Origin of the sequence: Mycobacterium bourgelatii (assembly GCF_010723575.1) — a bacterium.
GTDB classification, from domain to species: domain Bacteria; phylum Actinomycetota; class Actinomycetes; order Mycobacteriales; family Mycobacteriaceae; genus Mycobacterium; species Mycobacterium bourgelatii.
The window spans coordinates 1-57,671 of the sequence record NZ_BLKZ01000001.1 but is presented as its reverse complement, the minus strand read 5'-3'; the positions used below and the strand labels follow the sequence as shown (position 1 = coordinate 57,671).

Sequence of the window (57,671 nt, the reverse complement as noted above, 5' to 3'; positions counted from 1 at the left end):
GATGACCGACAAGACCGCGCCGCGGGTGACCATCACCCACCACCCGGACGTCCGCCGGTCGCTGATGACCCAGAAGGCTTACGCCGAGGGTCTGCGCGCCCTCTACCTCTTCACCGCGACCTTCCAGGACGCGCCGGTGGCTGAGGCCGTGCACGGTGTGAACGCCGACTTGGCGGCCAGGATCAACGACCTGCTGCTCCCGATCGTCAAGGGTGTCGGCTCCGAGCAGGCCTACGCCAAGCTCACCGAGAGCCTGCAGACCTTCGGTGGGTCCGGCTTCTTGCAGGACTACCCGATCGAGCAGTACATCCGCGACTCCAAGATCGACTCCCTGTACGAGGGCACCACCGCCATCCAGGCGCAGGACTTCTTCTTCCGGAAGATCGTTCGCGACAAGGGTGTGGCGCTGGCCCACGTGTCGAATGAGATCCAGCAGTTCGTCGACAGCGAGTCCGGCAACGGGCGGCTGAAGACCGAGCGCGCTCTGCTGGCCAAGGCGCTGACCGACGTCCAGGCGATGGCGGCCAGCCTGACCGGCTACCTGATGGCCGCTCAGGAGGACGTCACCAGCCTGTACAAGGTGGGCCTGGGGTCGGTGCGGTTCCTGATGAGCGTCGGCGACCTGGTCATCGGCTGGTTGCTGCAGCGTCAGGCCGCGGTGGCCATCGAGGCGCTGGACGCCGGTGCCACCGGTAGCGAGCGGTCGTTCTACGAGGGCAAGATCGCGGTGGCGTCGTTCTTCGCGAAGAACTTCCTGCCGCTGCTGACCAGCACTCGTGAGGTGATCGAGACGCTCGACAACGAGATCATGGAGCTGGACGAGGCCGCCTTCTAGGCCGACTCAGAACCTAAGCAAAGATCCCCCGTTTCCACGTTGAAGCGGGGGATCTTGCGTTCTTGAGCTAGATCCGAAAAGACCGCCGCTGGATCCCCTCACTCCAGCGGCGGTCAGATCTAGGGATTGCCCCGCGTTGCCGTCGGGGTCGGGGGGTCAGACCACAACACGGGGCTATCCGGCACTGCGAATACCCACGCACTCAAATCGCAAAACACCAATCTTGGAAAATTTCGGTGTGAGTGCGGTCACGCTTCGAGGATCGCCGCGACGCCCTGACCACCAGCGGCACAGATTGAGATCAGGCCTCGCACGGGCTTGTCGCCCTGCTGCTGCGCCTTCTTCTCGGCGATCTGCTTGGCCGTCTGAGCCAGGATGCGACCGCCGGTGGCCGCGAAGGGGTGGCCGGCGGCTAGGGACGAACCATTGACGTTGACCTTGGACCGGTCGATGGACCCGAGCGCAGCGTCGAGGCCAAGCCGTTCCTTGCAGTAGTCCTCGGACTCCCAGGCCTGCAGGTGCGCCAGGACGACCGACGCAAAGGCCTCGTGGATCTCGTAGAAGTCGAAGTCCTGCAAGGTCAGGCCGTTGCGGGCCAGCAGCCGCGGCACCGCGTAGGTGGGTGCCATGAGCAGCCCGTCACGCCCGTTGACGTAGTCCACCGCCGCCGTCTCGGAATCCACGAAGTAGGCCAGCGGCGTCAACGAATGCGCCTCCGCCCACTCCTCGGTGGCCAGCAGCGCCACCGAAGCGCCGTCGGTCAGCGGCGTGGAGTTGCCGGCCGTCATGGTCGCGTCGCCGTTCTTCACCCCAAACACCGGGCGCAGCGTCGCAAGCTTTTCCACGCTGGCATCCGCCCGCAGGTTGTCGTCGCGGTACAGACCGAGGAACGGCGTGACCAGGTCGTCGAAGAAGCCCCGGTCGTAGGCGGCAGCCATATTGCGGTGGCTGGCCACGGCCAGCTCATCCTGGTCGACGCGCTTGATGCCCATTTCCTTGGCGGTGATGGCGGCATGCTCACCCATCGACAGCCCGGTGCGGGGTTCGCTGTTGGCCGGGACCGCGATGCCCAGGTTGGCCGGCAGGGTTCCCGCCAGCTTGAGGCGCTGCACGTTGGACTTCGCGCGGCGCAGCTTCAGCAGGGTGCGGCGCAGGTCGTCGCCCAGCGCGATCGGCGCGTCGGAGGTGGTGTCCACCCCGCCCGCCGCGACCACGTCGAAACGACCGGTGGCGATGCCGTCGGCGCCGATGGCCGCCGCCTGCAGGCCCGTGCCGCAAGCCTGCTGGATGTCGAAGGCGGGGGTGTACGACGAGAGCTCGGAGCCCAGGACGCATTCCCGGATGAGGTTGAAGTCGCGGCTGTGCTTGAGCACAGCGCCGCCGATCACCGCGTCGAGTCGCTCGCCGGCCAACCCGAAGCGTTCCACCAGGCCGCTCAGCGCGGCGGTGAACATGTCCTGGTTAGACGCCTCGGCGTAGGCGCGGTCGGATCTTCCAAACGGGATTCGGTTGCCGCCTAGGACGGCGACTCTGCGCTTGGACGGGCTGTTTTGGGAACTTGCAGGGCTCAATTTCTCTCTCCGTTTGTCGCCGCTAGTTCGGGGGCTAATTTTGGGGTACCCGCCTCAGCACGCAATACTACTCACGGTTCTTACTCTGAAGTAAGTTCGTCCCTGACACGGAAGGCAACCCAGTGCCCACCAAACGCTCACCTGACCTGTTCTCCCAGGTGGTCAACTCCGGACCCGGATCATTCCTGGCCAAGCAACTCGGGGTTCCGCAACCCGAGCCCCTGCGCCGGTACAGCCCCGACGAGCCGCCACTGACCGGCTCGCTGCTGATCGGCGGCGAGGGGCGAGTGGTCGAGCCGCTGCGCGCCGCCCTGCACGACTACGACCAGGTGGCCAACAATCTCGGCGGCCGCTGGGCCGACTCGTTCGGCGGCCTGGTGTTCGACGCCACTGGCATCACCGACCCGACCGGGCTCAAGGCGTTGCACGACTTCTTCACGCCGCTGCTGCGCAACCTGAACCGGTGTGCGCGCCTGGTGGTGGTGGGTACCACGCCCGAAGCGGTGAGCAGCACCCACGAGCGGATCGCCCAGCGTGCGCTGGAAGGGTTCACCCGCTCGCTGGGCAAGGAGGTGCGCCGCGGCTCCACCGTGCAACTGGTGTACCTCGCCCCGGACGCCAAGCCGGCCGCGACCGGTCTGGAATCGACGATGCGGTTCATCCTGTCGGCCAAGTCCGCGTTCGTCGACGGCCAGGTGTTCTACGTCGGCGCAGAAGACGCCACCCCGCCGGCCGACTGGGACCGGCCGTTGGACGGCAAGGTCGCCATTGTGACCGGGGCCGCGCGGGGCATCGGCAAGACGATCGCCGAGGTGTTCGCCCGCGACGGCGCCACCGTCGTCGCGATCGACGTCGAATCCGCAGAGGACGCCCTGGCCGAGACCGCCAACAACGTCGGCGGCACGCCGTTGTGGTTGGACGTGACCGCCGAAGATGCCGTCGACAAGATCGCCGAGCACCTGCGCGACCACCACGGCGGCAAGGCCGACGTCCTGGTCAACAACGCCGGGATCACCCGCGACAAACTGCTGGCCAACATGGACGACGCCCGGTGGAACTCGGTGCTGGCCGTGAACCTGCTTGCGCCCTTGCGGCTCACCGAGGGCTTGGTGGGTAACGGCACCATCGGCGAAGGCGGCCGGGTGATCGGGTTGTCCTCGATCGCCGGTATCGCCGGCAACCGCGGCCAGACCAACTACGCCACCACCAAAGCGGGCATGATCGGCATCACCCAGGCGCTGGCACCGGAACTGGCCAAGAAGAAGATCACCATCAACGCCGTCGCACCGGGCTTCATCGAAACCCAGATGACCGCTGCCATCCCGCTGGCCACCCGCGAGGCGGCCCGCCGGATGAGTTCGTTGTTGCAGGGCGGACAGCCCGTCGACGTCGCCGAGGCCATCGCGTACTTCGCCAGTCCCGCGTCGAACGCGCTGACCGGCAACGTGATTCGGGTCTGCGGCCAGGGCATGATCGGCGCATAACGGGGTAGGGAGAGTTCAGTGAATCAACCAAGCGGCTTGCGGAACATGCTGCGCGCGGCGGCGGGCGCACTGCCCGTCGTCCCCCGCAGCGACAAGCTGCCGAACCGCACGGTCACCGTCGAGGAACTGCCGATCGACCACACGAACGTGGCGGCCTACGCGGCGGTCACCGGGCTGCGCTTCGGCAACAACGTCCCGCTGACCTACCCGTTCGCGTTGACCTTCCCGTCGGTGATGTCATTGGTGACGAGTTTCGACTTCCCTTTCGCCGCAATGGGTGCGGTGCACATGGAGAACCACATCACCCAGTACCGGCCGATCGCGGTGACGGACACCGTGGGTGTGCGGGTGCATGCGGAGAATCTGCGTGAGCACCGCAAGGGCTTGCTGGTCGACATCGTGACTGACGTGAGCGTGGGCAACGAGGACGCCTGGCACCAGGTGACGACGTTCCTGCATCAGCAACGCACCAGCCTGTCCGACGAACCCAAGCCGCCGCCGCAGAAACAACCCAAGCCGCCACCGCCCACCACGGTGCTGAAGATCACGCCCAGCCGGATCCGGCGCTACGCCTCGGTCAGTGGGGACCACAACCCGATCCACACCAATCCGATCGCGGCCAAGTTGTTCGGTTTCCCCACCGTCATTGCGCACGGAATGTTCAGCGCCGCAGCGGTATTGGCCAATATCGAGGGCCGGTTGCCGGATGCGGTGAAGTATTCGGTGCGGTTCGCCAAGCCGGTCGTGCTACCCGCGACAGTGGGCCTTTACGTCGACGAGAAAGAGGGCGGGTGGGACCTTGCGTTGCGCAATGTCAGCAAGGGGTATCCGCACCTCACTGCGACGGTGCGCCCGCTCTGAGGGGCTCAGTACCGTTCGTATGGGAAGTAGGGGTAGGAAATCGGGGACAGGGTAAGCACCTCCGCGACCAGTGCCCCAAATCGCGCGAAAGCCAGTACCTGGACCAACGGGAAGAGCGGCCACAGCGGCGGGATCAGCGTGACCGCCGAAAGAATCAGGTAACCGGGAATCAACGAGATGAAGGTGTACCCGGCGACCGTGAAGTACTCCACGGGGTCGGTCAGCGCCAGCGAATGCGAGCTACCCAGATCCTCAGCGGCATAGGCCGACCCGCTCGCTGTCAGGTTCTGAATGAACCGCTCTTGAAACGCCGCAGCGTCTCGGGCCACCGCCTGATAGGCCTGAGCATGCTGGGAGAAAAGCTGCGCGATACCGGCTGACACCTCGTCGGCGGCCGCGGGACTCACCGCGAGGGTCGCAGGTGCGGCGAATCGATGGGCCGCATCGATCGAGTTGGCCATGTTTTCTAGGTCGGCTGCGGCCGCCATCAGGCTGTCTGGCGCCACGCTTAGGTGTGACATGAACCGAGCATCACACCAGCCGATGGGGCTGGCTGCAGTAGTGGACTACGTAATCGCGCTCAACCGGCCCGGTGGTCCAGAAGGGCCGGCCGACGCCCACTGACCAGTAGCTTCAACCAGTGCGCGCCCACCGCGGTGACCATGAACACGAACAGCATCCGAAGCGGCGGATGGGCTAGCTCCCAGACGAAAAGCGCGGCCCAGATCGGTGAGCCCTGGGTGACGGCTAGCACCCCGGCGGCCGCGCACAACGAGTTCACCGGCCCGTGCATGTGCGTACCGAACGCGGCATTGCTCGCCAATACGACCAGGGTTCCGGCTGCCGCGCCGGTGGCCAGTGACGGAGTGAGCAGGCCACCGGCGCCGCCTGCCCGCAGAAACAACGCGGTGAGCAGCGGCTTCAGAACCAAAAGCACGGCCGCGGACGCAAGCGTCATGCCGGCCGTCGTCCCCAGGGCGAGGCTGCTGGTCAGGATGCTCTTGCCGTTGCCTGGCAACTGGGGCCACCAGTGCGAACAAATGCCGGTGAGCAAGCCTGCGCCGGCGAGCGCGGGGATCAGCACCCAGGACCGGATCAGCTTTGCCGGTCGGGCCGCGGCCATGATTCGGTTGAAAGCCCATCCCACCGCGAAGGCCAGCGGGGCAAGCGCGACGGCCCGCGCGCTGAACAGGTAGATCGATTCCGCACCGGGCCAGGTCAATTCCGGCTCATTGTGGGTGAGCACCGAACCGACCGCGGTGGCCAGGCTGGAGGTGATCAGCGCCGCGCCCACCGCCCGCCGCCGCCAAGTGTTCAGCAGGATCCGGAGGGTGAAGAGCGCTCCGGCCAGCGGGACCGCGTACACGGCAGCCAGACCGGCGCCGGCGGCGCACGCCAGCAGGATCTCACGGTCTTCCCGCGTCAGCCGCTTCTGCCATGCGGTTGCCAAATCGCCTAGCACGGCAGCGAATTGGCGTGGCGCGCCTTCCCGGCCGAGCGAGGCGCCGGAGCTCACCAGGACCACCTGCAGGAGGGCGTCAATGCTCCAGGCCAGCCTGGGCACCCGCTCGTGCCGTGCGATGGTTCCGGCCAAGGGCGGCACGTCGGTCCGGCGCCGCAGCAACCACCAGCCCAGTGCCGCCGACGCGGCTCCGACCATCGGGCCAACCGCGCGGCGAACCGGACTGCTGTCGGTGATCCCTTCGAGCAGCGAACCGAATGAGTAGTGATACGTGAGATGTTCGACGGAGCGCAGCACGACCGTCGTCGCCAAACCGGCAACTCCGGCCAACAAGCCGACGATGACTACCGCACAGAAGAAGTCCAGGTTGTAGCGCGGCGGCGGGTGCACCGGTGCAATGTAGCTCTATGCCCGACCGGTATCGCACGCCGTGTCGTATGGCAACGGCGGTGCCGCCGGGATTGCACCGGCGGGCAGCCGAGGCGTCGGCGGCGCCGGGGGCGCGGGGCGACCAAGGCGGAACCCTCTGATTGGTGCGCGCCAACCAGGCTCTGATTTTCCGGTCGAGCGGCGCGTTATCGCGCCGAGCTGATATCCCGATCCACTGGCGAGCCCTTGAGGCCGCGCCAGAACAGGTTGATCATCATCTCTGCCGCTTCGTCGACGTCAGTCTCCCCGGTGCTGAGCCGGTTGGCAATCGCCTCGCCCGCGCCCACCAAAGCCACTGCCGTCATTTCGATCTCGGCGTCCGTCATCGGCTCCCGGGTGCCGGACTGCACCAGGCCCGCGACCAGCTCGATGATCTGTTCGCGGCCCTCGCGCACCGTTTGGGCGAACGCTTGGGAGCTCGTGGCCTGGGTGTACATGACGATCCACGAGGCCCGGTTCTCGTCGATGTAACGCAGGAACGACACGATGGTGTTGCGCAGCAGTTCCCTCGGCCCCTGGGTGATGTCGATGCTGTCGCGCACCGCCTCGATGAACCGGCTCATCTCCCGGTTCAGGCAGGCGCCGAACAACTCCTCTTTGGAGCCGTAGTACAGGTACAGCATTGGTTTGGAGATCTGAGCCTGCGCGGCGATCGCGTCCATCGAGGTCTCGTGATAGCCGTTGACCGAGAACATCTGCACCGCGGCGTCGAGCATCTGCTGCTCGCGGATGGCACGCGGTAGTCGCTTGGTACCACCTGCCATCACTGTCCCCTTTTGGGCGTGGCTGTTCGCCCTTTAGCTCGTCTATCTGAACCTAGGGTAAGCAATCGCGGGGCGGCGCACACGCGTTAGTGGGGGCAGGCTGCGTCGTTGCGTTTCATCGTCGCCACCCGAACCACCGAACGATCGACGGCCTCGACCGGCAGTTCGCCGGCATTCACCGCCTGTTCCAGCCGGTCCAACACGGCGGGCACCTCCTTGGTGCTCACCCACAGCGCGATGTCACTTCCGGCTTGCAGGGTGCGCAACACCGCGTCGGTCACGCCGAACCGATCGGAGATCGCGGCCATGCTGGAGACGTCGTCGCTGAAGACGGTGCCGTCGAAGGGCGGACCGCCGTATCCGGTGCCGGTGCGCAGCAGGTCGATGGCGGGCCTGCTCAGGCTGGCGGGGTCCGAACCGGTCAACCCGGGCACCTGCATGTGACCGATCATCACCGCGACCGGGCCCTGGGTCAGCAGCGTCTTATAGGGCACCAGATCGACGGCTACCAGTTCACCCAGCGGGGGCGTGGTGACGCCTCCTTTGTGTGAGTCGCCGGAGCCGTGCCCGTGGCCCGGGAAATGCTTGAGCACCGGCAGCACGCCCGCCTCACGCAGGCCCTGCGCGTAGGCACCCGCGTAGGCGGTGACCTTTTCCGCCGTCGACCCGAAGGAGCGGTCTCCGATCACCGTGTCATCGGGGTCCTCGGTGACGTCGACCACCGGCGCGAAGTCAATGGTGATGCCCAGCTTGCGCATGGCTTCGCCGCGCTCGTGCGCCAGCGCGCGGACCTCGTCGACGCTCAGAGTGTTGGCCAGCACCCGCGGCGACGGAGACGTTCCGATCAGGGTCTTCAGCCGGGACACCCGCCCGCCTTCTTCGTCGACGCTGACCGCCAGCGGCAGCGGACCGGGGATGTTGGTGATTTCGGTCAGCGCACCGTTCTTGAGCATTTCCAGGTCGGTCCAACTGCCGATCATGATCCCGCCGATGTGGTGGTTGGTGGCCACAGCCTTGGCGTCGTCGGCGTTTTCCACCCCCACCATCAGCAACTGCGCGAGCTTGTCACGCAGGTTCAGTGTCGCCGGGACGGATGCCGGGTCGGCACAGAACGGCCCCCCACCGGCCGCGGTAGGCGTCGCGCTCGTCGCCGGCGGCGTGGCCGCGCTTGTCGAGGAGGCGCCGGGTTTGGTGCCGCTGTCACCGCACGCTGCTACCAAAGCCGATGCGGCTGCTGCTGCGGCTAGAGCCAGTGCAAGTCTGCGCGGGAAGGACATTCGGTCATGCTGTCACGGTGGCGTACGGCGTTGAGCAGCAACCCGACCATCCGGTCCTTCTGCTAGGTTGACGCTTATGAATCGGATCGTCGCGCCCGTCGGAGCCAGCGTGGTCATCGGGCTGTTGCTGGGGGCGTTCGCGATCTTCGGGATCACCCTGCTGGTGGAACAGAACGAGAAGCCGCACGTTCCCCCGGGCGACCCGTCGTCGTCTGTACTCAACCGGACCGAGTACGGCAGCCGCAGCTAGCCCGACGACGCAGGCACCAACGACGGAAGCTGCGCAAGACTCGAGGGCCAAAGGGACTATGCCGGTGTCCCGTCGCTGGCTGTTGCTGGTTTCTGCGGTCGCTCTGACGCTGACCTTTGCCCAATCACCCGGGCAGGTCTCCCCCGACACGAAGCTTGACCTCACCGCCAACCCGCTGCGCTTCCTGGCCCGGGCGACCAACCTGTGGAACAGCGAACTGCCGTTCGGCCAGTCGCAGAACCAGGCCTACGGGTACCTGTTTCCGCACGGCACGTTCTTCGCGGCCGGCCATCTGCTCGGCCTGCCTGGCTGGGTCGTCCAGCGGCTGTGGTGGGCGGTGCTGCTCGTGGCGGGTTTCTGGGGCGTGCTGCGGGTCGCCGAAGCCCTGGGGATCGGGACCGCGTCCTCGCGCGTGCTGGGCGCGGCGGCGTTTGCGCTGTCCCCGCGGGTGCTGACCACGCTGGGTTCGATCTCGTCCGAAACACTGCCGATGATGCTCGCGCCCTGGGTGCTGCTGCCCACGATCCTCGCGTTACGGGGTGGGTCGGGCCGGTCGGTGCGGGCGCTGGCCGCGCAGGCTGGCCTGGCGGTGGCGCTGATGGGCGCGGTCAACGCGATCGCGACGCTGGCCGGGTGCCTGCCCGCGGTGATCTGGTGGGCCTGTCATCGGCCCAATCGGTTGTGGTGGCGCTACACCGCGTGGTGGCTGTTGGCGCTGGTTCTGGCGATGCTGTGGTGGGTCGTCGCGCTGCTGATGCTGCGCGGGGTGAGTCCCCCGTTCCTGGATTTCATCGAGTCCTCCGGCGTCACGACGCAATGGGCGTCATTGGTGGAAACGCTGCGTGGCGCGGACAGTTGGACGCCGTTCGTGGCGCCCAACGCGACCGCGGGCGCGCCGCTGGTCACCGGATCGGTGGCGATCTTGGGGACGTGCCTGGTCGCAGCGGCCGGCCTGGCCGGACTGGCCAGCGCCGGAATGCCGGCCCGCGGGCGCCTGGTGACGACGCTGTTCGTCGGCGTGGTTTTGCTGGCCGTCGGCTACAGCGGCGGGCTGGGGTCACCGGTGGCCCACCAGGTCCAGCAGTTCCTGGATGCCGCCGGCACTCCCCTGCGCAACGTGCACAAGGTCGGCCCGGTGGTGCGACTCCCGCTGGCGCTGGGCTTCGCACAGCTACTGGGTCGCGTGCCGTTGCCCGGGAGTGCACCGAGATCGGTGTGGGTGAATGCGTTTGCCCACCCGGAACGCGACAGGCGCGTCGCGGTCGGAATCGTGGCGCTGACCGCGCTGCTGGTCAGCACCTCGCTGGCCTGGAGCGGTCGGCTCACCCCGCCCGGGACGTTCCGTGCGATACCGGACTACTGGCATCAGGCGGCCGACTGGCTCACCGAACACAACACGGGCACGCCGGCGCCGGGGCGGGTGTTGGTGGTGCCGGGCGCGCCATTCGCCACCCAGATCTGGGGCAACAGCCACGACGAACCCCTGCAGGTGCTCGGCTCCAGCCCGTGGGGGGTGCGCGATTCGATCCCGCTGACCCCACCGCAAACCATCCGGGCGCTGGACTCGGTGCAACGGCTGTTCGCCGCCGGGCGCCCATCGCCCGGCTTGGCCGACACCCTTGCTCGCCAAGGGATTTCCTACCTGGTGCTGCGCAACGACCTGGATCCCGAGACTTCGCGCTCGGCGCGTCCCATCCTGGTGCACCGGACCATCACCGGTTCGCCGGGGCTGCTGAAGGTGGCCGAGTTCGGCGAACCGGTAGGGCCTGGATCGCTCGAAGGCTTTGTCAGCGACAGCGGTTTGCGGCCGCGCTATCCGGCGGTGGAGATCTACCGCGTCGACACCACCGCCAACCCCGGCGCGCCCTACTTCGTCGACACCGACCAACTGGCCCGGGTCTCCGGGGGTCCGGAGGTGCTGCTGCGACTGGACGAACGGCGGCGCCTGCTGCGCCAGCCCGCCCTGGGGCCGGTGCTGATGGCGGCCGACGCCCGCGCGGCCGGACTTCCCGCACCGCTGGTGACCGTCACCGATACCCCGGTGGCCCGCGAAACCGACTACGGCCGGGTCGACCAGCACTCGTCGGCCATCCGCGCGCCCGGCGACGCCCGGCATACCTACAACCGGGTGCCGGACTATCCCGTCCCGGGCGCCGAACTGGTGTACGGAGCATGGAGCGGCGGCCGCATCACGGCGTCGAGTTCGTCGTCGGATTCCATCACCATGCCCGACGTCGCACCCGCCACCTCTCCCACCGCCGCGATCGACGGTGACTCGGCGACCTCCTGGGTATCCAATGCGCTGCAAGCCGCCATCGGGCAGTGGCTGCACATCGATTTCGATCGCCCGGTGGCCGATGCCGTCATCACCCTGACCCCCAGCGCCACGGCCGTCGGCGCACAGGTCCGCCGCATCGAGGTCGAGACCGCCAACGGCAGCACCACGCTGCGGGTCGAAGAGCCCGGCGAACCGCTCACCGCGGCGTTGCCCTACGGGGAGAGTTCCTGGGTTCGGATCACCGCGGTCGGCACTGACGACGGGTCGGCGGGTGTGCAGTTCGCCATTACCGACCTGGCGATCACGCAGTACGACGCATCCGGGTTCGCCCACCCGGTGCAACTGCGGCATACCGTGCGAGTCCCCGAGCCGCCGAGACAGGCGGCGATCTCGAGCTGGGACCTGGGCTCGGAACTGCTGGGCCGGCCGGGCTGTGTGTCGGCGCCGGACAGCATCCGCTGCGCGGCGTCGATGGCGCTGGCCGCCGAAGAATCGGTGAATTTCAGCCGCACGTTGACCGTGCCGGGCCCGGTGTCGGTGACCCCGATGCTGTGGGTGCGTCCGCGTCAGGGCCCGAAGCTGGCCGACCTGATCGCCCAGCCGGGCACCACCCGAGCAAGCGGGGACTCCGACCTGATCGAGGTGCTGGGTTCGGCGTATGCCGCCACCGACGGCGACCCGGCAACCTCCTGGACGGCACCGCAGCGGGTGGTGCAGCACAAGACCCCGCCGACCCTGACCCTGACGCTGCCGCGGGCCGCCGAGGTCGCCGGGCTGCGTCTGGTTCCGAGCCGGTCGCCGGTGCCCGCCCGTCCGACGATGGTGGCCGTCGACCTGGGTGACGGCCCGCAGGTACGTGAGTTGCGGAACGACGGGCCGCAGACCCTAACCCTGCATCCTCGGGTCACCGACACCGTCACCGTGAGCCTGCTCGACTGGAAGGACATCATCGACCGCAACGCGCTGGGCTTCGATCAGCTCAAGCCGCCGGGACTGGCCGAAGTCACCGTGCTGGGACCGGACAGCAAACCGGTCGCGCCAGCCGATGCCGCGCGCAACCGGGGGCGCGAGGTGTTTGTGGACTGCGATCACGGCCCGGTCATCGCGGCCGCCGGCCGGTTCGTGCATACCTCGATTCGGACCACCGCCGGGGCGCTGCTGGACGGCGAGCCCGTCGCCGCGGCCGTTTGTGAAACGGAGCCGATCGCGCTGCCGGAAGGCCAGCAGGAGTTGCTGATCAGCCCGGGACCCGCCTTCATCGTCGACGGTGCCCAGCTGACCGTGCTGGGCAGCCCCGAATTGCCCAGCGCGACAGCGCTTCCCGCGTCGACCGGCGAATGGGGACCGGCCCGTCGCGAAATCCGCGCGCCGGCGTCGGACCGGTCGCGGGTGCTGGTCATCCCCGAGAGCATCAACCCCGGGTGGGTGGCACGGACCAGCTCCGGTGCTCGGCTGACACCGGTCGCGGTCAACGGCTGGCAACAGGGTTGGGTGGTGCCCCCCGGAGATGCTGGCACCATCACGCTGACATTTGCCTCCAACTCGGTGTATCGGGGCGGTCTGGCGGTGGGGTTGGCGCTGCTGCCGCTGTTGGCGTTCCTGGCCTTGTGGCGGACACGGCGTCGGGTCGACGATCCGCCGGCACAACCCTGGCCCTCGGGGCCCTGGGTGGCGGTCCCGCTGCTGGGCGCCGGGGCACTGATCTCCGGCATCGCCGGCGTCGTGGTCGTCGGCGCGGTGTTGGGTCTGCGGTATGCGCTGCGGCACAACGAGCGACGGCGCGACGGGTGGACCATCGGGCTCAGCGCGGGCGGACTAATCATGGCCGGGGCACTGCTGTCCCGTCATCCCTGGCACTCGGTCGACGGTTACGCCGGACACTCGCCGATTGTGCAACTGCTGGCACTGATTTCACTGGCCGCGGTGGGCGCCTCGGCGGTGCCGCCAGGCGGCGTAGCACGCGCTAAGCCGGAATAATCGGCCCGATCTGCTCCACCGAACCGTCAAGCCCCGTGAGATAGCTCTCGACACTGATTCCGGGATGGCGGCGTAGCGCCTCCTGGCGAAAGTAATCCAGGATCCGTTCGTGAGTCTGCGTCTCGATTTCCGGCGTGGCGATGACGTCGGGACCATAGGCGATCTGCACTGCGCCGCAATCCCGGTGGTTGACCACGATCACCCCGTCGATCGAGTGGAGTTCGAACGACGACGCGAGGTTACTGGGGGTGTCGTCTCACCACGTTCGGCGGACCTGCAATAACCGTAGGTTCGGGCAAATCGTTTGTCTCAGCGTTGGAAATCGGCCACGGACTGGTTGACTGGTTAGACGCGGGTTGGTGTCGCCGTCCGAGGAGTTGCAGCTATGGAGTGGTTTTCGGCACCCGAATACTGGCTCGGTAGGCTGGTGCTCGAACGCGGCGTCGCGGCGATCTATCTGATCGCGTTCATCGCGGCGGTACGCCAGTTCCGGCCACTGATCGGCGAGCACGGAATGCTGCCGGTGCCAGCCTATTTGACGGGACGTTCGTTCTGGCGGACACCGAGCATCTTCCATTTCCGCTATTCCGATCGACTGTTCGCGGCGGTCTCCTGGTTTGGCGCGGCACTGTCGGCGGCGATGGTGGCCGGTCTCGCGGATTTGGCGCCGCTGTGGGCGGCGATGGCGATGTGGCTGACGCTGTGGGTGCTGTACTTGTCGATCGTCAACGTGGGCCAGACCTGGTACGGGTTCGGGTGGGAGTCGCTGCTGCTCGAATCGGGATTCCTGATGATCTTTATGGGCAACGCCTCCGTGGCGCCGCCGTTGTTGACGTTGCTGTTGGCGCGCTGGCTGCTTTTTCGGGTCGAGTTCGGCGCCGGGTTGATCAAGATGCGCGGTGACCGCTGCTGGCGCGATCTGACGTGCCTGTACTACCACCACGAAACTCAGCCGATGCCAGGGCCGTTGAGCTGGTTCTTCCACCACCTACCCAAGCCCCTGCATCGAATCGAGGTGGCCGGCAACCACTTCGCCCAACTCGTCGTTCCCTTCGGACTCTTCGCCCCGCAACCGGTGGCCGGCATCGCCGCGGCGATCATCGTCGTCACCCAGCTGTGGCTGGTGACATCGGGCAACTTCTCGTGGCTCAATTGGCTGACGATCCTGTTGGCGTGCAGCACAATCGACAACCGGTCGGCCGCCGCGGTACTGCCGGCGCCCGCGCCTCCGGCATTGCCTGGCCCGCCATTGTGGTTCGCCGCGCTGGTGATCGCGTTCACGGCAGTGATGCTCTTCCTGAGCTACTGGCCGGTGCGCAACATGCTGTCGCCTCAGCAGCGGATGAACATGTCGTTCAACTCGTTTCACCTGGGCAACACCTACGGGGCGTTCGGCAGCATCTGCCGCATCCGTCAGGAAGTGGTCATTGAGGGCACCGACGAGGCGGTGATCACCGACGAGACGGTATGGAAAGAGTACGAATTCAAGGGTAAGCCGACCGATGTCCGTAGGCTGCCCCGGCAATTCGCGCCATACCATCTGCGCCTGGACTGGCTGATGTGGTTCGCCGCGATCTCGCCCGGCTACGCGCTGTCCTGGATGACGCCGTTCCTGACGCGGCTGCTGCGCAATGATCCGGCTACCTTACGGCTTTTGCGGCACAATCCTTTTCCTGAGGAGCCACCACGGTATGTGCGCGCCCAGTTGTACAAGTATCGCTTCACCACCGTCGCGGAGTTGCGGCGGGATCACGCGTGGTGGCATCGCACCCTGATCGGGAGCTACGTCCCCCCGGTGTCGCTGACCGCAAGATGACTAGGGCCGCCATTCATCGACGGTTATCCCCCCAGGTAACCGGAAGCATCGCGGCGGCTGCACCCCCGCCGAAGGTGTCACCGTCCAGGGTGGCCAGCCCCGCCGGATGCACGCGGGCTTTTCGCACCGTCCCAGCGAATCCCAACGTCCCGGCGCCCATGGCCCCTTCCACTTGGCGGGCGGGGTCGGCGTCACCGTCAACTTCTAGGTATTCGTAGCGATAGCCACGGCCAATCGTCGTTCGAAGGTGCGGGCCGCTACGTGCCCGCTGCCGCTGACCCGCCTCCGTCGCGGCGGCTGCCGCAGCGGATTCCGACGCCTCCTCATCAGCCGCGATGCGGGCACCCATCGTGGGACCGAAGCCGGAACCCGGACCGCCCACCAGGTAACCGAAACCCCCGGTGAGGGTTGGCGGTGTCGGTGAGGTGGGCGTCGGGGCCGGAGCCGGGGCAGCCGGTGCAGCCGACGGCGTCGGCGTGGACGCCGGTGACGGGGCCAGCACGGGGGCGGCCAGCACCGCGACCGGCGGCAGGTGCGTCGTCTCCATGCCGGGAGTGGGAACGAGTGGCGCTAGCGGTTGCGCAATGCCAGCCAACCCCGCCAAACCGGCGGTACCTGCCAGGGGAGTTACGGCCATGTTGAGGACGGCAGGGAGCAACGCCGGGGCAATCTGGACGATGAAGCGCAACGTCCGCAGCGTCCAGTTGACGGCACGATAGGTCTGCCACGCGGTGAAATAGGACGCCAGTGCCGGCCAGTTCGCCGGATTCGTCAGAAGTTGCGGGATATTCGTTTGCAGGTAGGCCAGTGCTTGCTGGTTGCCGTTGAAGAAGTTGGGCAAATTCTGCAGGTACTGAAGGGGACCCCAGTTGGGTTGTCCCTGACCGGGTATGTGCGCCCCGTCGGCGCCAAAGATCATTTGCCATATTTCCGCCGGCGTGGGCAACTGGAAGCCTGTGGCACCACCACCACCACCACCACCACCGCCACCGCCGCCACTGCCACCGCCGCCACCGCCTCCGCTACGGCCGGGTCCCTGTGTGGCCTCGGCCGCCGCTTGGTACGTGGTCATCGTGGTCGCAGCCTGAACCCACATCCGGGCGTAGTCGGCTTCGTTGATCGCGATGGGGATCGAGTTGACGCCAAAGAAGTTCGTTGCCACCAATACCCCGTGAACGGCGTGGTTAGCGGCCAGTTCGGCAAGCGTCGGCATCTCTGCCAGGGCTATCGAAAATGCCGCCGCCACCGCTTCATGCTGAGCTGCGGCGGCAGTGCTGACTGAGCTGGCCAGCATCAACCACGCCAAAAACGGCGCGTGCGCCGCCGCATAGCTCGTGGCGGCTACGCCCTCCCACTCCTGTTGGACCTTGGCCACGACGGCCGCCAATTCGGTTGCCGTGCTTTCGTACTCAAGGCTCAGAGCCATCCACGACTCGGCGGCCGCCAACAATGGACCCGGCCCCGGTCCGGTGCTCAGTAGGGCCGAGTGCACCTCTGGCGGAAACGCCATCCAGATGGGCGCGAACACCGGCGGCTACCGCTTGCTCAAGCGGCCTCGCGTCGCCGTCGCGGACCAGTCGACGCCGATGCGATGCACCAGCCCATCAGCCCTGCTGCGAGGCCGAAACCCAAGTGGAACAACAACTTTTCGGGCAGCACCGCCGAGACTGACCCGCCGGCGAGGGCGACCAGGTGAATGGGTGCGGCGGCAAGCGCAATCAGCCAGGCCCACCGTCGCTCGGTCAACCCGATCAACGCGTACAACAAGACGGCGGCCGCCAGGTAACGCGTACTTCCTAAGGGCCCGTGGGGACCGGCGGGAACATTCATCGCGAGTGTCGCCACCGTGGCCGCCGCGCCGACCGCGACCACGGTCGCCCGGCGCTGCGTCATCAAGGTGACGGCTACCAACAAGGTAAGCCAGACCAGACCCCGGTGCCCGGGAAGTCCCATCGGAATCCGGACATCGGCATAGCAGGCAATCACCACTACCGACAGCAGGGGGAAGACGACTTCACGGGAAAGCGAACGGCCTTGGTCAGCGACTAGACCATCCGATGCTAGATACGTCATTCGCGGAATCCTACTCCCATTATTCCCTCATCTGCGGCGATAATTTGTCCTATCATCCGTGAATGCGGTTTTATCTGCGCGCCGCGGTCCCACTCCTGGAAGCCGCCCTGTTTGCCGGTCCCGGTCTCGTCGCCTGCGCAGGTCCAACGTCGAACGGCGGCGCACTCGTCGTGCAACAGGACGGCCAAGAAGTACGACGCTTCGTTCTGCCGCAACTGCGGGATCTTCCTCAGGTCGAAGTGCCGACGCCGCAGTCGCACGGCGCGCAAGTCCAGAAGGGGCCGACCGTGCGCTCGATCCTCGCCGCGGCGAGGGTGACCGAAGTGGACCGGGTACGCGTGGACGGCCGCGACCCGGCTCAGACGCTGACTGCGGCCGAACTCACCGATCAGGTCATCCTGAACGTCACCAAACGAAACACCCTCAAGCTCACCGGAACTCAGCTCGACCGCGACCGGTGGGTGCGCGATGTCACCGCGCTGGTGGTCAACCCATGACTCCGGTGCGCGCTTTGGCCGGCGTGGACCTGCTGATCGGTATCGATGACACCGACGACCTGTACAGCCCGGGGACGGGCCGGCGCGCGCGGCAGTTACTCGACGAGCTGACCAAGGCGGGTCTGGGCACCCCAGCCGGAGCCACCCGGCACCAACTGCTCGTCGACGATCGAATCCCTTACACCACACACAATTCCAGCGCCTGCATAGCGTGGCGCAGCGCCGTCGGGAATCCGGATGCCGTGGTGGCCGAAGTCATCCGCTTCTCCGGCGAATTCCTGGAACGGGTCTGTCCGCCGGCCGCCGATCCGGGTCTCGTCGTGGCAATTCCGCATCGCATCCTCGACACGCCCGCACTCGTGGAGTTCGGCCGTCAGGCAAAGCTCGAGGTGCTGCGCACCGAGGATGCCTGGAAACTCGGCGCGGCGTTGGGCGTCCACATCTCCGGACACGGAGGCACCCAGGACGGGGTGCTGGGTGCGCTGGCTGGGGTCGGGCTACATCTCTCGGGGAACGACGGGTTGTTCATCGATATGCCCGGTCTGCATGATTTGCCTTCCGAATCGACGATCGATGACCTGCGCCGGCTGGTCGGTATCGACGACGCGCGCGATAGTGCCCAACGCCGACCCGAACCCGACGAACCGATCGAGCTGAGCGACTGGGTACGGCCGGTTCTGCTGGAGGGACGGGCCGTCTTGCTGCTGGATCCGCCATGGGACCTGGCAGATGGCCGCCGCGCCTGGCGCACCGCGCCACGGTATGTGGTCAAACGATACTGAGCGAGCCGCGTTGTAGGCTTCGTCCGTGTCGAGGCTGCGGATTCGAGAGGCGGCCGAGTTGCTGGGGGTCAGCGACGACACCGTGCGTCGGTGGATTCAACAAGGCGCGCTGGCCGTCGAATCGGACGAATCCGGGCGCAAGGTGATCGCCGGCGACGTGTTGGCCGAATTCTGGCGCAACAAGGCGCCCGCGGCGGCACCCGACCGGCTCGGGATCGCCAGCTCCGCGCGCAATCGGTTCGCCGGCCTGGTGACCAGGGTGGTTTCCGACACCGTCATGACGCAGGTCGAAATGCAGTGCGGCCCGCACACCGTCGTCTCGTTGATGAGCACGGAGGCCGCCCGCGAGCTCAAGCTCGAACCCGGCAGCGTCGCCGTGGCCGTCGTCAAAGCCACCACCGTCATCGTCGAAGTGTCTGAAACTGCCTCGTAGAGAGGTTCCGCTCCCCGGCGAGCAGACGCAAAGTCGTACTCAGAACGCGTTTTTCGTACAACTTTGCGTCTGCTCGGCGGGAGAAGTCAGAGGGTTTCGTCGAGTTCGCCCAGGCGGTCGGTGAGGCGCAGGTTCTCGGAGTAGTCCACCGGGCAGGAGATCAACGTCACCCCGTCGTCGTCGAGCGCGGCCTTCAGCGTCGGCAGCAGTTCGTCGGCGCTGTTGATCCGAAAACCCTTGGCTCCGAAACTCTGTGCGTAACTCACCACGTCGGGATTGCTGAATTTCACATTGTGGTGCTCACCGAGCTCGAGGTCCATCTTCCACTCGATCAGACCGTAACCGCCGTCGTCCCAGATCAACACCACCAGCGGAATCCGTTCCCGCACCGCCGTCTCGATCTCCTGGGAATTCATCATGAATGCCCCGTCGCCCACCACCGCCAGCACCTTGGTGTCGGGCTTGGCCAACTTGACTCCAAGTGCACCCGGAAGGGCAAAACCCATGGTGGACAATCCGTTTGATACCAGGCAGGTGTTGGGCTCGTACGTCGGATAGAGCCTGGCCATCCACATCTTGGTGGCGCCGGTGTCGACCAGGACGACGTCGTTGCGGCCCAGCGCGGCACGGGTGTCCGCCACCAACCGCTGCGGGGTCACCGGAAATCTCGAATCGTTCTGCCCCCGCACGAATTCCTCTTCCAACAGGCCCGAGCCGGGCACCTCGACGTCGTCGAAGCGTTGGCCGTCGAGTGCGTCGGCAAGCTCGCTCAACGACTCACTGATGTCGCCGATGATCCCGACCTCCACGGTGTAGTGCACGTCGACCTCGGCCGGGAAGCGGTGGATGTGGATGATTTTCTTGTCACCATGCGGGTTGATCCGGACCGGGTCGAACTCCTGTAGCTCGTAGCCGACGGCGATGACGACGTCGGCGTTGTCGAAGCCGAAGTTGACGTAGTCGTGCGTCATGAACCCCAAGGTTCCGATGCTGTTGGGGTGGTCGTCGGGCATGACACCTTTCCCGTGGAAGGTGTTGGCCACCCGGATGCCGGTCTGTTCGGCAAACCGCACCAGGGCCTCGGTGGCGTGGCTGCGTGCCGCCCCGTGCCCGGCCAGCACCGCGGGCCGCTTGGCGCTGCGCAGCACGTCGACCGCGCGGGCCACCTGCCGGGCCGCCGGCGCCTCCGCGCGGACGACCCTGCGGGGCAACGGTGTCAGCTCATAGTCGCCGTCGTCCTCGTCGATGTGCTCGGGCACCGCCAGGTAGACCGCCGCCGGCCGTTCGGTCTCGGCCAGCTTGAACGCCTTGCGGATCATCTCCGGTATGGCGTTCGCGGTGGGTATGTCGGCGGCCCACCGGGTGATCGGGGCGTACATCGACACCAGGTCGACGTACTGGTGGGACTCCTTGTACTCGCGGTCCTGGCCGACCTGCGCCGAGATCGCGACCACCGGGGTGCTGTTGGTGGTGGCGTCGGCGACCCCGAGTTGCATGTTGATCGCCCCCGGGCCCAACGTCGCGGACACCACCCCGGCCCGCCCGGTGACGCGGCCGTACATCTCGGCCATGAACGCCGCGGCCTGCTCGTGGCGGGTGAGGATGTAGCGGATATCCGACGCCGCCAGCGCCTTGACCAGTCGGATGTTCTCCTCGCCGGGGATTCCGAAAACGACGGAAACCCCCTCGTTCTCCAGGCACTTGACGATCAGCTCGGCCGGCGTGCTCATCCCGGGACCTCCCTTTGGCTCCGTGTTGGCCACGCCCGTCGGTGACGATGCGGTTTTGCGGAGCGAACCGCAGGGAACCGCTAGTCCGACAGTAGTGGCAGGCTAGATACAGGACGTTTCTCTCAAGTACCCACCAGACGAAGGATTCAGCGTGCCTATCGCCACCATCAACCCGGCCACCGGCGAGACAGTCAAGACCTTCACGGAGGCAACCGACGAAGAAGTCGACGCCGCGATCGCGCGCGCCTACGAGCGGTTCCTCGACTACCGCCACTCCACGACCTTCGCCCAGCGCGCCGAGTGGGCGAACGCCACCGCCGACCTGTTGGAGAAAGAGGCCGACGACGTCGCGGCGATGATGACGTTGGAGATGGGCAAGACGCTGGCGTCAGCCAAGGCGGAGACCCTGAAATGCGCCAAGGGTTTTCGCTACTACGCCGAGAACGCCGAAAAGCTGCTCGCCGACGAGCCTGCGGAAGCGTCGAAGGTCGGTGCGAAACAGGCCTACGTCCGGTACCAACCGCTAGGTGTGGTGCTGGCCGTCATGCCGTGGAACTTCCCGCTTTGGCAGGCGGTTCGGTTCGCGGCGCCCGCGCTGATGGCCGGCAACGTCGGCATCCTCAAGCACGCGTCGAATGTGCCGCAGTCCGCGTTGTACCTCGCCGACGTCATCGCCCGCGGCGGGTTCCCGGACGGCTGCTTCCAGACGCTGCTGGTGTCATCCAAGGCGGTAGAGCGCATCCTGCGCGACCCGCGGGTTGCGGCGGCCACGCTCACCGGAAGCGAGCCGGCAGGTCAGTCCGTCGCCGCGATCGCCGGTGACGAGATCAAGCCGACCGTGCTGGAACTCGGCGGCAGCGACCCGTTCATCGTGATGCCGTCGGCAAACCTGGACGAGGCCGTCAAGACCGCCGTCAAGGCCCGGGTGCAGAACAACGGGCAGTCCTGCATCGCCGCCAAGCGGTTCATCGTGCATTCCGACATTTACGAGGCGTTCGTCGACAAGTACGTCGAACAGATGGAGGGCCTCAAGGTCGGCGACCCGACCGACCCGGACACCGACGTGGGTCCCCTGGCCACCGAGTCGGGCCGCGACGAGATCGCCAAGCAGGTGGAGGACGCCGTCGCCGCCGGCGCGACCGTGCGTTGTGGTGGGCAGGTTCCCGACCGACCCGGGTGGTTCTACCCGCCGACGGTGATCACCGACATCACCAAGGACATGGCGCTGTACAAGGAGGAAGTGTTCGGGCCGGTCGCCTCGATGTACCGTGCCAGCGACATCGACGAGGCCATCGAGATCGCCAACGCCACCAGCTTCGGGCTGGGGTCCAACGCGTGGACGAACGACGCGGGCGAGCAGGAACGGTTCATCAACGAGATCGAGGCCGGCCAGGTGTTCATCAACGGGATGACGGTGTCCTTCCCCGAACTCGGGTTCGGCGGCATCAAGCGGTCGGGCTACGGCCGCGAGCTGGCCGTGATGGGTATCCGCGCCTTCGTCAACGCCAAGACGGTGTGGGTGGGCTAGGAGCCTGCTCGCGGTCCCTCGCGAGCAGACGCAAACTCGTACGAAATCGGTTGTTTCAGTACGAGTTTGCGTCTGCTCGGCGTTGTGACTAGACCGCCGCGAGGGCCTTCTGGTCCTCGTCGGCGAAGGTGTCTTCGAGCTCCAGCGGCGTGTAGTCGACGTCGATCTCGCCGAGCGGGCGACCCCGGGCGCTGCTGATCGTGCCGAACCGCCGCATCCCTTTGTCCGTGGCGTACTGCAGGAACTCCTCGTCCTTGAGGCCGAACGGCTTCGGGTCCTCGAAAAGGTTGAACCCGTCCTGGGTGAGTTGCAGCGCCATCGGGATGAGCTCGTTCATCCGCGTCTCGAACACCGTCCAGTTGGCGTCGTCGGCGGCGACGTGGCGACGGCAGGTGAAGGTGCCCCACGCCATGTGACGGCGTTCGTCGTCACCGATGCGCCGGACCAATTCCTGCATGCCCGGCAGGATGCCGCGTTCCACGCAGATCTTGTGCCAGGCGTAGTAGCCGGTGAGCGCCAACATGCCTTCGACGATGTGGTTGTAGGTCACCGACGCCCGGATCTGGGCGGCCGGCGACGGGTCGGACGTCAACACGTTGAGGCAGTCCGGCAGCTCGTCGTAGAAGATGTGCCGGTAGGTGGGCAGATCGTCGAGGTAGGGGTGCAGGTCCTCGGTCATGCCGACGGCGTCCAACCACATGCGGAACACCTGGACGTGTTTGGCCTCCTCGAACGCGAACTGCGTCAGATACATCTCGTCGCCGAGTCGCCCCTCGGCGCGCATCGCGGACATGAACGGCTGAATGTCCTGGGCCACCGCTTCCTCGCCGGCGATGAACTGGGCGCACAACCGGGTGGCGTACTCGCGTTCGTCTTCGGTGAGCTTCTCCCAGTCCTCGCGGTCGCGGGAGAAGTCGATGTCGGCGGGATCCCAGAACTTCGCGTTGCCGCCGGCGAACAGCTTCAACGGCAGGCTGTTCCAGTTGAGCCCGCCCCGGGCGAGCGAGCTTGAGTGTGTCCGTGTCATGGGACCTCCTCTTTGGGTGCATGGGCTGTGTTAACGGCCTGCGTCTGCGCGCAGAATGCGGCCGCCAAGACGGCGACCAGCCTGCGCACGGCAAGGGCCGGTTGCTCCGGAGTTGGATCGTCGAGCCCGAGGACGGGATCCAGTCCGCGCATGTATGGGGCCAGCGCCAAGTGCGGAAAAATCAACAGCAGCAACGACAGCAACGCGTCAGTGTCGGCGTCGGGACGCAGGTCGCCCCGCGCGTGCGCGACGGTCACCAGGGGCCGCAGCACTTCCAGGTAGTGACGGTGGATGACGCTGCGCACGCTGATGCGGGCGTCGGTGTCGACCTCCAATGTGGCTGCCGCGTGTAACGCCCGCTCTCGTGGGTGCTCGGCGTAGTAGGCGACCCAGCCGTCGAGCAGGTCGGTGAGGAAGTCGAAGAAGGGCCGACTGGCGGGGTCGAGCTCGCGGATGAGGTCCTCCATGTAGCCCCGCACCCGCTGGCTGACGGTATCGGTGATGTAGGCGTAGAGGTCCCGCTTGTCAGCGAAGTACTGAAACAGGCTGCCCTTGGCGACACGAGCGCGCCGAGCGATCACGTTCAGGCTTCCGTTGGAGAACCCGTGCGCGCCGAATTCCGCCTCTGCGGCTTCCACTATTGCTGCTCGGCGAGCGGGGTCGACCCGCGCCCAAGTCACCGTCGGCATAAACGCCTCCTCGCATTCGATGACCACTGGTCATTCTACTGTGAGTCACTTCACAGTCAACGTAGCGCCTGCTCCCGGCGGCCTCGTCGAGCGGTTCGCCCGAGCGTGTGGGTTTTTGCCGAGTGTTTGGTTCGCCGAGCGTGTGGCGTTTTGCCCCCGCATCGCGGGGAGGGGTGCATATCCCCCACCTTCGACGACGCCCCGCCGAGAGGCGCCGCGCCCAACGTGTGGCGTTTTGCCCGCGCATCGCGGGGAGGGGTGCATATCCCCCACCTTCGACGACGCCCCGCCGAGAGGCGCCGGCGCCCAACGTGTGGCGTTTTGCCCGCGCATCGCGGGGAGGGGTGCATATCCCCCACCTTCGACGACGCCCCGCCGAGAGGCGCCGAGCCGAGCGTGTGGCGTATTGCCCTCGCATCGCGGGGAGGGGTGCTTTTCCCCCACGTTCGGCGGCGGCATCGACGCAGCGCCGCGGCCGCATCGACGCAGCGCCGGCGGCGGCATCGACGCAGCGCCGCGGCCGCATCGACGCAGCGCCAGCGTCGGGCGCCCTAGGGCGCCATCTCGTAAGCGCCGTTGAGCGGCAGGACGTGTTCCTGCCAGATCTTGTCGTAGCGCGCTGGGTCGTGCGCGGGGCGGCGAATCATCCGCAGCGCGAAGCGGCCCTGCTCGTCCGTCGTCGCGGCCTTGTCGTTCAATTCGATTGCGTAGCTGTTGAAGTCGCGGACCAGCACGCCGAAGATCTCGTCGATCAACGCCTCGTCCACGCCGGAGATCGCGGCCTCTTCCAGGATGAGCTGGCCGTAGGGAACCAGCGCGAAGATCTGTCCCACGCCGAAGGCGAAGTCGATGTCCTTCTGCTGCGCGGCGTCCGGGGTCGCCGCCGCCAGCATCTCGGCCAGCACCTCGACCTGCTGACGCAGTAGCGCGACGTTGGGCAGGTGGCCGTAGCTGTCGAACGGCGCGCGCCAGTCGTGGAAACGCACCTTGCCCAGGCCGCCGGTGGGCCCCTGGTTGAACAGGAAGGTGTCGTCGGCGGCGTCGTCGCGGCGTGGGATCAGCGGCAGCGCCACGTCCGGTGCGAACAGGAAGTTGGGCATGAACTTGGCCAGCAGCCCGATGTTGATGTGAACGGTGCCTTCCAGGCGCGGCAGCAGGCCGATCTCGCGGGCCACCGTTTCGAAGAAGGTGTCCTTCTCCACACCCTTGGCGGCGATGACGTCCCACAGCGCGGTGATGACCCGCTCGCCCTCGCTGGTGACCTTGGCCTTGGTGAGCGGGCTGTAGAGCAGGTAGCGACGGTCGTCGGCCGAGGCGCTGCGCATGTAGTCGGAGGCGCGGGTGGCTACCAGTCGCATGGCGACCAGCCTCGCGTAGGCGTCGGTGAACAACCGCCGGACGTGGCTGAAGTCCGTGACGAGCTTGCCGTAGAGCTGGCGGTTGGCCGCGTGGGTGATCGACTCGTAGAAGGCGTGGGTGCACATGCCGACCGCACCCCAGCCCAGGTTGTACTTGCAGACGTTGACCGTGTTGAGGGCGGCGTGGAACGCCCCCGGGCCGCGGTGCAGCAAATCGGCTTCGGTGACCGGGTAGTCGTGCAGCGCGTAGTTGGCGACGTAATTCTGCGAGTTGACGACGTTCTTCTTCAGTTCGTAGCGATCGTGCTGCGAATCGGCGGCGAAGAAGACATAGTCCGACTCTTTGCCGGACCCGTCAATCCTCCCGAAGGTGGAGACCATCCGCGCGACGTTGGCGTTGCCGATGTAGTACTTCTCGCCGTTGGCGACCCAGCCGTGCTCGGACTCTGTCAAAACCATGTCGGTTTGGTAGACGTCGGCGCCGTGCGCCTGCTCCGAGAGGCCGAACGCGAACACCTCGCCCTGCTCGAGCTGCGCGGCGGCCTTACGCTTGGCGTCCTCGTTCTCGCTCATCCAGATCGGTCCCAGGCCCAGTGCCGTCACCTGGAACGGATACCAGTAGCTCAATCCGTAGAAGCCGACGATCTCGGCGAACTCGCTGATCCGGTAGGTGTCCCAGCGACAATCTTCGGCGCCGTACGTCGCCGGCGTCAGCAACGAAGCGAAGATGCGCTCCCGCCCGATGTGGTTGAGGAAGTCGGAGTACCAGACCTTGTCGTGCTCGTCTTGCTTCAGCCGCGCCTTGCCTCGGGATTCGAAGAACTCGACCGTCGCCGCCATGATCTCCCCTGAGCGGCTGTCCGGGTACTGGCGTTGCAGATTTTTGGGATTGAGCAACATGACGGCTCCAAGGAAGCGAACGCGGAATTAGGAAAAGGACGGCTAGACGGTACTGCAATGGGGTGTGATCGACCTAGCATCGGTTTTGTGTCAGAACTAAATACCGCTCGCGGAGCGATCGATACCACCGACCTCGGCGTCACGCTCATGCATGAGCACGTCTTCATCATGACCACTGAGATCGCGCAGAACTATCCCGAAGCCTGGGGCGATGAGGAGAAGCGGGTGGCCGACGCCGTCGCCCGGCTCAACGAACTGAAGTCCCGCGGCGTCGACACGATCGTCGACCTGACGGTGATCGGGCTGGGACGCTACATCCCGCGGATCGCCCGCGTCGCGGCCCAAACCGAGCTCAACATCGTCGTCGCGACGGGCCTCTACACGTACAACGACGTGCCGTTCTGCTTCCACTACACCGGCCCGGGCACCATGCTCGACGGACCCGAGGTCATGGTCGAGATGTTCGTCCGCGACATCGAGCAAGGCATCGCCGACACCGGCATCAAGGCCGGAATCCTCAAGTGCGCCACCGACGAACCCGGCATCACCCCAGGCGTGGAGCGGGTGCTGCGCGCCGTCGCCCAGGCGCACAAGCGCACCGGCGTGCCGATCTCCACCCACACCCACGCCGGGTTGCGGCGCGGGCTCGAGCAGCAACGCATCTTCGAAGAGGAGGGCGTGGACCTGAGCCGCGTGATCATCGGACACTCGGGCGACAGCACCGACGTCGGCTACCTCGAGGAGATCATCTCGGCGGGCTCGTATCTGGGCATGGACCGGTTCGGCATCGACGTTATCCTGCCGTTCGAGGAGCGGGTGGCCATCGTGGCGACCATGTGCGAGCGCGGGCACGCCGACAAGATGGTGCTCTCGCACGACGCCAACTGTTATTTCGACGCGTTGCCCGAGGAGATGCTCGCGGTGGCCGCACCGAATTGGCACTACCTGCACATCCACAACGACGTGATTCCCGCGCTGAAGGAGCGCGGGGTCACCGACGAGCAACTGCACACCATGCTCGTCGAGAACCCGCGGCGAATCTTTGAGCGGCAGGGCGCCTATCAGTGACCGTCCCACCGATCGGTACCCAAATTTCGCAGCTGGCCGAACTGGCCCCCGATGAGCCGGCCGTCACCTGCGCCGGAATCACCCTCACCCGAGCCGAACTCGACCGCTCGACCAACCGCCTGGCCCGCGCTTACGCCGAACGCGGCGTCACCGCAGGAAGCTACGTCAGCATCGTGTTGCCCAACTCCGTCGAGTGGGTGCAAGCCGCCATCGCCTGCTGGAAGCTGGGCGCCGTGCCGCAACCGCTCTCGCCGGGGATGCCGGACGCGGAGCTGCACGGTCTGCTGGAGTTGCGCCCACGCGCGCTGCTGGTCGGGCGGTCGCACGGTGAAATTCCCAGTGTGCCAGCTGGTTTCGTGCCCGACTCGGCCTTGTCCGACGAGCCGCTACCGGAAGCGGTGTCGCCGTCCTGGAAGTCGTTGGCCTCCGGCGGCAGCACTGGACGCCCGAAGCTGATCGAGGCCGGCGGCGACAGTCGGGTTCCGGCGGCCATCGGCTATCCGCTGGGCGCGCAGGAGGGCGACACGTCATTGGTGCCGGTGCCGCTTTCCCACAACACCGGCTTCACCACGGGGACGATGGCGCTGCTGATGCGGCACCACCTGGTGCTGCTGCCGCGATTCGATCCGCACGAATTTCTCCGACTGGTAACCGAACACCGCGTCACCTTCCTCACCACGGTGCCCACGATCATGCAGCGACTGCTGCCCGTCTATCACGCCAACCCGGATTCCTACGACCTGTCGTCGATCCGGCGGCTATGGCACGTGGGCGCTCCGTGCCCGCCGGCCGTCAAACAGGCATGGATCGATTTGTTGGGCCCGGAAAAGATTTGGGAGTTGTACGGCGGCACCGAGTTACAGGCCCTAACCTTCATCTCAGGCTCGGAATGGCTTACCCACCCCGGCTCGGTGGGTCGAGTCGTCAGTGGCGAAATGAAGGTGCTCGACGACGACGGCAACCCGTGCCCGCCCGGCGTGGAAGGGGAGATCTATATGCGACCCAGTCCTGGCAGCGCACCGACCTACCGCTACGTCGGCGTCAAAGCGAAAAGCCGCGACGGGTGGGATTCCCTAGGCGATTTGGGCTATTTCGACGCCGACGGGTACCTGTACCTTTCGGACCGTCGCGTCGACATGTTCACCGTCGGCGGCCGCAACGTCTACCCGGCAGAGATCGAGAACGCTTTGTCGGAGCACCCGGACGTGCTGTCGTGTTTGGTTGTCGGTATTCCGCACAGCGATCTGGGTCAAGTACCGTACGCGTTAGTGCATACCGTGACCGGGTCTGACCTCACTGCCGAGACCGTCCAGACGTTTGTCGGTGATCGGCTCGCGGGCTACAAAATTCCGCGCACCGTCGAGTTCGTCGACACCCCGCTGCGTGACGACGCCGGCAAGGCGCGTCGAACGGCGGTGCGTGACAACGTCATCGCGCGACTGCAGGCTTGAGACCATGTTGAACATCGGGTATTCGGCGCTGAGCGACGTCGGCTGTGTTCGCTCCGACAACCAGGACCGCTGGGGCTCGGACGAGGACCAGTTCCTGTTCATGGTCGCCGACGGTGTGGGCGGTAGCCGGGACGGAGCGCTGGCCGCGCACACCATGGTGGAAAAGCTGCCGGGGTACGTTGCCCACCACCTTCCCATTGACGAGCGCGACGGTCCCGACGCCCCCGAGCGGTTGGCTCGCGCCGTCTCGGAACTCTCCGACGACCTGCACACCACGGCGCAGAAGGATGCCCGCTACCAAGGCGCCAACAGCACCCTAGTGGCCGTGGTCATCGCCGGTACTCGCGCGCTGGTGGCTCACCTCGGCGACAGTCGGGCCTACCTGCTGCGGGAGCGTCCGCTCAAGCGCCTGACCCGGGACCACACGCTGGTGCAGGCCTTGGTCGAGGCCAAACAGGTCGATGCCGCGGACACCGGCAAACACCGCGCCCGCAGCATCGTGACGAAGTACATGGGGATGCGCCCGCCCGCCAAGGCCGACGGCAGTGCGGTCGAGTTGCAGGCAGGTGACCGGATCCTGCTGTGCAGTGACGGACTGCACGGCGTGGTGAACGAGGCGTCGATAGCGCAGATCCTCGAAGACAACCCGGACCCGGGTTATGCCGCCGCGGCGTTGATCGGGGCGGCCAGGGATGCGGGCGGACCTGACAACATCACCGCGTTGGTGATCAACGTCTAGGGGTTAGCGGTCATGGGGTGCCGTTGTTGCCGGGCGAGCCGGCGGGTGCACCCGGACCCGCCGATCCTCCGCTGCCGCCGCTAAGAGTCGCGCCAACCGGGCCTGAGGCATTGCCGCCGTTACCGCCGTTACCGCCCGCGCCCGCAGTGCCGGTTCCACCCTCGCCTCCGTCGCCGCCGGTCGCGTTGGCGGTCGAGTTCGGGTCGGAGAGCGTTGCTGTGCCGCCATCACCACCATTGCCGCCGGTGGCGCCGGTTCCACCTGCCGCGCCATTGCCAGCGACTGCGTTGCCACTGCCCTGTGCAGTCGCATTACCCCCGCGGCCCCCGTCGCCGCCGCTCGTGACGCCAGCCCCGCCCACACCGCCGCTGCCACCGAAAGCATCAGTTGTAGAGGCGGGGCCATAGACGGTCGCGTCACCGCCCGCGCCACCATTGCCACCGCGGCCGTCGGTGCCGATGCCGCCGGCCCCACCGCCGCCGCCGAAGGCTTGACCTGTCCCACTTATTTGGCCTAAGCCGCCGCGACCGCCGTTACCGCCGGTGGCCCCGTCGGCGCCCGCGGCACCGTTACCGCCGATGGCGTTTCCACTGCCGTAGTTAGCCGTGTGACCGCCCGCCCCACCGTCACCGCCGCCCGTAGTGCCCACGCCGCCCGCTGCACCGTCGGCCCCAACGGCGTCCAAGGCGGAAGCGGTGTTGTAGATGTACGCGCTTCCGCCGCCGCCGCCATTTCCGCCGCGGCCGGCGGTGCCGGTGCCGCCGACCCCGCCTGCCCCGGGCGCGTACTGACCGGATCCGTGAACAAAGACCGAGCCGCCGCTACCGCCGTTGCCGCCATTGGCGCCGTCGGTACCCGCTGCACCGTTACCGCCGACCGCGTCCCCCTGGCCATGATGGGTCGCTGCGCCGCCGGCTCCGCCGTTGCCCCCATGGGTCGCCCCCGTGCCCCCTGCTGCGCCGTCGGCACCCACGGCGACCACAGTGGAGTCAGTGTTGTAGACGATCGCGGAGCCGCCCGCGCCGCCAGCCCCGCCGCGACCGACAGTGCCGGTACCGCCCGTACCGCCGGCACCCGCAATTACCTCGCCTAATCCGTGAGTTTGGGCCCCACCGCCGTAGCCGCCATCGCCCCCGTCGGTTCCGCCTGCCCCTGCACCACCGGTTCCACCACGGGCGGTAGCCGTGGAAACGGCGTTGTCGATTCGTCCGATGCCCCCGTTGCCGCCAGCGCCGCCGACGCCGGTAGCCCCACCCCCGGCGCCGTCACCGCCGTTGCCGCCAACCGCGGCACCCAGACCCTTGTTGACGCCCTGGCCGGCATCCCCGCCATCACCGCCAGCGGTGACACCGGAGCCCCCGATGCCATCCGCAAGGTCAGCACAAACTGCTCATGGAACGCGGCGACCTGGCGGTTGACGGCTTGGAACTGCCGGGCCTGCTCGGAGAACAGCGCCGCGATCGCGGCCGACACCTCATCCTCAGCCGCAGCGATCAGGCCCGTCGTCGGCGCCGCCGCTGCCTCGGTGGCCGCACCCAACAACGTCCCAATCCGAGCAATTTCACTGACAGCCGGCCCGACCGCTTCGGGAACCACCAACACGTATGACATTTGCCCGCTCCGCGTTTTTCGCAGTGCCCCGAACTAGTAGGCGTCGTCCCCGCGTCCTGAGAATAAAGTCTCGCGAAGCGCCTGACCAGGATTTATTACGTTTTAGACAATTAACGGCGTGTTGTCCGGCGTCGGCGTGGCGAGCTACGGCGCTATCGCGTCGGCTTCGCTGTCGCGCGGCTCGGCCGGCCGGCGCCGCTCCCAGCGGCGCAACGCCTCCCGGCACGGTGACTCCACCAGCGCGTAGCTGACCGCGGCGATCGCCCAGCCGAAGACCAGGGTCAACAGCAACACCGTCGGCATATGGCCGTTGAACGCGAACGCGCCAATGACCGGGAACACCATGTCCAGTGCGGCCAGGTGCCAGATGAACAGGCCGTACGACCAGCGGCCCAGGGTGACCATGAACGTGCTGCCCAGCAAGCGGTGCGGGGTGTCGGGGCGGTCCAGCACCAGCGGCGCCACCAGGGCGATCGCGACCACCGAGCCCATTGCCGTCTTGATCGCGAACTGGGCCGGCGTGCTCGTCACCAAGCCGGCCGGACCGGCCACCGGAGAGGCCGCCACCAGGTAGGCGGCCACCGCGACCACGGCCATCAGCACCCGGCGACGCGCCAACCTGTGCGGCAGCCCGACCGGGCTGTGCACCCACTCCGCCAGCAGCATCCCGGCGGCGAACCAGGAGAAGAACGCCGGCGGCCAGTTCATCGGGTTGGCGCCCGGACCGCCGGTGAGCGGCACCCAGGCCCACGCCCAGCTGAGCACCCCCAACGCGGCGATCGCCGGCACCCGCGCGCCAACCGGAATCCGGCGGGCCAGCAGCGCGAAAATGGGCAATGCGAGGTAAAAACTGACCTCGACGGACAGGCTCCACATCTGCGTGAGCCCAGCGGTCAGGGTCAGCGGCACGTAGATCTGGGTCAGCGTCAGGTTGGCCAACCAGACGGTCAAGCTGGCATTGTCCGACTCGGGCAGCAGCGACAGAATTACCACCACCGCGACCACGTAGGCGGGCATGATGCGGACTACCCGGGAGCGCAGGTAGTGGCCGGTCGACGGCCGCGGCCGCAACCCACGTGCCGCCGCCGCGTGCCCACGCCACAGCAGAAAGCCGGACAGTGCGAAGAACACGGCGACGGCCAAATCGAAACGGCCGAACAGCCGACCGTCCACACCGCTGGAGTGGCCCGTCTGGAAAGCGACGTGGGTGACGACGACGCCCATCGCGGCACAGGCGCGCATGCCTTCGACGGCGGGCAGGAAGCTCCGAGTTCCGCCTACCTGTTGGGCCACCTCTTGGGCCGCCGTTGGGGTCGCCTGTTGCGTTGCCGGCGGGGTCGCCTGCTCGGTCACCATCTCAGTCTGCCTGTGCGGTGCCGACGGCCCGATGGGGTACACCGGATTCGTACGACCGACGCACACAATCTGCTGTTAGGGTCAAACAGATTCCCGCACTGCTTGCGAGTCCGTAAGAACAAGGAGGTCACTGCAACGTGAACCGAGCCGTCAGGTTGCGGATCGCCGCGTGCGGAATTATTGGCCTCGGTGCCGCGCTGCTGATCGCCGCCCTGCTGCTGTCGACCTACACCCGCGACAAGATCACCAAGATTCCGCTGGACATCGACACCACGCTGCTTAGCCAGGGCCGCGGGCAAGCGCTGGACTCGGCGTCGCTCGCCACCGAACATCTCGTCATCGACGACGCGCCCATTTTGTCTCGGCAAGAGGTAAAGGTAGAGGCCCCGGCCAACGCCGACATCGTCACGCTGCAGGTCGGCACCTCGGTCCGGCGAACCGACAAGCAGCAGGAGACGGGGTTGCTGCTGGCGATGGTCGACCGGGTCACGCTGAACCGCTCAACGGCGATGGCGTTGTCCGACGACAACAAGCTGCACAACGCCCTGTTGGAGCCGATTTTCCCGCGTAAGCCCGGCGATGCACCGGATGACCCCAAGCACCCCAAGACCGACACTCGGAACTACGTGCTGCTGCGGCACGAGGGCCTTTCCTATCGATTCCCGTTCAACACGGAAAAGAAGACATATCCCTACTTCGACCCGATCGCACAGAAGGCGTTCGACGCCAACTACGAAGGCGAAGAAGACATCAACGGGTTGACCGCCTACCGGTTCACCCAGAACGTCGGTTTCAGCGCCGACGGAAAGCTGGTCGCGCCCCTGACCTACCTGTCGCGGTACCCGGGCAACGACGACGGCAAAGTCACCATGAGCGCGGGCATGTGGAACCTCCCCGGCGACCCGGCCGAGGAGATCACCATGACCCGCTACTACGCCGCGCAGCGGACCTTCTGGGTGGACCCCGTGACGGGCACGATCGTCAAGGAATCCGAGCACGCCTACCACTACTACGCCCGCGAGGCGCTCAAGCCAGAGGTGACGCTGACCGATTACCGGGTTGCTTACACCCCCGACACCATCGAATCGCAGGTCAATGCGGCTCGTGACGAGCGCGACCGGCTGGCGCTGTGGACGCGGGTGTTGCCCATCACGTTCGTCGCAACGGGCTTGATCGCGTTGATCGCCGGCGGTGTACTCGCGTCGTTCAGCCTGCGGACCGAGAGCGCCCTGATCGATCCGGGTCTGGACCGGGCCGACACCGACTACTTCCGGCGCGCGGGCCTCGAGGAACCCGTGCCCGGCGCCGAGGCGGTGACCGAGAAGATACCCACTCAACGTCCAGAACTGCGTGACGAACCGCAACTGCCCGCCGCGGATCCGCCACCGCCGGAAGCGGCTGATCCCAAGCCGCCCGAGTCCGGGCCTGCGCCGCCGCCCGAGTCCGGCCCAACCGAACCGCCACCCGCGGGTCCGGCCGAACGGACTTAATCCGCCAACGTGCGTTGGTTGCGGCCGGGATACGCGCTGGTTCTGGCGCTGCTGGTGGTTGCGCCGCTATTGAGACCCGGCTATCTGTTGCTACGCGACGCGGTGTCGACGCCGCGCTCGTACTTGTCCGACACCGCGCTGGGCCTGACCGCTGCGCCGCGCGCCACGCCGCAGGATTTCGCGGTCGCATTGGCCTCGCAAGTGGTCGACGGCGGGATTCTGGTGAAGGCGCTGCTGGTGTTGGGGCTGTGGCTGGCCGGATGGGGAGCGGCGCGACTGGTCGCAACGGCACTCCCCGAGGCGGGTTCGGCCGGCCAGTTCGTCGCGACCACGTTGGCGATCTGGAATCCCTATGTCGCCGAACGGCTCTTGCAGGGCCATTGGAGCCTGCTGGTCGGTTACGGCTGTCTGCCCTGGGTCGCGACGACAATGCTGCAGCTGCGGTCCGGCCTGGGCGGTTGGGCACGGGTCTGCGAACTGGCGTTCTGGATCGCACTGGCCGGCCTGACCCCTACCGGGCTGCTGTTGGCGGCCGCGGTGGCGCTGGCGTGTGTGTTTGTACCCGGTGACGGGCGTTCACGGTTGTTCTGCGCCGCGCTGACGGGTGTCGTCGCGTTGGTCGGTGCGTTGCCGTGGCTGTGCGCGGCAGCGCTGGGTTCGTCGCTATCCAGTCACACCGCGGCGAACACGCTCGGGGTCAACGCTTTCGCACCGCGGGCCGAACCGGGCTTGGGCACGCTGGTCAGCTTGGCCAGCCTGGGCGGCATCTGGAACGGCGCCGCCGTACCCGGTTCGCGGACAACGCTTTTCACGGTGGCGTCGGCCGCCCTCCTACTGGCGGTGGTGGCCGTCGGGCTCCCGGCCGCGCTGCACCGACCGGTGGCGGTGCCGTTGTTGGTGCTGGCGCTGGTGGCCGTGGTGGTGCCGGCAATTTTGGCGACGGGCCCGGGACTGAACGTGCTGCGCACGGTGGTGGATGCGGTACCCGGCCTGGGCGTGCTGCGGGATGGGCAGAAGTGGGTCGCGCTGGCGATGCCGGGCTATGCGCTGGCCGCCGGCGGCGTGGTGGTGACACTGCGGGATCGGCTGCGTCCGGCGGCGACGGCGGCGATCTGCTGCGCCGCTTTGCTCCTGGCGCTGCCAGACCTGGCATGGGGGGTGTGGGGCAGGCTCGAACCCGTGCACTACCCGCCCGGGTGGGCGCAGGTGGCGGCGGCGATCAACGCAGAACCCGGGACCGTAGCCGTCTTGCCGGCGGGCAGCATGCGGCGTTTCGCCTGGGCCGGCCCCGCGCCGGTGCTTGATCCACTGCAGCGCTGGATTCGCGCGGACGTGTTGACCTCAGGGGACCTGGTGATCTCGGGTGTGACCGTGCCGGGGGAAGGAACTCAGGCGCGGGCCGTCGAGGAACTGCTCCTCACCGGGCCGGAACCCCCGGCTTTGGCGTCGGCCGGGGTGGCCTGGCTGGTCGTGGAATCCGACAGCGCCGGCGACCTGGGTGCCATTGCCCGCACCCTTGCCGCGCTGACGCCGACGTACCGCGACGAGCGGTTGGCGTTGTATCGCATCGGTGGCACGAGAACCCGCGCGCCCGACGCGCACGCCCGCGCCACCACCGCCGCGCACCTGGCCTGGCTGGCGATGCTGGTGATCGGCGGCGCCGGTGCGGCCTGGCTGTCGATGCGAAGTTCGGTGCCGGCCGACAGGGACGCCGAAAGAGACGCCGAGCGGGACGTCGACGGGGACTAGGACAAGGCTTCGACGAGTTCGCCGACGGTGTGGCGAGCTTCCAGCGGGTGGCGCAACCGTCCGTTCGGATTGAGCTGGTAGACGTTGCGGCGACCGACCTTCGACTTGATCAGGTAACCCTCTTCGGTCAGATCGGCCAGGATGGTTTGCACGGACCGCTCCGTGATGCCGATGCGCTGCGACAACTCGCGCGCGGTCAGCGGGTCGCTCATTGACACGCACAGCAGCACGTGCCCGTGGTTGCTCAGGAAAGTCCATCCACGGTCCGAGCCGGAACTGTTGGACTGAACGGCATCCGCGACGTTCATGTCTACAACTTTACCCGTTCTTTCACGTAAAACTCTTCGCCTATTCATACCTTCTTGCCGACGACCCATCGCACTCGGGCGGGTTCCGCGGTCATGGCGAATTCATACGAAAATTTATTGATGAAGTAAATTTCGGTAGTTAGGCTTCGTATCAGTGCCCACGGACCGACTGAGAACGCGGAGCGAACCCAGACCATGACTTTCCCGATCCCCTCGACGCGCCAGGGTCGTCTGACCCCTCGCGCAGTGCTGCTCTGCTATACCGGCTCGCTGGCATTCATTGCCGGCTTCGTCAATGCGGTGGCCTTGCTGGTCCTCGCTTTTCCGGTCGGCAATCTCACCGGCGTAACCACCCAACTCGGCATGAACACGGCCAACCCGTTGCTCTACGAAGGTCATCTGCTGGTGGCGATCCTGATCGGCTTCTGGGGAGGCGCGCTGGCCGCCGGAACCGTGCTGGGCTCCAGCGAACATCCGACGGGTCGGCACCATGCCGCCGTGCTGACGATTGAGGGAACACTGCTGCTCCTGGCCGCCGTCGGTGTGGCGACATCCGAAGTCCACGGCTTCATTACCACGCTTGGCATCGAGCCGCCCGTTGTGCAGGCGATGTTCGCCGCCGCGGCCCTCGGCATGCAGAACGGACTGACCTCCAGCTTTCGGGAGATGGCGATCCGCACCACGCACTTCACCGGCACCGTCACCGACCTCGGGCTGATGCTGGGCCGGAGTCGTCGGCACGGACTCGACAAGTGGAAACTCGCCGTCCTCGCGGCCACGCTGTTGCTGTTCCTGGTGGGCGGCGCCACCGGACTCCTGTTCGGCAACTGGCTCGGCGGCTACGCGCTACTAGCCCCCGCATCGGCGTGCGCCGCCTTGGCCGTCGGGTACGCAATCCGCAGTCGTCGGCTCGAAGGCGAGGCCTCACCCGCCGAAGTCGACGCCGCTACCGAGATCGAGAGCAAGTCCTTGAGGCTGGCCGGGCCGAAGCTAGCCCGAGTAGCGGCCGGCTAGGCCGGGCTACACCACGCCGCTGACGCGCGTTCCGGTCTGCACCGCGTCGAGCACACACCGCATCGCTTCAGCGCTCTGCCGCCAGGAGAATTCGAGACTGCGCGCTTGAGCTTTGGCGCCGAGCTGCTGGCGCAGAACCTGGTCGGACAGCAGCTCTTCGAGCCGGTCCACCAGCTCGGCCTGGCTGTCGACCAGCACTCCGGTGACCCCGTCGATAATCGAGTCGGACAGACCGCCGGATGATCGGTAACCGATGGTGGGCACCGCATGCTGCGCCGCTTCCAGGACCGCCAGCCCCCACCCCTCTTTTCGCGACGGCAGCAGGTGCACCCAGGAACTTTGCAGCACATCGTGTTTGGTCAGGTCATCGACGTGGCCGTGGAACGTCACCACGTCCGCAATGCCCAATCGGTGGACGTGGTCGACGAGCCGCTGTCGCCACCACCCACCACCGACGACGTCGAGGTGCAAGCCCGGCACGCGCCCGCGCAGCGCCGCGACGGCGTCCAGCGCGTCCTCGATCTGCTTGTGCGGCACCAGCCTGGACAACACCACCACTCGCGGCTCGGGTGCGGGCTCGGCGGACAACGTTCGCGCCGGGGCTTCGTCAAGACCGTTGCGCACCACCGCGATCCGGTGGTTGTCCACCCCGAGAGCGACCAGATCCCGCGCCGACGGCAGCGACACCGTGACGTACTGATTGCGCTGATTCACCCACGGCGACAGCCTGGACTCGACATACCAGCCGAGCCGGGACAGCACCGGGCCGGCCACCGGCCACTGCTCGCGGTGGCAGTGATGCACCAACACCGCCACCTTCTGCCCGTAGGCCAATCGGGCGAGGAAGGGCAGGCCGTTCTGGGTGTCGACGACGACGTCGGGCCGCACGTGACGCAGCGGGCCGAGCCGGACGCGCGCGGCGAGCATCGCCAGCAGCGCCCAGATGTACACCGTGTAGCGGCCGCCCGCGCGACTGATCTGGACCCCGTCGACGACCTCGTGGCGTGGCGCTCCGGGATAACGGGCGGTGCGGAGGGTGACCTTGATGCCGCTGGCCGCCAGGTGGGCGCCGATGCGCTGCAGATACGTCTCGCTGCCGCCGCCTTGCGGGTGCCCGGTATCGCGCCAGCACAGCAGCAATACCGAGCGCAGAGTAGACATCGTTGGCCAGCCTATCCCGCGGATGCGAAAGGCCGGGAGCGATGGTGTGATGGCACCTCGCCCGTAGGGTATGGCAAGTGGCCGTGACCGACCTCTTCGCGCAGCGGGCGACGTTGACTCGATCGGTGCGGCTGTTGTCGGAATTCCGCTACGAACAATCCGATCCCGCACGCTTTTACGGCGCCCTGGCCGCGGACACGGCGGCCATGGTCGGCGATCTGTGGCAGGCGCTCCGGGGCGTGCCCGCGTCCGGGCGGACGCTGCTGGACGTCGGGGGCGGACCGGGGTACTTCGCCTCGGCGTTCTCCGACGTCGGGGTGCGCTACATCGGCGTCGAACCGGACCCCTCGGAAATGCACGCCGCGGGCCCAGTGCGCGCCGACGCACGCGACGTTTTCGTGCGGGCCTCGGGCATGGCGCTGCCATTCGCCGACAACTCGGTGGACATCTGCCTGTCGTCCAACGTCGCCGAGCACGTGCGGAGGCCGTGGCAGCTCGGCGGCGAAATGCTACGGGTGACCAAGCCCGGTGGCTTGGTGGTGCTGTCCTACACCGTCTGGCTGGGCCCGTTCGGCGGGCACGAGACGGGGCTGCGCCACTACCTGGGCGGCGCCCGCGCCGCCGCCCGCTATACCCGCAAACACGGCCATCCGCCGAAAAACAACTACGGGTCGTCGTTGTTTGCCGTGTCGGCCGCCGACGGGCTGGACTGGGCCGAGAGCACCGGAGCCGCGATCGCCGCATATCCCCGCTACCACCCACGATGGGCCTGGTGGCTGACCTCCGTACCGGTGCTGCGGGAGTTCCTGGTGAGCAATCTGGTGCTCGTCCTCCAGCCGCGATAATGGAACATGTTCTAATCTCACCTCGCCTTGGGTAGGGTGGCGAATGTGCCCGCCGGCGACGATGCAAAGCGGAGCGACGAGGAGGATCGGCGGAATGACTGAAGCGACAATCGCTAAGACAACCGAGTACGACAAGCTTTTCATCGGCGGCAAATGGACCGAGCCGTCGACGGATGAAGTCATCGAGGTGCGCTGCCCGGCCACCGGCGAGTACGTCGGCAAGGTGCCGTTGGCGGCGGCGGCCGACGTGGAGGCCGCCGTCGCGGCGGCACGCGCGGCGTTCGACAACGGTCCGTGGCCTTCGACCCCGCCCAATGAGCGCGCGGCCGTCCTCGCCAAGGCCGCCCAGTTGCTCGAGGAGCGCAAGGAGCACTTCGCCAAGTTGCTTGCCGACGAAACCGGCCAGCCGCCCATGACCGTCGAGACGATGCACTGGATGGGTTCGATGGGCGCGCTGAACTTCTTCGCCGGCCCGGCCGCCGATCAGGTCAAGTGGCGGGAGATTCGCAACGGCGCCTACGGGCAGACCATCGTCTATCGCGAACCGATCGGTGTGGTGGGCGCGATCGTGGCGTGGAACGTACCGCTGTTCCTGGCGATCAACAAGCTGGGACCGGCGTTGCTCGCCGGGTGCACCGTGGTGCTCAAGCCGGCGGCCGAAACCCCGTTGACCGCAAACGCTTTGGCGGAGGTGTTCGCCGACGCCGGGTTGCCCGAAGGGGTGCTCTCGGTAGTACCCGGCGGCGTCGAAACCGGCCAGGCGCTGACGTCCAACCCCGACGTCGACCTGTTCACCTTCACCGGCAGCTCGGCAGTCGGTAAGGAGATCGGCAAGCGGGCGGCCGAGCTGCTCAAACCCTGCACTTTGGAGCTTGGCGGCAAGTCTGCGGCGATCATGCTCGAGGATGTCGACCTGGCCACCGCCGTCCCGATGATGGTGTTTTCCGGGATCATGAACACCGGGCAGGCCTGCGTGGGTCAGACCCGCATCTTGGCGCCGCGCTCGCGCTACGACGAAATCGTGGAAGCCATAGGCAATTTCGTCAAGGCGCTGCCTGTTGGGCCACCGTCGGACCCGGGGGCGCAGATCGGCGCGCTGATATCGGAGAAGCAGCGCGCCCGGGTCGAGGGATACATCGCCAAGGGCATCGAGGAAGGCGCGCGACTGGTCTGTGGCGGCGGCCGCCCCGAGGGTCTGGACAACGGTTTCTTCGTTCAGCCGACGGTGTTCGCCGACGTCGACAACAAGATGACGATCGCGCAGGAGGAGATCTTCGGCCCGGTGCTGGCGGTCATTCCCTACGACACCGAGGAGGACGCGGTGAAGATCGCCAACGACTCGGTGTACGGGCTGGCCGGCAGCGTGTGGACCAGCGACATCCCCCGCGGCATCAGGGTTGCGGAGCAGATCCGCACCGGGACGTATGCGATCAACTGGTACGCCTTTGACCCCTGCTGTCCGTTCGGCGGATACAAGAACTCCGGTATCGGACGCGAGAACGGGCCCGAGGGCGTCGAGCACTTCACGCAGCAGAAGAGCGTGCTGATGCCGATGGGTTACACCGTCGAGTAGCCCCGCGAACAGCCGCGAAATCCCCCGGAACGGGCACGTTTTGGGGGATTTCGCGGCTGCTGGGCAGGTTTAGCGTCCCGAGAACTTAGCCGGCCGGCGCTCGATGAACGACTGCACGCCCTCGGCCGCGTCGGCGCTGGCGAACAGCGCCGCCACATCGGGGCGCAGTCGCTCGATCGCGGCCGCCTCGCCCTGGGATCGGGCTCGGTGCGCCGAGGCCAGCGTGGCCCGCACACCCAATGGCGCGGCGCGGTCGGCAATCGTGTGCGCGATCTCGCGGGCACGGGCCAGGGCCGCCGCCGCATCGTCGGCAACCTCTTGAACCAGCCCGATCCGGTGCGCCTCCGCGGCGTCGAACTCATCGCCGGTGAGCAACCACCGCATGGCGTTACCCCACCCCGCGTCGCGCGGCAGGCGGATGGTCGCGCCGCCGAACGGGTAGATGCCGCGTTGCACCTCGAGCTGGGTGAACCGGGTCCCGACGGCGGCGATACGGATATCGGCGGCCAGTAACAACTCAATGCCCAGCGTCATGCACCAGCCGTGCGCGACCGCGATCACCGGCGTGGTCCACTCGCCGTCCAGGCGCCACGGGTCGCGGCCGTCCTCCGGGAGTTTGAACTCCCCGGCCGCGATGCTTGGGCCGACGTCGACGAGGTCCAACCCCGCGGTGAAGTGGTCGCCGTGCGCGAAGAGCACGCCGGCACGTAGCGAATCGTCGGCTTCGAGCAGCCCGTAGGCACGGGAGAGGTCGGCGAGCATGGCGCGATCGAACGAATTGCGCTTATGGGGTCGGTTGAGCCCGATCAGCAGAACATGCCCGTCCCGCTCCAAGGACACCGTGTCGCTAGTCATCGCCTCAGTGAACCGCAGACGTACGCATTATGCAAGAACACATAACTTAATAGCATTCTAAGGTCACTTTATGCGGGTAAGCCCAGCTCAATGGCCACCGTGAGCCCGAGACTTGCCTACTTTACGGTTGTTGAATATGCTTTCTAACATAGTCACCGTTGCCCCCGGGCGCGTGACAGCCATATACACGTGGGGAGACAGCCATGCGGGTCATCGAAGTCAACATTGCGGGTTTGCGGTTCACCCTGCGCTGGCCGTCGGTTCGGCACTCGCCCTCTTTGCCGACGGCGGCGCCGGCACCTAACGCCGCATGAGGCCGGCCGACCCCTTCGCACCCAAGCGCGGGGGCACCCGCACGAAGATGCTGGTCAGCGCCGCAGAGGTGCTACGTGAACGGGGCGCGGCCGGAGTCACCATCGACGCGGTGCTGGCACGTAGCGGCGCCCCGCGCGGCTCCGTCTACCACCACTTCCCCGATGGCCGAAATCAAATTCTGCTCGACGCACTGCGTTATGCGGGGGATGCCATCACCGCCAAGATCGAAGACACCGTCCCCCGCGGCGCCAGCGGGGTAGTGCACGATTTCATCGAGTTCTGGGAACACCTGCTGGTCGAGGGCGAGTTCACCGCCGGCTGCCCGGTGGTGGCGGCCGCCATCGGCTCCGCCGACGACGAACTCGACCTCGTCAACGAAGCCGGCGTCATCCTGCACCGTTGGTGCACTGCGCTCGAGCAGGCTTTTGTGACGGAGGGCTTCGACGAGACCGAGTCGGCGTCGCTGGCCGTGATGTCGCTCGCCGCCCTGGAGGGCGCCGTTGTGCTGTGCCGCTCGATGCGCAGCATCGGCCCGCTGCGCGAAGTGGGCGAGCAGCTCGAATTCCTGATCGAGGCAAGGAAATTCGTGCGGCGCAACAGCCCGTCCGGGAAGGCCGAAAAGGGCGAGGACCGCAGTTCAGTCGCTGGCGGGTAGCGGCTTTACCTCTTTGAGCTGCAGCGGCGTGGTGCCGATGCTCAGGCTCCCCGCCCCCGGCTTGGTGACCAGCACTTCAGCGCCGTTCTCGTCGACGTAGCGCTTCCCCATCACGGTGCCGCCAGCGAAGGCCGGGTCGAGTTCGCCCGAGCGCTCGCCGCCGATCGGCACCATGGGCACGCCGCCGCAACGCAGGTCGTCCAGACTGTCGGCGCTTCGGACCACGATGACCTGGGTGTCACAGACCTGACTGGCCAGACGGGTTCCGTTCTTGATCATGTTTTCGTACCTGCCAGTTCTTCGATGATCTCCCGGCGTAGCACTTTGCCGGTGGCGGTGGTGGGCAGCTCGTCGCGGAACACTACCCGGTCGGGGGTGCGTGACCCGCGCAAGCTCTTGCGGACATATTCGCGGAGTTCGTCGGGGTCAGGGTCGGCGCCCGCCGAGGGCACCACCACGGCGACGATCGCCTGTCCCCATTGCGGATCCTCGACGCCCACGACGGCGACGTCGCGCACGTCTGGGTGCTCGATGAGCACCTCCTCCAGCTCGGCGGGCGCGATGTTCTCGCCGCCGCGGATGATGGTGTCGTCGCTGCGGCCCCCGATGAACAGGTAGCCGTCTTCGTCGAGAAACGCGATGTCTTTCGTCGGAAACCAGCCGTCCTCATCGAGCACGGACCCGATGCCGGTGTAGCGGCCGGAGACCTGCTCCCCGCGCACGTACAGCTCGCCGGTTTGCCCCGGCCCCAGCACGGTGCCGTCTTCGCCGCGGATCTGCAGCTCGATGCCGGGCACCGGACGTCCGACCGAGCCCAACCGCCTGGCGGCGGCGGCATCGGAGGCGGCCTGAGCGGCACGGTGGTCATCGGGGGTCAACACCGCGATCGTCGAACTCGTCTCGGTCAGGCCGTAGGCGTTGACGAAGCCGACATCGGGCAGCAACTCGAGCGCCCGTCGCACCAGGGGCAGACCCACCTTCGAGCCGCCATAGGCGAGGTTGCGCAGCGTGGTCAGCTTGTGCTCACCGGTTTCGAGCACCGTGACGATGCGGTCCAGCATGGTGGGCACCACCGTCGCCGTGGTGACCCGTTCGGCATTGGCCAGCCGCACCCACTCGGCGGCGTCGAAGTTGGGCAGGTACACCATCTTTCTGCCCGCGTACAGATTGGACAGCGCCGCCCCCACCCCGGCGATGTGATAGGGCGGCACGCAGATCAATGCGGCGTCGGTGGGCGCGGCCGACTCGAATTCGACGGTCCCGGTGACGTAGCTGGTCAGATTGTTGTGGGTGAGCTCGACGGCCTTGGGCTGCGACGTCGTGCCCGACGTAAACAGCACGACCGCAACCGAGTCCGGATCCGCGAACTCCATCGCCGGGTCCGCACCCTTTGCGGCCGTTAGAAATTCGTCGGAGACCAGCACGCGTTCGGACACCGTGCCGACCGCTTCGCGGTAGCGGTCGTCGACGATCACCAGCGGATCCGGCAGCCGCGCGATCAGGGCCTGGATGCCGTCGGCGGACAGCCGGTAGTTGATCGGCGTGAACGGAACGCCCGCCCGAGCCGCGGCGAAGATCAGCAGCGGCAGCATCGCGCCGCCGGTGCCGATGTAGGCGACGTGCTGGGCCGTCGATCCCGCCACGACGCCCGCGCCGCCATCGGCGAGGTCACTGAGCTGCTGCGTCGTGAGGCGGGCATCGTCGGAAACCACAGCGGTGCGATCGGGATTGCTGGACGCAGCCATCTCTAGTAGCAGCGAAATGCTCAACTTCGACCCTTCGGCGTCCCCGGCCTTTACAAAACTTGTCGATAGTGTAACCCATGCCGAATCGCGCGATCAGCGCATCAGCGCCATGGGGTGATTCGCGGGATCCAGGCCGGAACGTTGCGGCGGTACTCGACGTAATCGGCGCCGAACTTCTCCGTCAGGTGGGGTTCCTCCCAGAACCGGATGACCGTGGCGAGCAGCGTGAAGAACGCCGCGAACCACAGCAGTAGCCAGCCGGACGACGCGATAAGCGCCTCGCCGAGCAGGATGGCCACCACTCCGCTGATCATCGGGTTGCGGACGTGCCGGTAGGGCCCCCGGACCACCAGTCGGATCGGTTCGCCGAGCACTTTGCCCACCCCGAGGGTGCCCTTGCCCACCCGGTCGAACAGCACCACGGTCCAGATCAACATGGTCAACCCAGCCGCGACCAACAGGCCGCCGAGGATTACCAGCGCCACCGTTGCGGGCGAGCTCAAATCCGGCGCCCGGACGCCGGCGGCGTCGGCGATGAGCGCCGGGATTATCACGGTCACGGTGAACGGCGCGATCAGCACCGAGAGCAGGTGTCGCCACCACAGTTGCCGCTTCTGCGTGTTCTGGCTTTGCGAGTCAACAGTCATTCTTCAACCTCCGTTCAAGTTTGACTGTACGCCGCGGATGCACAATCATCAACGGGCGTTGAAGTATGCTGGTACGCATGTCAGAGCGCCGGCGCAGCGGCCGCTGGCGCACTGGCCAGCAGAGCAAGCAGCGGATCATCGAGGCAGCGCGGGCGCGGTTCACCCGCGAGGGTTACGACGGAGCCACCATCCGAGCGATTGCCGCCGACGCCGGTGTGGACGTCGCGATGGTCTATTACTTCTTCGACAACAAGGAGGGGCTCTTCACCGCGTCGACGCTGGCCGGGCCCGAGCACCCGCTGCAGCATCTGGCCACGGTGTTGGACGAGGGCCGCGACGACGTCGGCCCCCGGTTGGTGCGCCGGTTCCTGCAGCATTGGGACGAGGACGCCGGTTTCGAGCCGTTCCTGACCCTGTGGCGGTCAGCGGCCATTCATCCCAAGGCGCGAAAGGTGTTGCACGACAGCCTTGCCGGGCCGATCGCCAGCCGGATCGCCGAGGAGTTTGAGGTCAGCGACGCCGAACTGCGGGTCGAGTTGGTGGCCAGCCACCTGGCCGGTCTCGCGTTCGCGCGTTACCAGCTCAAGATCGAGCCGATGGCATCGAGCAGCATCGAGGAGCTGGTGGCCTGGGTGGGTCCGACGGTACAGCGCTACCTGACCGCGTGACCCCGGTGAGCAGACGCAAACTCGTACGAAAACCGGTGTTTTCGTACGAGTTTGCGTCTGCTCGCGGGTAAAGGTTCCCGTAAAGGTCAGGTGCCGGTCCAGCGCGGCGCACGCTTCTCGGCGAACGCGATCGCGCCCTCTTTGGCGTCGTTGGACATGAAGATGGGCGCCAGGATCTCGATCTGCTTGGCGAAGCGTTCTTCGAGGCTCCAGCCACGGGATTCGACGATGATCCGTTTGGTGGCGGCCACCGCCAGCGGACCGTTGGCGGTGATCTTCTCCGCCAACGCGATTGCGGCGTCCAGCGCGCCACCCGGCTCGGCCAGGACGTTGACCAGGCCGAGCTCGTGCGCCCGCTCGGCCGACAGGTTGTCGCCGGTCAGCGCCAGTTCCATGGCGATGGCGTACGGGATGCGTTCGGGCAGTCGCAGCAATCCCCCGCCGCCGGCGACCAGGCCGCGCTTGACCTCGGGGATGCCGAACGCCGAATCCTTGGCCGCCACGATCAGGTCGGTAGCCAGCGCCAGCTCGGTACCGCCGGCCAGGGCGTAGCCCTCCACCGCGGCGATCAACGGCTTGGCGGGCGGACGCTCGGTGAAGCCCAGACCCCGGCCCTGAACCACGACGTTCTCGCCACGCGCGAACGCCTTGAGGTCCATGCCGGCGCAGAACGACCCCCCGGCACCGGTCAGGATCGCCACCGACAAGCCGGCGTCGCCATCGAGACGATCCATCGCATCGGACAGGCCCTGGCTGACGGCGGCGTTGACCGCATTCTTGGCTTTCGGACGGTTGATCGTGATGATCAGGATGCGATCACGTTGCTCGACGAGGACCGCGGGTTCGGAGTTGTTGGCTTCATCGCTCACAGCGACGATCGTATCGGCAGCGAAAACGGACTCGGGTCAGGCCTGAGCCATCGCGATGGGGACGACCGTCAGCTCCTCGGAAAGCCCAGCGGCCCTGCGTATTTCGACGAAGTCGGCGAGGATGGCCTCGGTGACCTCGTGCGGATCCTTGAGCGTCACACCGTCGGACAGCACCGAGATGTTGAGCTGGTCGACATAGCTCCACACGGTGATGTTCAGGCCACTGCCCGCGGTCAACGGCCCGACCGAATAGATCTCGGTGACCGTGGCGCCACCCACCCGGCCGCGTTCGCGCGGGCCCGGGACGTTGGAGATGTTCAGGTTGAGCACCTTGTTCTGCCCGTCGCGGCTGGACACCCACCGGAACATGGCTTCCGTCGGCCGCGGCGGCCAGTAGGCCGCCCACCGGCAGACCAGCTCGGCTCCCATGAGTTGGTGACTTTCCTTGGCGGTGACCGCATTGTCGTGGCTGGCCCGCACCCGCTCCAGGGGGTCGGCCAGGTCGGTCGGCAGGGCCACCATCATCCCGCTGAAATGGTTGCCCCAGATCCGCTCCGGGGAGAAGTCGTAGCTGACCGGGACCGAGGCCAGCAGCGGTTCGGCCTTGCCGTCATAACGCAGTAGGAGGCTGCGCAGCGCTCCGGTCGACATGGCCAGCACCATGTCGTTGATCGTCGCGCCGAGCTTCTTTCCGGTTTCCTTCACGTCGGCCAGCGCCAGCGTGGCGGTGGCGAACCTGCGCTCGGGGGTCAGCATGTGGTTCATGAAGGTGGGCGGCGGCGTGAACTCGGGCCGGAAGCTGCCCTTGCTGCGTCGCACCCGGTTGATGCCCTGCGCGGTGTAACGCAGGGTTGCGGGGATCCGGCCGATGTGGCGCATGTGATCCGCAAAGGCGGACCCGACGAGCTGTCGCTTGGTCGGCGCTGGATCCGGCGTGTACGTGACGGCCTCCGGCCGTCGAAACAGGTCCATTCCGTGCGCCATCAGATTCGCCGACGCTACACCGTCGGCGAGGGCATGGTGGATCTTGAGTACCACCGCGATCCGGTCGTTTGCCAAGCCCTCGACGAAGTACATCTCCCACAGCGGGTAGGACCGGTCGAGGGCGGTACTGCCGATCTGCCCGATCGCCTCGTCCAGCTCACGCCGGCCACCCGGAGCGGGCAGCCGCCACGGCCTGATGTGGTATTCGAAGTCGAGCTCGCAATGCTCCCGCCACATCGGGTGGTGGAACTTACCCGGCACGTCGATGAGCTGGTAGCTCAACGGATCCAGCTTGTCCATCCGTCCCGCGATGACCTGACGGAATTCGTCGATGCTGAAATCACGCCGGTCCGGATCGAGCTCGATCACCGCAACCTTGAGGGTGTGCATGTGCACATTGGGCGTTTCGCTGTAGAGCAGTACCGCGTCCCAGCCGCTGAGCCGTTTCACCGCGACTCCCTAGTCATAGCCGCGACATTACCTCTGGCGAGGGTTAGATGACCTCTTTGGCAAACTGTTTCTCGGTGCGGTGAACCTGGTTGAGGAACAGCGCTATTGCGTGGCCCATCGAGCCGGTGCGGGCGCCGTCCAGCAAGTCGAAACCGTGCCCGGCCCCGGGGAGTTCGAGGTAGGCCACCACCGAGCGCGACACGGCGCGCAGCCGCTCGACGAAGCCGCGTGCCTGCGCTACCGGAATGACGTTGTCGCGGCTGCCGTGGATCACCAGGAATGGCGGCGCGTTGGTGTGCACCCGCGCGATCGGTGAGGCGGCGCGGAAGATGGCCGGGTGGCGCTCGATCCTGCGCTTGACCACGATGCGTTCCAGGAACTCGACGAACCGCTCACGCTCCAGCGTGGACCGGTCCTCCCAGTCGTACCGTCCGTAGATCCCGACCACGGCGTCGACGGAGGTGTCCGAGCCTTCCGGCAACTCTTCCTCGAACTCCGGGTCGTTGGCGGTCAGGCCGGCCAATGCGGCCAGGTGTCCGCCGGCCGAACAACCCGCTACCGCAATGAAATTGCGGTCGCCGCCGAATTTGTCGACGTTAGCGCGCGCCCAGGCAATGGCCGCCTTGACGTCCTGGATGTGCCGCGGCCAGCGGTGGTGCGGCGAAACCCGGTAGTCGATCGACAGACACACCCAGCCCTGCTCGGCCAGACGGGACATGAGGGCATAGCCCTGAACCTGGCGGCCCCCGTGGATCCAGGCCCCGCCGGGGATAAAGATCAGCACCGGAGCGGGTTCGACGGGCAGATCCTTGCGCCGCCAGACGTCGAGGAGTTGGGCCGGACTGTTTCCGTAGTGGACGTCGCGGCGGAACAGGAAGCGGCGGTGCTTGCGCGCCCCGAACACCGGCGCGGTGCGCTCGGGAGCGGGCCACTCACCATCCAGTTCGGCGGCCGACACGATGCCCCGCAGCGCCGTCACGGACACCTCGTTGGTGGCCGCGAGTTCCTGACGGCGAATGTCGTCCATACCCGGGGTCTTGCGCTCCTTTGCCGCCGCGGCGATGAACTCCGGGGCCATCCGCACGCCCCAGACACCCATGGCGGTAGCAGAACCCAGCGGCTCCAACCGCTTGCCGACCACCGGCAGCGAAGCTCCCGCAACGCTTAAGGCCAGCAAGTAGTCGGTGGGACGGGCGCGTAGCAACCATTTGACGCATGGCTTCATCGTTGAACCCTTCGCGGTCATGCAGGGGACTGTACCCCTACCGGCGGGTAGTAACCCAGATATCCGGAGCGGGTTCTCCGTCCGGTAAACGAAATGCGTCCACTCGCCATTTGCCAACCAATCGATCGGCCGCGCTCAAGGCGATGTCTTGAGTTCGCTGGCCGGCGGAAGATCAATTTTTGGGTTGATGGAGCGCGAAGACTTCAGGAAGCCCCGAAATCCCTTGCGGGTCACCAATTCTCATAGGGAAGCAATGGAATCGGACGATTAATTCGGGTGGGGTTGATGCTCGGCATGGATACTGGTCCGGTGCCCGACAACGAAGTCCACCCAGATCTGCGCCGCATTGCCCGCATCGCACCCCGCCGATTGGTCGGCCCCCGCACGTTGCCGCTGATGCGGCGCGTGCTCAAAGTGAGGGGACGCCTGGGTGGGCCCGGCGACATCCAAGCGCTCACCCTGCCATCCGGTGTCGGCGTCCGGCTTTACCGGCCCGCCGGCCTCGAGGGCCGGGGCCCGGCGCTGCTGTGGATTCATGGCGGCGGTTACGTCCTGGGTACCGCGCAACAGGACGACGGACTTGTCCGGCGCTTCGGCGAAAAGCTAGGCATCACAGTCGCATCGGTGGAATACCGACTGGCGCCCGAACACCCCTACCCCGCACCGCTCGAAGACTGCTATGCCGCGTTGCGCTGGCTGGCCGAACTGCCCGCCGTCGACCCGGCGCGGGTTGCCATCGGCGGGGCGAGTGCCGGCGGTGGCCTGGCGGCGGCGCTGGCCCTACTGGCCCGCGATCGCGGGGAGATCGCCCCGGCGTTTCAGCTGCTGGTGTACCCGATGCTCGACGACCGCAGCGCGACGACCCCGGCACGACCCACCTATCGGATGTGGGACCCGCGCGCCAACCAGTTCGGCTGGGCGGCGTACCTGGGAAATGCGGACCCGGCGGAGGCGGTTCCGGCACGGCGCACCGACCTGAGCGGTGTGCCGCCGGCGTGGATCGGCGTGGGCACTCACGACCTGTTCCACGACGAGGACCTCGCCTACGCGCAGCGTCTGACCAATGCCGGGGTGCCTTGCCAGGTCGAGGTGGTACCCGGCGCGTTCCACGGTTTCGATCTGGTGGTGCCCAAAAACCCTGTGTCGCAACGGTTCTTCGCCGCGCAGTGCGACGCGTTGCGGGGAGCGCTGGTTCCGGCCGCGAGCTAGGGCGCGTTGAGGCGGGTTAGGCGATTTGGGCCGCGCCCGCCGGCGTCACATCGCGAAGTACACCAACTCGCCGCCGATCACCGTGGCCGTCACCAGGTCCGCATCCAGCTCCGCGAGCACCGTCTCGGGCGGCTCGCTCAGCACACAAAGATCGCCCGGCTCGCCAATCTCGACCGTCCGGGGCCGTCCGGGTCGATCGGACCAACCCAGGAACATGGTCAACGCCTCCCGCGCCGACACGGACTCGTCCTTGTTCAGGACGGCGCCGCTGCGGGTGGTGCGGTTCACCGCGGCGCGCATCGCCGCCCACGGGTCCGGCTGGCCGAACGGCATGTCGGTTGACAGCGCCACCGGCACGTTCATCCGCCGCAACGATGCGACCCGCCAGAGTTGGTCGTGCTCGTCGGCCGGGACGTCGGCGAGGTACTGGTCCCCGCGTTCGGCGACGAAGTTGGGCTGGGTGACGACGGTCAGGCCGCCCACGTCGGACACGCCGCCGCCCTGGGCCAGTTCGGCCAGGTCGGCCAGGTTTTCCTCCGGCACCATCGCGGCATGCTCGATGCGATCGAGCGGGTGGCTTCCGGTCGCGCGCAGCGCGGCGATGGTGACCACCAGTTGGGCCGCCGTCACGCAGTGCACCGCGACCGGCTGACCGGCGTTGTGATGGTAGGCGATCCAGTCGATGAGCCCGTCCAGATCGAGTCGGTCGTCCTGAAGGATCATCTTGCGCGGCGCCAACACCCGGATCCGTGGCCGGAATTCACCGTGTCGGTGCGCAAGCATCAGCGCCACCAGGTCGCCGGCGTCCAGATCGGGGGTGGCGTCGGTGACCCCCGTGACGCCGGTCGCGGTGATGCGTCGGCTCAGTTCCGCCAGGTCGCTTTCGCGGCGCTGCAGCGCGTCGGACCAGCCTCGGTCCGCGCTGCGCAGGCGTCCGTCGGGGTGCTCGGCGAGTCCGACCCGGCCCAAGGCCGCCGAGTTCAAAATCCACAACGCGCCACTGCGGTGTTGCACCCGCACCGGGATGTGCGTGACCACGGCGTCCAGGCTGTCGCGGTCCAAGTCCCCGGCGACCGACTCGTGATAACCCACGGCACGAATCCACCCGTCCGCGCCCGGCACCGCACTCCACAGGGCCTGGACCAACTCGGCCTTGGTGTGTACCGCGGGTGGCCCGACGGACAGCGAATCCAGTGCGGACGCCGCCGAGCGCAAGTGCACGTGGTGGTCGTACAACCCGGGCAACACGGTTCCGCCGCCGGCGTAGAGGACGCCCTCCCCGGGTCTGGCGTCGAGGTGGGGGCCTACCTCTTCGATCCGCGCCCCGACCCGGATATCGACGGTGGTCCCGTCCAGCAACGTCGCCTGCGAGATCAGCACGATAGGCAACGCCTGTCGGCGACGAGGCGACGGACCGCGTCGTTGTCGGCCCCGAGCTCGGGCGCCGAACGGGCCGGCAACGGGGACCCCGGCGGTGGGGCGGGCAGCTGCTGCGCGGACGGCTCGGTCGGAAGCGCGGCGTAGGTCGCCGCGACGGCGGCCATCGAGACGTCGATGAGTTCGCCACCCCCGCGGCGCAGCGATTCCGCCACCGCGTGGCTGGCTTCCAAGCCCGACAACGGGTCGGCGATCGCGTCCCCACAGAACACCGGTCCGTCGCCGTCCGTGCCGACCAGTCCGCCGGCGACCGCGGCATCGTCCCCGAACGCCGGGCGCCCGCAGCCGTCGCCGTAGCCGCTGATCCGCAGCCAGATGCGGCCCGCCCGAGGAGCGAGATCGTCGGGACCGAGCCGGCGCCGGGCGAGGGCGGCCGGACGGGACCCTTCGATCACCACGTCGGCGACGTCCAGCAACTCGCGCAGCTCGCGCGCGTCGCGGTCGAAGTCGACGCAGAACGAGAGCTTGCCCCCGTTGATCCAGTCGAAAAATGCGCGGTCACCGGATCGGGTGCCGTCCGGTCGGCGTCGACTTTCGACTTTGACAACGGTTGCGCCCGCCCGGGCCAGCAACTGCCCGCACAACGGCCCCGCCCACATCGAAGACAGGTCGGCGACAAGCAGTCCGCCGCTGGCAGGGGTCGGCGGCGCTATCTGACGTATTCGCGGCGGCGCCGCAGCGATCTCGCCCAACGCGGCCGCCGGGATATCGAGCAGTTCGGTCCGCTCCACGACCTCGGCCGACCGGCGCGAAGCGGCCCAGCGCTGCAGCACCGGCCAGTGGTCATCCGCCACCGCGTCGGTGTCGGCCTCGACCAGGGCGGGGACGGCCATGACGTCGTCGGGCCGGGACAGCGTTACCGCACACCATCCATCCACGGTGGCCAGCAACCGGGTGGCACCGCCCGCCGAAACGCGACCACGGCGGCGCAGTCCGAGCAGCCCGGCCCGGCCTCCCAAGAGTGTGGGCGCGTCGGCAGCGATTCGCTCGGCGTGCATGAGCACGTTGCAGCGGGAGAAATCGGGTCGCCCCTCGGACTGACCCGTCAGGTAGGCCAGGCCGCTGGTCCCCCAGCGCCGGGCCACCCGGGTCGGATTGGTGGGCTCCGAATTCACATCTTCCATGGTGCGCGCCCGCGCCCGCTGGCTCTACGGTGCCCGCCGGTTGCCTGGCGCTGCGCGCCCGATGTGATCGCCCACACCACGAATCGCCAAGTGTGTAGTAGGCCACATTTTTGAACTTTTGGAATGTTTTTTGGTTTATTTGACGCAGGATCAGTATGTAATGAGCTACGGTTCATTCTGCCGTTACGTGCGGAGAGGCGGGGGCCACGTAAGCGGTTCGGAACGACGTGACATAGCAAGCGGGGTTCTCGATGTCGTACCTAGTCGCCTCGTCCGAGGCGCTGCTCGCCGCGGCCACACATCTGGCCGGTATCGGTTCGTCCCTGGAGGCAGCCAACGCGAGCGCCGCCGACGTTACGACCGGTCTTCTGGCCGCCGCCGAAGACGAGGTATCCGTCGCGATCGCGGCGTTCTTCGGGGCCCACGCCCAGGCGTACCAAGCGGCCAGCGCGGAAGTCGCGGCCTTTCACAACAGCTTCCTGCAGACGTTGTCGGCGAGCGCGAACTCCTACGCCGCCGCCGAGGCGCTCAATGCGGGACCGCTCCAACCAGTGGTGGACCTGGTCAATATCCCGTTCAACGTGCTGTTCGCACGGCCATTGATCGGTAACGGCGCGGACGGCATCGACGGCACCGGCGGGGCCGGCGGGCCGGGTGGATTCCTGTACGGCAACGGCGGCCGGGGCGGCTCCGGTGCGCCCGGGCAAGCCGGAGGTGCCGGCGGATCGGCCGGACTGATCGGCCACGGCGGCGCCGGCGGGGCCGGCGGGGCCTCGTCGACCGGTACCGGTGGCGCGGGTGGCCTCGGCGGCAGCGGCGGATGGCTCTTCGGCAACGGCGGAATCGGCGGGGCAGGCGGGGCGAACACCGGCGGCATCGGCTCCGGCGGCATCGGCGGGCTCGGCGGGAACGCCTGGTTGTTCGGCAACGGCGGCGCGGGCGGTGCCGGCGGTGCCAGCGTGAGCGCTGGTGGCGGAGCCGGCGCGACGGGTGGAACCGCGTTGGTGTTCGGCAACGGCGGCGCAGGCGGGGCGGGCGGCGCCAACACCGGCGGCACCGGTGCCGGCGGGACGGGTGGTATCGGCGGGAACGCCTGGCTGATCGGCAACGGCGGGTCCGGCGGTGCCGGCGGGTCGAGCGTGAGCAGCGACGGCGGCGCGGGCGGCGCCGGCTCGACGGGCGGAATCTTGTTCGGCAGCGGCGGCCACGGCGGCGCAGGCGGCGCCAACACCGGCGGCACGGGCGCCGGTGGAGTGGGTGGAACCGGCGCAAATTCCTGGCTGCTGGGCTTCGGCGGCGACGGCGGGAACGGCGGGGCCAGCATGAGCGGCGACGGCGGCGCCGGTGGTGCGGGCGGCACCAGCGGCCTCCTGATCGGCAGCGGTGGGCTCGGCGGCAACGGCGGAAGCACCGCCTTCCTCAACGCCTCCGGCGGCAACGGGGGCGCCGGCGGCGACGCCTGGTGGATCGGCAACGGCGGCACCGCTGGCTCCGGCGGCAGCTCCCTCAACCCGATCGGAGGTGGCGGCGGAAACGGAGCCGCCGGCGGCAACGGCGGCATCCTGCTGGGCATCGGCGGCGCCGGCGGTACCGGCGGCAGCGGTGCTTCGGGGTACGGAATCGGCGGCAGCGGCGGCAGCGCCGTGCTGTTCGGCAACGGCGGCGACGGCGGAAATGGGCTCATCGGCGGCCCAGCCGGTCGGGCCGGATTCCTCATTGGTAATGGCGGAGACGGCGGTACCGGCCGCAACGGCGCCAACGCGGGCTTCCTGTTCGGCACCGGTGGCAACGGTGGTGACGGCAGCAACGTCGGTGCTCCCACCAATGGCGGCGCCGGCGGCAAAGCCTGGCTGTTTGGCAACGGCGGGTTCGGCGGCGCCGGCAGCAACGGTGCCGTGAACGTCGCAGACGGGGCGGGCTTCCAGGGCGGCGCCGGCGGCAATGGCGGCCTGCTCGTCGGCTGGGGTGCTGCCGGCGGGTCCGGCGGTGACGGTCTGACCACGGGCGCCAGTCCAGGTGCTGGCGGCGCGGGCGGCGCGGGCGGCAACGCCGGGTGGATCTTGGGCGGCGGTGGCGCCGGCGGAAACGGCGGCGAGGGGGCCGACGGCAGCCTGACGACACCCGGCGGAGCCGGTGGGGCTGGCGGCCATGGCGGCATCGCCCGACTGCTGGGCAGCGGCGGACACGGCGGACACGGCGGCAATGGAGGCGCCGCCGGACTCAACGCGCTGGCAGGGGCCGGCGGGAACGGCGGCAACGCCGGCGGCAGCGGTTTCTTGTTCGGTAACGGCGCATCCGGCGGGGCTGGAGGCAATGGGGGCTTCGGCGGCGCGGGCGCCGGCGGAGTCGGTGGCCACGGCGGCAGTGGCGCCAGTGCCTGGCTGTTCGGAACGGGCGGGAGCGGTGGCGCCGGTGGGGCCGGCGGCGACGGCTGCGAGCTGCACTCCGGCGCGGCCGGCGGTAACGGCGGCGCGGCCGGCAACGCCGGACTGATCTTGGGTAACGGCGGCGTTGGTGGCGCCGGCGGCGCGGGCGGCAACGAGGACAGCCTCAACGCCGGCGGGGCCGGCGGGGCCGGTGGCCGAGGTGGAAACGCCACCTTCATCGGAAGCGGTGGCAACGGCGGGAGCGGGGGCGCCGGCGGTAACGGCACGCCCAATGGACCCGCCGGCGGCGGTGGCACCGGCGGTGCGGGCGGGCTGCTCTTCGGCCAGGGCGGTTCCCCCGGTGCCGCGGGCTGACCTACGCCAAACGCGGACACGGCGTAACTCACTTTTTTCCGACCAAACGAATGGTTTTCCGCTGTCCTGTGACGCGGTCTTTCAGTCGACGAACACCCTGGATGGTTCCGAATGTCTTACTTGATTGCTTCGCCTGAGGCCTTGCTGGCCGCCGCTTCTGACTTGGCGGGAATCGGCTCGGCGATCGAGCAGGCGAATGCCGCCGCGGCCGCCAACACCGTCAACCTGCTGGCCGCGGCCGAGGACGAGGTCTCGACCGCCATCGCGGCACTGTTCGGCAACCAGGCCCAGGCCTACCAGGCGATCAGCGCCGAAGTCGCCGCCTACCACGCCCGTTTCCTGCAGACGCTGACGTCTGGCGCCGGCTCCTACGCCCTGGCCGAGGCAACCAACGCGTCGCCGTTGGCGGCTATTGAGCAGGCCGTACTCGACGTGATCAACACGCCGACCCAGGCCATCATGGGGCGCCCGCTCATCGGCAATGGTGTCGACGGCGCCGACGGGACCGGCGCGACCGGCGGGGCCGGCGGGTTGTTGTGGGGCAATGGCGGACGGGGTGGCTCGGGTGCCACCGGCCAGGCCGGGGGCGCCGGAGGTTCGGCCGGCCTGATTGGTAACGGCGGTGCCGGCGGTGCCGGCGGCGCGTCATCGGTGGGTGACGCCGGATCCGGTGGTGCCGGCGGTAACGGCGGTTGGCTGTTTGGAAACGGCGGTGTCGGCGGGGCCGGCGGGTTGAACACGGGCACCACCGGATTCGGCGGCACTGGCGGGGCCGGTGGTTCCGCCTTCCTGCTGGGCAACGGCGGCATCGGCGGGTCCGGCGGCGGCGGGGCGAACGGCGGCGCGGGCGGCAACGGCGGTAACGGCGGTTGGTTGTTGGGCAGCGGTGCGTCCGGTGGGGCCGGCGGCAGCAACACCAGTCCCACGGGTTACGCAGGTGCCGGTGGAGCGGGCGGCAGCGCGTTCCTCGCAGGTACCGGCGGGGCCGGCGGCGCGGGCGGGGCGGGCACCGCGGTCGGCGGTCACGGTGGCGCCGGGGGCGATGGTGGATACCTCTACGGCGCCGGGGGCGGCGGGGGTGCCGGGGGTTCCGCCGCGGTCGGCGGCAACGGGGGTGCCGGCGGTAACGCCGGTTGGCTTTCCGGCGGGGCCGGGGGCGCCGGCGGCGTCGGCGGGACGGGCTCGGCCGGCAACGGCGGTCTAGGCGGTGCCGGCGGCAGCGGTGGCCTCTACGGAGCCGGTGGCGCCGGCGGAACCGGTGGAACGGGCACGGTCGCGGGTGGCAACGGCGGGCTGGGGGGCGACGGCGGCCTGCTGTTCGGCGCCGGCGGTGCGGGCGGCAATGGCGGCGGCGCCGGTACCGGTGCCGACGGCGGCAACGGTGGCGCCGGCGGGCGCGGCGGGTTGCTCTACGGCAACGGCGGGGTCGGCGGCAACGGCGGTAATGGCGGCGCCGGGACCGCCGGCGTCAACGGTGGCAACGCGGGCCACGGCGGCGCGGGTGGTCGCAGCGGGCTGCTGTTCAGCGATGGCGGCAACGGCGGCAACGGCGGCATCGGCGGCAAAGAGGTGGTGTCGAGGTCCGGCAACAACGCCGACGGGCCTCCCTGGCGCGATGGCGGCGACGGCGGCAACGGCGGGGCGGGTGCCCACGGCGGCAACGGCGGCAACGGCGGTGTGGGCGGCGCGGGCAGCATGTTCTTCGGCGACGCGGGCATCACCGGCCGCGGCGGAACCCGGAAGGGGAATAACGGCGGGTTGGGCGGTAACGGCGGCCACGGTGCGGCCGGCGACGTCAACAACCCCAACGGCGGGCACGGCGGCAACGGCGGGAACAACGGCGTCGGCGGCGTCGGCGGGGCCGGCGGCTCTGGTTCGGTCGACGGGGCACACGGCAAGACGGGCGTCACCGTCACCAACAAGGGCGGCAACGGCGGTAACGGCGGGGCGGGCTACAACGCCGCGCTGGGCAACACCCCCGGCGCCAACGGGGGTGACGGCGGCGCAGGCGGCGCAGGCGGCAACTACGGCGACGGCGGCGCAGGCGGCGCAGGCGGCAACGGCGCGGCCGGCACGGCCGGCGCCAACGGGGTCAACCCCGGCGACAACGGCGGCAATGGCCAGGCCGGTGGATCCGGCGGCAAGGGCGGCGCAGGCGGCAAGGGCGGTTCGATCTCCGGTGACGGCGGCGCCGGCGGTGCGGGCGGCCAAGGCGGCACCGGTGGCGCGGGCGGCGCCGGCGTGCACGGCCGCGAGGGCGAGGCCGGCGTCAACGCCGGCGCCGGTCAGGCCGGCGGCAGCGGTGGCGACGGCGGCAGCGGCGGCAAGGGCGGGGCCGGTGGCGCGGGCGGCACGGCCACC

At 67.9% G+C, this 57,671-nt stretch carries 49 protein-coding genes (1 of these 49 running past the window's edge); 23 read left to right on the top strand and 26 right to left on the bottom strand.

Features of this window, described 5'->3' with window-relative positions:
- On the top strand, nucleotides 1-835 hold the end of the coding sequence (locus G6N68_RS00245) for an acyl-CoA dehydrogenase (RefSeq protein WP_163706524.1). 1,001 nt of this gene lie to the left of the window's left edge; the window shows 835 of its 1,836 coding nt (coding positions 1,002-1,836); its start codon lies off the left edge, out of view; it ends in the stop codon at nucleotides 833-835.
- Nucleotides 836-1,083: 248 nt separating this feature from the next.
- On the opposite strand, the gene G6N68_RS00240 is transcribed toward G6N68_RS00245, so the two are convergent.
- Entirely contained in the window at nucleotides 1,084-2,406 is a 1,323-nt protein-coding gene (locus G6N68_RS00240) for an acetyl-CoA C-acetyltransferase (RefSeq protein ID WP_163706522.1), read from the bottom strand.
- Between the two features lie 122 nt (nucleotides 2,407-2,528).
- On the opposite strand from G6N68_RS00240, the gene G6N68_RS00235 reads away from it, so the two are divergent.
- Nucleotides 2,529-3,890, top strand: coding sequence for a 3-oxoacyl-ACP reductase (locus G6N68_RS00235; RefSeq protein WP_163706520.1), 1,362 nt, complete (start codon nucleotides 2,529-2,531; stop codon nucleotides 3,888-3,890).
- An 18-nt stretch (nucleotides 3,891-3,908) separates the two neighbouring features.
- Nucleotides 3,909-4,751 (top strand): MaoC/PaaZ C-terminal domain-containing protein, encoded by an 843-nt coding sequence (locus G6N68_RS00230; protein WP_163706518.1) that lies wholly within the window; start codon nucleotides 3,909-3,911, stop codon nucleotides 4,749-4,751.
- Between the two features lie 5 nt (nucleotides 4,752-4,756).
- Here G6N68_RS00230 and G6N68_RS00225 read toward each other — a convergent pair whose 3' ends face one another.
- The 4 genes from G6N68_RS00225 to G6N68_RS00210 form a co-directional block, all read right to left on the bottom strand.
- Nucleotides 4,757-5,272, bottom strand: coding sequence for a PE family protein (locus G6N68_RS00225; RefSeq protein WP_163706516.1), 516 nt, complete (start codon nucleotides 5,270-5,272; stop codon nucleotides 4,757-4,759).
- 59 nt (nucleotides 5,273-5,331) lie between these two features.
- A complete protein-coding gene (locus tag G6N68_RS00220) occupies nucleotides 5,332-6,612 on the bottom strand; it encodes a chloride channel protein (protein WP_371871666.1) in 1,281 nt (426 codons plus the stop codon).
- 176 nt (nucleotides 6,613-6,788) lie between these two features.
- Nucleotides 6,789-7,406 (bottom strand): TetR/AcrR family transcriptional regulator, encoded by a 618-nt coding sequence (locus tag G6N68_RS00215; RefSeq protein WP_163706513.1) that lies wholly within the window; start codon nucleotides 7,404-7,406, stop codon nucleotides 6,789-6,791.
- Between the two features lie 86 nt (nucleotides 7,407-7,492).
- The gene (locus tag G6N68_RS00210) at nucleotides 7,493-8,683 is read right to left on the bottom strand and encodes a glycoside hydrolase family 3 N-terminal domain-containing protein (protein ID WP_163706511.1); all 1,191 of its coding nucleotides are present in this window, start codon (nucleotides 8,681-8,683) and stop codon (nucleotides 7,493-7,495) included.
- 76 nt (nucleotides 8,684-8,759) lie between these two features.
- On the opposite strand from G6N68_RS00210, the gene G6N68_RS00205 reads away from it, so the two are divergent.
- Both G6N68_RS00205 and G6N68_RS00200 read left to right on the top strand, forming a co-directional pair.
- A complete protein-coding gene (locus G6N68_RS00205) occupies nucleotides 8,760-8,933 on the top strand; it encodes a DUF2613 domain-containing protein (protein ID WP_163706509.1) in 174 nt (57 codons plus the stop codon).
- A 58-nt stretch (nucleotides 8,934-8,991) separates the two neighbouring features.
- Nucleotides 8,992-13,188, top strand: a complete 4,197-nt coding sequence (locus tag G6N68_RS00200; protein ID WP_163706507.1) for a DUF3367 domain-containing protein — start codon at nucleotides 8,992-8,994, stop codon at nucleotides 13,186-13,188.
- Here the strand turns inward: G6N68_RS00200 and G6N68_RS00195 are convergent.
- Nucleotides 13,175-13,390 (bottom strand): hypothetical protein, encoded by a 216-nt coding sequence (locus tag G6N68_RS00195; RefSeq protein ID WP_240355314.1) that lies wholly within the window; start codon nucleotides 13,388-13,390, stop codon nucleotides 13,175-13,177. The two genes, G6N68_RS00200 and G6N68_RS00195, sit on opposite strands and share 14 nt — an antisense overlap.
- A gap of 183 nt (nucleotides 13,391-13,573) precedes the next feature.
- Here G6N68_RS00195 and G6N68_RS00190 point away from each other — a divergent pair, with 183 nt between their 5' ends.
- Nucleotides 13,574-15,004: a lipase maturation factor family protein gene (locus G6N68_RS00190; RefSeq protein WP_163706505.1), complete on the top strand. Its 1,431-nt coding sequence runs from the start codon at nucleotides 13,574-13,576 to the stop codon at nucleotides 15,002-15,004.
- A gap of 13 nt (nucleotides 15,005-15,017) precedes the next feature.
- On the opposite strand, the gene G6N68_RS00185 is transcribed toward G6N68_RS00190, so the two are convergent.
- Both G6N68_RS00185 and G6N68_RS00180 read right to left on the bottom strand, forming a co-directional pair.
- Entirely contained in the window at nucleotides 15,018-16,514 is a 1,497-nt protein-coding gene (locus G6N68_RS00185) for a PPE family protein (RefSeq protein ID WP_163717955.1), read from the bottom strand.
- A 35-nt stretch (nucleotides 16,515-16,549) separates the two neighbouring features.
- Complete coding sequence (locus tag G6N68_RS00180) at nucleotides 16,550-17,077, bottom strand: hypothetical protein (protein ID WP_163706503.1); 528 nt, start codon at nucleotides 17,075-17,077, stop codon at nucleotides 16,550-16,552.
- Nucleotides 17,078-17,172: 95 nt separating this feature from the next.
- Between G6N68_RS00180 and G6N68_RS00175 the strand changes: the two genes are divergently transcribed.
- The 3 genes from G6N68_RS00175 to G6N68_RS00165 are packed head-to-tail and all read left to right on the top strand — an operon-like array spanning nucleotide 17,173 to nucleotide 18,789.
- Nucleotides 17,173-17,574 (top strand): hypothetical protein, encoded by a 402-nt coding sequence (locus G6N68_RS00175; protein ID WP_371871665.1) that lies wholly within the window; start codon nucleotides 17,173-17,175, stop codon nucleotides 17,572-17,574.
- Nucleotides 17,571-18,356 (top strand): hypothetical protein, encoded by a 786-nt coding sequence (locus G6N68_RS00170; protein WP_163706499.1) that lies wholly within the window; start codon nucleotides 17,571-17,573, stop codon nucleotides 18,354-18,356. Before G6N68_RS00175 ends, G6N68_RS00170 begins: the two co-directional genes overlap by 4 nt.
- A 25-nt stretch (nucleotides 18,357-18,381) precedes the next feature.
- Nucleotides 18,382-18,789 carry a TOBE domain-containing protein gene (locus tag G6N68_RS00165; RefSeq protein WP_163706496.1) on the top strand — a complete coding sequence of 136 codons (408 nt, stop codon included), beginning with the start codon at nucleotides 18,382-18,384 and terminating at the stop codon, nucleotides 18,787-18,789.
- Nucleotides 18,790-18,875: 86 nt separating this feature from the next.
- On the opposite strand, the gene G6N68_RS00160 is transcribed toward G6N68_RS00165, so the two are convergent.
- Complete coding sequence (locus G6N68_RS00160) at nucleotides 18,876-20,519, bottom strand: acetolactate synthase large subunit (RefSeq protein ID WP_163706494.1); 1,644 nt, start codon at nucleotides 20,517-20,519, stop codon at nucleotides 18,876-18,878.
- A gap of 151 nt (nucleotides 20,520-20,670) precedes the next feature.
- Here G6N68_RS00160 and G6N68_RS00155 point away from each other — a divergent pair, with 151 nt between their 5' ends.
- Nucleotides 20,671-22,047 carry an NADP-dependent succinic semialdehyde dehydrogenase gene (locus G6N68_RS00155; protein ID WP_163706492.1) on the top strand — a complete coding sequence of 459 codons (1,377 nt, stop codon included), beginning with the start codon at nucleotides 20,671-20,673 and terminating at the stop codon, nucleotides 22,045-22,047.
- Nucleotides 22,048-22,135: 88 nt separating this feature from the next.
- On the opposite strand, the gene G6N68_RS00150 is transcribed toward G6N68_RS00155, so the two are convergent.
- The 3 genes from G6N68_RS00150 to G6N68_RS00140 form a co-directional block, all read right to left on the bottom strand.
- Complete coding sequence (locus tag G6N68_RS00150) at nucleotides 22,136-23,074, bottom strand: R2-like ligand-binding oxidase (RefSeq protein ID WP_163706490.1); 939 nt, start codon at nucleotides 23,072-23,074, stop codon at nucleotides 22,136-22,138.
- Nucleotides 23,071-23,763, bottom strand: a complete 693-nt coding sequence (locus G6N68_RS00145) for a TetR/AcrR family transcriptional regulator (RefSeq protein WP_163706488.1) — start codon at nucleotides 23,761-23,763, stop codon at nucleotides 23,071-23,073. Before G6N68_RS00145 ends, G6N68_RS00150 begins: the two co-directional genes overlap by 4 nt.
- Before the next feature lie 551 nt (nucleotides 23,764-24,314).
- The gene (locus G6N68_RS00140) at nucleotides 24,315-26,021 is read right to left on the bottom strand and encodes an acyl-CoA dehydrogenase family protein (RefSeq protein WP_163706486.1); all 1,707 of its coding nucleotides are present in this window, start codon (nucleotides 26,019-26,021) and stop codon (nucleotides 24,315-24,317) included.
- A gap of 87 nt (nucleotides 26,022-26,108) precedes the next feature.
- On the opposite strand from G6N68_RS00140, the gene G6N68_RS00135 reads away from it, so the two are divergent.
- From G6N68_RS00135 to G6N68_RS00125, 3 genes are read left to right on the top strand one after another with little or no spacing between them, the layout of a single operon-like run.
- Complete coding sequence (locus G6N68_RS00135) at nucleotides 26,109-27,089, top strand: phosphotriesterase family protein (RefSeq protein WP_163706482.1); 981 nt, start codon at nucleotides 26,109-26,111, stop codon at nucleotides 27,087-27,089.
- Complete coding sequence (locus tag G6N68_RS00130) at nucleotides 27,086-28,540, top strand: AMP-binding protein (protein WP_163706480.1); 1,455 nt, start codon at nucleotides 27,086-27,088, stop codon at nucleotides 28,538-28,540. The genes G6N68_RS00135 and G6N68_RS00130 overlap by 4 nt, the downstream gene beginning before the upstream one ends.
- A gap of 4 nt (nucleotides 28,541-28,544) precedes the next feature.
- On the top strand, nucleotides 28,545-29,279 hold the full coding sequence (locus G6N68_RS00125; RefSeq protein ID WP_163706477.1) for a PP2C family protein-serine/threonine phosphatase: 735 nt from the start codon (nucleotides 28,545-28,547) through the stop codon (nucleotides 29,277-29,279).
- Between the two features lie 10 nt (nucleotides 29,280-29,289).
- Here the strand turns inward: G6N68_RS00125 and G6N68_RS30395 are convergent, their stop codons facing one another.
- From G6N68_RS30395 to G6N68_RS00110, 3 genes are all read right to left on the bottom strand, one after another.
- Nucleotides 29,290-30,252 carry a hypothetical protein gene (locus G6N68_RS30395; protein WP_163706475.1) on the bottom strand — a complete coding sequence of 321 codons (963 nt, stop codon included), beginning with the start codon at nucleotides 30,250-30,252 and terminating at the stop codon, nucleotides 29,290-29,292.
- A gap of 116 nt (nucleotides 30,253-30,368) precedes the next feature.
- Nucleotides 30,369-30,890, bottom strand: coding sequence for a PE family protein (locus G6N68_RS31320; RefSeq protein ID WP_163706473.1), 522 nt, complete (start codon nucleotides 30,888-30,890; stop codon nucleotides 30,369-30,371).
- Between the two features lie 144 nt (nucleotides 30,891-31,034).
- Nucleotides 31,035-32,246: an acyltransferase family protein gene (locus G6N68_RS00110; RefSeq protein ID WP_163706471.1), complete on the bottom strand. Its 1,212-nt coding sequence runs from the start codon at nucleotides 32,244-32,246 to the stop codon at nucleotides 31,035-31,037.
- Nucleotides 32,247-32,383: 137 nt separating this feature from the next.
- Between G6N68_RS00110 and pgfA the strand changes: the two genes are divergently transcribed.
- Nucleotides 32,384-33,736 carry a cell envelope lipid trafficking protein PgfA gene (gene pgfA / locus G6N68_RS00105; protein WP_163706469.1) on the top strand — a complete coding sequence of 451 codons (1,353 nt, stop codon included), beginning with the start codon at nucleotides 32,384-32,386 and terminating at the stop codon, nucleotides 33,734-33,736.
- Nucleotides 33,737-33,745: 9 nt separating this feature from the next.
- The gene (locus G6N68_RS00100; protein WP_240355313.1) at nucleotides 33,746-35,485 is read left to right on the top strand and encodes an MmpA family trehalose lipid delivery protein; all 1,740 of its coding nucleotides are present in this window, start codon (nucleotides 33,746-33,748) and stop codon (nucleotides 35,483-35,485) included.
- Here the strand turns inward: G6N68_RS00100 and G6N68_RS00095 are convergent.
- Complete coding sequence (locus tag G6N68_RS00095) at nucleotides 35,482-35,793, bottom strand: winged helix-turn-helix domain-containing protein (protein ID WP_163706467.1); 312 nt, start codon at nucleotides 35,791-35,793, stop codon at nucleotides 35,482-35,484. The genes G6N68_RS00100 and G6N68_RS00095 overlap by 4 nt on opposite strands.
- A 195-nt stretch (nucleotides 35,794-35,988) precedes the next feature.
- On the opposite strand from G6N68_RS00095, the gene G6N68_RS00090 reads away from it, so the two are divergent.
- The gene (locus G6N68_RS00090) at nucleotides 35,989-36,807 is read left to right on the top strand and encodes a YoaK family protein (RefSeq protein ID WP_163706465.1); all 819 of its coding nucleotides are present in this window, start codon (nucleotides 35,989-35,991) and stop codon (nucleotides 36,805-36,807) included.
- Nucleotides 36,808-36,813: 6 nt separating this feature from the next.
- Here the strand turns inward: G6N68_RS00090 and G6N68_RS00085 are convergent, their stop codons facing one another.
- A complete protein-coding gene (locus tag G6N68_RS00085) occupies nucleotides 36,814-37,968 on the bottom strand; it encodes a glycosyltransferase family 4 protein (RefSeq protein ID WP_163706463.1) in 1,155 nt (384 codons plus the stop codon).
- Between the two features lie 77 nt (nucleotides 37,969-38,045).
- On the opposite strand from G6N68_RS00085, the gene G6N68_RS00080 reads away from it, so the two are divergent.
- Together G6N68_RS00080 and G6N68_RS00075 are read left to right on the top strand one after the other, a co-directional pair.
- Nucleotides 38,046-38,813 (top strand): class I SAM-dependent methyltransferase, encoded by a 768-nt coding sequence (locus tag G6N68_RS00080; RefSeq protein ID WP_163706461.1) that lies wholly within the window; start codon nucleotides 38,046-38,048, stop codon nucleotides 38,811-38,813.
- Nucleotides 38,814-38,907: 94 nt separating this feature from the next.
- Nucleotides 38,908-40,386 carry an aldehyde dehydrogenase gene (locus G6N68_RS00075; protein WP_163706459.1) on the top strand — a complete coding sequence of 493 codons (1,479 nt, stop codon included), beginning with the start codon at nucleotides 38,908-38,910 and terminating at the stop codon, nucleotides 40,384-40,386.
- Nucleotides 40,387-40,455: 69 nt separating this feature from the next.
- On the opposite strand, the gene G6N68_RS00070 is transcribed toward G6N68_RS00075, so the two are convergent.
- Nucleotides 40,456-41,241, bottom strand: a complete 786-nt coding sequence (locus G6N68_RS00070; protein WP_163706457.1) for a crotonase/enoyl-CoA hydratase family protein — start codon at nucleotides 41,239-41,241, stop codon at nucleotides 40,456-40,458.
- Nucleotides 41,242-41,551: 310 nt separating this feature from the next.
- On the opposite strand from G6N68_RS00070, the gene G6N68_RS00065 reads away from it, so the two are divergent.
- On the top strand, nucleotides 41,552-42,211 hold the full coding sequence (locus G6N68_RS00065; RefSeq protein WP_240355312.1) for a TetR/AcrR family transcriptional regulator: 660 nt from the start codon (nucleotides 41,552-41,554) through the stop codon (nucleotides 42,209-42,211).
- Here the strand turns inward: G6N68_RS00065 and G6N68_RS00060 are convergent.
- The 3 genes from G6N68_RS00060 to G6N68_RS00050 all read right to left on the bottom strand — a co-directional run bounded on the left by G6N68_RS00060 (nucleotide 42,194) and on the right by G6N68_RS00050 (nucleotide 44,603).
- Complete coding sequence (locus tag G6N68_RS00060) at nucleotides 42,194-42,490, bottom strand: hypothetical protein (RefSeq protein ID WP_163706455.1); 297 nt, start codon at nucleotides 42,488-42,490, stop codon at nucleotides 42,194-42,196. The genes G6N68_RS00065 and G6N68_RS00060 overlap by 18 nt on opposite strands.
- Entirely contained in the window at nucleotides 42,487-43,980 is a 1,494-nt protein-coding gene (locus G6N68_RS00055; RefSeq protein ID WP_163706452.1) for a class I adenylate-forming enzyme family protein, read from the bottom strand. The genes G6N68_RS00060 and G6N68_RS00055 overlap by 4 nt, the downstream gene beginning before the upstream one ends.
- Nucleotides 43,981-44,057: 77 nt before the next feature.
- Entirely contained in the window at nucleotides 44,058-44,603 is a 546-nt protein-coding gene (locus G6N68_RS00050; RefSeq protein ID WP_163706450.1) for a methyltransferase family protein, read from the bottom strand.
- A gap of 77 nt (nucleotides 44,604-44,680) precedes the next feature.
- Here G6N68_RS00050 and G6N68_RS00045 point away from each other — a divergent pair, with 77 nt between their 5' ends.
- The gene (locus G6N68_RS00045) at nucleotides 44,681-45,271 is read left to right on the top strand and encodes a TetR/AcrR family transcriptional regulator (RefSeq protein ID WP_163706448.1); all 591 of its coding nucleotides are present in this window, start codon (nucleotides 44,681-44,683) and stop codon (nucleotides 45,269-45,271) included.
- Nucleotides 45,272-45,357: 86 nt separating this feature from the next.
- Here G6N68_RS00045 and G6N68_RS00040 read toward each other — a convergent pair whose 3' ends face one another.
- Genes G6N68_RS00040 through G6N68_RS00030 form a run of 3 tightly spaced genes read right to left on the bottom strand, consistent with a single transcriptional unit; the run spans nucleotide 45,358 to nucleotide 48,820 of the window.
- Nucleotides 45,358-46,140 (bottom strand): crotonase/enoyl-CoA hydratase family protein, encoded by a 783-nt coding sequence (locus G6N68_RS00040; protein WP_163706446.1) that lies wholly within the window; start codon nucleotides 46,138-46,140, stop codon nucleotides 45,358-45,360.
- A gap of 36 nt (nucleotides 46,141-46,176) precedes the next feature.
- Nucleotides 46,177-47,574, bottom strand: coding sequence for a WS/DGAT/MGAT family O-acyltransferase (locus G6N68_RS00035; protein WP_163706444.1), 1,398 nt, complete (start codon nucleotides 47,572-47,574; stop codon nucleotides 46,177-46,179).
- A gap of 43 nt (nucleotides 47,575-47,617) precedes the next feature.
- Entirely contained in the window at nucleotides 47,618-48,820 is a 1,203-nt protein-coding gene (locus G6N68_RS00030) for an alpha/beta hydrolase (RefSeq protein ID WP_163706442.1), read from the bottom strand.
- A 288-nt stretch (nucleotides 48,821-49,108) separates the two neighbouring features.
- On the opposite strand from G6N68_RS00030, the gene G6N68_RS00025 reads away from it, so the two are divergent.
- A complete protein-coding gene (locus tag G6N68_RS00025; protein ID WP_163706440.1) occupies nucleotides 49,109-50,008 on the top strand; it encodes an alpha/beta hydrolase in 900 nt (299 codons plus the stop codon).
- 45 nt (nucleotides 50,009-50,053) lie between these two features.
- Here G6N68_RS00025 and G6N68_RS00020 read toward each other — a convergent pair whose 3' ends face one another.
- Both G6N68_RS00020 and G6N68_RS00015 read right to left on the bottom strand, forming a co-directional pair.
- Entirely contained in the window at nucleotides 50,054-51,388 is a 1,335-nt protein-coding gene (locus G6N68_RS00020; protein WP_163706438.1) for an amidohydrolase family protein, read from the bottom strand.
- Nucleotides 51,382-52,569 (bottom strand): CoA transferase, encoded by a 1,188-nt coding sequence (locus G6N68_RS00015; protein ID WP_163706436.1) that lies wholly within the window; start codon nucleotides 52,567-52,569, stop codon nucleotides 51,382-51,384. Before G6N68_RS00015 ends, G6N68_RS00020 begins: the two co-directional genes overlap by 7 nt.
- A 251-nt stretch (nucleotides 52,570-52,820) precedes the next feature.
- On the opposite strand from G6N68_RS00015, the gene G6N68_RS00010 reads away from it, so the two are divergent.
- A complete protein-coding gene (locus G6N68_RS00010; protein ID WP_163706434.1) occupies nucleotides 52,821-55,310 on the top strand; it encodes a PE family protein in 2,490 nt (829 codons plus the stop codon).
- A gap of 111 nt (nucleotides 55,311-55,421) precedes the next feature.
- Nucleotides 55,422-57,671, top strand: a 2,250-nt coding sequence (locus G6N68_RS00005; protein ID WP_163706431.1) for a PE family protein, incomplete at its 3' end; no start/stop codon positions are given.

Coding starts and splice junctions, on each gene's coding strand:
- G6N68_RS00225 (WP_163706516.1), bottom strand. CDS start 5,272: ATGTCACACCTAAGCGTGGCGCCAGACAGCCTGATGGCGGCCGCAGCC.
- G6N68_RS00215 (WP_163706513.1), bottom strand. CDS start 7,406: ATGGCAGGTGGTACCAAGCGACTACCGCGTGCCATCCGCGAGCAGCAG.
- G6N68_RS00210 (WP_163706511.1), bottom strand. CDS start 8,683: ATGTCCTTCCCGCGCAGACTTGCACTGGCTCTAGCCGCAGCAGCAGCC.
- G6N68_RS00205 (WP_163706509.1), top strand. CDS start 8,760: ATGAATCGGATCGTCGCGCCCGTCGGAGCCAGCGTGGTCATCGGGCTG.
- G6N68_RS00200 (WP_163706507.1), top strand. CDS start 8,992: ATGCCGGTGTCCCGTCGCTGGCTGTTGCTGGTTTCTGCGGTCGCTCTG.
- G6N68_RS00190 (WP_163706505.1), top strand. CDS start 13,574: ATGGAGTGGTTTTCGGCACCCGAATACTGGCTCGGTAGGCTGGTGCTC.
- G6N68_RS00185 (WP_163717955.1), bottom strand. CDS start 16,514: ATGGCGTTTCCGCCAGAGGTGCACTCGGCCCTACTGAGCACCGGACCG.
- G6N68_RS00180 (WP_163706503.1), bottom strand. CDS start 17,077: ATGACGTATCTAGCATCGGATGGTCTAGTCGCTGACCAAGGCCGTTCG.
- G6N68_RS00170 (WP_163706499.1), top strand. CDS start 17,571: ATGACTCCGGTGCGCGCTTTGGCCGGCGTGGACCTGCTGATCGGTATC.
- G6N68_RS00160 (WP_163706494.1), bottom strand. CDS start 20,519: ATGAGCACGCCGGCCGAGCTGATCGTCAAGTGCCTGGAGAACGAGGGG.
- G6N68_RS00150 (WP_163706490.1), bottom strand. CDS start 23,074: ATGACACGGACACACTCAAGCTCGCTCGCCCGGGGCGGGCTCAACTGG.
- G6N68_RS00145 (WP_163706488.1), bottom strand. CDS start 23,763: ATGCCGACGGTGACTTGGGCGCGGGTCGACCCCGCTCGCCGAGCAGCA.
- G6N68_RS00140 (WP_163706486.1), bottom strand. CDS start 26,021: ATGTTGCTCAATCCCAAAAATCTGCAACGCCAGTACCCGGACAGCCGC.
- G6N68_RS00125 (WP_163706477.1), top strand. CDS start 28,545: ATGTTGAACATCGGGTATTCGGCGCTGAGCGACGTCGGCTGTGTTCGC.
- G6N68_RS31320 (WP_163706473.1), bottom strand. CDS start 30,890: ATGTCATACGTGTTGGTGGTTCCCGAAGCGGTCGGGCCGGCTGTCAGT.
- G6N68_RS00110 (WP_163706471.1), bottom strand. CDS start 32,246: ATGGTGACCGAGCAGGCGACCCCGCCGGCAACGCAACAGGCGACCCCA.
- G6N68_RS00095 (WP_163706467.1), bottom strand. CDS start 35,793: ATGAACGTCGCGGATGCCGTTCAGTCCAACAGTTCCGGCTCGGACCGT.
- G6N68_RS00090 (WP_163706465.1), top strand. CDS start 35,989: ATGACTTTCCCGATCCCCTCGACGCGCCAGGGTCGTCTGACCCCTCGC.
- G6N68_RS00085 (WP_163706463.1), bottom strand. CDS start 37,968: ATGTCTACTCTGCGCTCGGTATTGCTGCTGTGCTGGCGCGATACCGGG.
- G6N68_RS00075 (WP_163706459.1), top strand. CDS start 38,908: ATGACTGAAGCGACAATCGCTAAGACAACCGAGTACGACAAGCTTTTC.
- G6N68_RS00070 (WP_163706457.1), bottom strand. CDS start 41,241: ATGACTAGCGACACGGTGTCCTTGGAGCGGGACGGGCATGTTCTGCTG.
- G6N68_RS00065 (WP_240355312.1), top strand. CDS start 41,552: ATGAGGCCGGCCGACCCCTTCGCACCCAAGCGCGGGGGCACCCGCACG.
- G6N68_RS00060 (WP_163706455.1), bottom strand. CDS start 42,490: ATGATCAAGAACGGAACCCGTCTGGCCAGTCAGGTCTGTGACACCCAG.
- G6N68_RS00050 (WP_163706450.1), bottom strand. CDS start 44,603: ATGACTGTTGACTCGCAAAGCCAGAACACGCAGAAGCGGCAACTGTGG.
- G6N68_RS00045 (WP_163706448.1), top strand. CDS start 44,681: ATGTCAGAGCGCCGGCGCAGCGGCCGCTGGCGCACTGGCCAGCAGAGC.
- G6N68_RS00030 (WP_163706442.1), bottom strand. CDS start 48,820: ATGACCGCGAAGGGTTCAACGATGAAGCCATGCGTCAAATGGTTGCTA.
- G6N68_RS00015 (WP_163706436.1), bottom strand. CDS start 52,569: ATGGAAGATGTGAATTCGGAGCCCACCAATCCGACCCGGGTGGCCCGG.
- G6N68_RS00010 (WP_163706434.1), top strand. CDS start 52,821: ATGTCGTACCTAGTCGCCTCGTCCGAGGCGCTGCTCGCCGCGGCCACA.